Annotated in this window: 49 protein-coding genes; 18 read left to right on the forward strand and 31 right to left on the reverse strand. The window is 40.7% G+C overall.

Features of this window, described 5'->3' with window-relative positions; translation table 11 throughout:
• Positions 1 to 224 (forward strand): hypothetical protein (locus ACTB00_RS14300; RefSeq protein WP_463300599.1); only part of this gene is annotated, 224 nt, incomplete at its 5' end.
• A gap of 154 nt (positions 225 to 378) precedes the next feature.
• Here the strand turns inward: ACTB00_RS14300 and ACTB00_RS14305 are convergent.
• The 14 genes from ACTB00_RS14305 to ACTB00_RS14370 form a co-directional block, all read right to left on the reverse strand.
• On the reverse strand, positions 379 to 2,712 hold the full coding sequence (locus tag ACTB00_RS14305) for an SLBB domain-containing protein (protein WP_463300600.1): 2,334 nt from the start codon (positions 2,710 to 2,712) through the stop codon (positions 379 to 381).
• A 39-nt stretch (positions 2,713 to 2,751) separates the two neighbouring features.
• Positions 2,752 to 3,585 carry a hypothetical protein gene (locus ACTB00_RS14310; RefSeq protein ID WP_463300601.1) on the reverse strand — a complete coding sequence of 278 codons (834 nt, stop codon included), beginning with the start codon at positions 3,583 to 3,585 and terminating at the stop codon, positions 2,752 to 2,754.
• A gap of 81 nt (positions 3,586 to 3,666) precedes the next feature.
• Positions 3,667 to 4,212 (reverse strand): hypothetical protein, encoded by a 546-nt coding sequence (locus tag ACTB00_RS14315; RefSeq protein ID WP_463300602.1) that lies wholly within the window; start codon positions 4,210 to 4,212, stop codon positions 3,667 to 3,669.
• A gap of 460 nt (positions 4,213 to 4,672) precedes the next feature.
• Entirely contained in the window at positions 4,673 to 7,081 is a 2,409-nt protein-coding gene (locus ACTB00_RS14320) for an SLBB domain-containing protein (RefSeq protein WP_463300603.1), read from the reverse strand.
• Positions 7,082 to 7,906: 825 nt separating this feature from the next.
• Positions 7,907 to 9,097 carry a CynX/NimT family MFS transporter gene (locus ACTB00_RS14325; protein WP_463300604.1) on the reverse strand — a complete coding sequence of 397 codons (1,191 nt, stop codon included), beginning with the start codon at positions 9,095 to 9,097 and terminating at the stop codon, positions 7,907 to 7,909.
• A gap of 135 nt (positions 9,098 to 9,232) precedes the next feature.
• Positions 9,233 to 10,561, reverse strand: coding sequence for a BNR repeat-containing protein (locus ACTB00_RS14330; protein WP_463300605.1), 1,329 nt, complete (start codon positions 10,559 to 10,561; stop codon positions 9,233 to 9,235).
• 36 nt (positions 10,562 to 10,597) lie between these two features.
• Complete coding sequence (locus tag ACTB00_RS14335; protein WP_463300606.1) at positions 10,598 to 11,809, reverse strand: glycoside hydrolase family 88 protein; 1,212 nt, start codon at positions 11,807 to 11,809, stop codon at positions 10,598 to 10,600.
• Between the two features lie 45 nt (positions 11,810 to 11,854).
• Positions 11,855 to 13,756, reverse strand: a complete 1,902-nt coding sequence (locus ACTB00_RS14340) for a BNR repeat-containing protein (protein ID WP_463300607.1) — start codon at positions 13,754 to 13,756, stop codon at positions 11,855 to 11,857.
• Between the two features lie 256 nt (positions 13,757 to 14,012).
• On the reverse strand, positions 14,013 to 15,680 hold the full coding sequence (locus ACTB00_RS14345) for a RagB/SusD family nutrient uptake outer membrane protein (RefSeq protein ID WP_463300608.1): 1,668 nt from the start codon (positions 15,678 to 15,680) through the stop codon (positions 14,013 to 14,015).
• A 28-nt stretch (positions 15,681 to 15,708) separates the two neighbouring features.
• Positions 15,709 to 19,035: a TonB-dependent receptor gene (locus ACTB00_RS14350; protein WP_463300609.1), complete on the reverse strand. Its 3,327-nt coding sequence runs from the start codon at positions 19,033 to 19,035 to the stop codon at positions 15,709 to 15,711.
• A 155-nt stretch (positions 19,036 to 19,190) separates the two neighbouring features.
• The gene (locus tag ACTB00_RS14355; RefSeq protein WP_463300610.1) at positions 19,191 to 20,216 is read right to left on the reverse strand and encodes a FecR family protein; all 1,026 of its coding nucleotides are present in this window, start codon (positions 20,214 to 20,216) and stop codon (positions 19,191 to 19,193) included.
• A 75-nt stretch (positions 20,217 to 20,291) separates the two neighbouring features.
• The gene (locus tag ACTB00_RS14360; protein ID WP_463300611.1) at positions 20,292 to 20,873 is read right to left on the reverse strand and encodes an RNA polymerase sigma-70 factor; all 582 of its coding nucleotides are present in this window, start codon (positions 20,871 to 20,873) and stop codon (positions 20,292 to 20,294) included.
• Between the two features lie 158 nt (positions 20,874 to 21,031).
• On the reverse strand, positions 21,032 to 21,439 hold the full coding sequence (locus ACTB00_RS14365; RefSeq protein WP_463300612.1) for a hypothetical protein: 408 nt from the start codon (positions 21,437 to 21,439) through the stop codon (positions 21,032 to 21,034).
• A gap of 343 nt (positions 21,440 to 21,782) precedes the next feature.
• Positions 21,783 to 22,196, reverse strand: a complete 414-nt coding sequence (locus ACTB00_RS14370) for a hypothetical protein (protein ID WP_463300613.1) — start codon at positions 22,194 to 22,196, stop codon at positions 21,783 to 21,785.
• Between the two features lie 177 nt (positions 22,197 to 22,373).
• Here ACTB00_RS14370 and ACTB00_RS14375 point away from each other — a divergent pair, with 177 nt between their 5' ends.
• Positions 22,374 to 22,574 carry a YwbE family protein gene (locus tag ACTB00_RS14375; RefSeq protein ID WP_463300614.1) on the forward strand — a complete coding sequence of 67 codons (201 nt, stop codon included), beginning with the start codon at positions 22,374 to 22,376 and terminating at the stop codon, positions 22,572 to 22,574.
• A gap of 37 nt (positions 22,575 to 22,611) precedes the next feature.
• Positions 22,612 to 23,259, forward strand: coding sequence for an MOSC domain-containing protein (locus ACTB00_RS14380; protein ID WP_463300615.1), 648 nt, complete (start codon positions 22,612 to 22,614; stop codon positions 23,257 to 23,259).
• A gap of 4 nt (positions 23,260 to 23,263) precedes the next feature.
• Here ACTB00_RS14380 and ACTB00_RS14385 read toward each other — a convergent pair whose 3' ends face one another.
• The 3 genes from ACTB00_RS14385 to ACTB00_RS14395 all read right to left on the reverse strand — a co-directional run bounded on the left by ACTB00_RS14385 (position 23,264) and on the right by ACTB00_RS14395 (position 28,658).
• Positions 23,264 to 25,294 (reverse strand): thioredoxin domain-containing protein, encoded by a 2,031-nt coding sequence (locus tag ACTB00_RS14385; RefSeq protein ID WP_463300616.1) that lies wholly within the window; start codon positions 25,292 to 25,294, stop codon positions 23,264 to 23,266.
• 159 nt (positions 25,295 to 25,453) lie between these two features.
• A complete protein-coding gene (locus ACTB00_RS14390; RefSeq protein ID WP_463300617.1) occupies positions 25,454 to 26,236 on the reverse strand; it encodes a PhzF family phenazine biosynthesis protein in 783 nt (260 codons plus the stop codon).
• Between the two features lie 4 nt (positions 26,237 to 26,240).
• Entirely contained in the window at positions 26,241 to 28,658 is a 2,418-nt protein-coding gene (locus ACTB00_RS14395) for a TonB-dependent receptor (protein ID WP_463300618.1), read from the reverse strand.
• Positions 28,659 to 28,753: 95 nt separating this feature from the next.
• Between ACTB00_RS14395 and ACTB00_RS14400 the strand changes: the two genes are divergently transcribed.
• On the forward strand, positions 28,754 to 29,167 hold the full coding sequence (locus ACTB00_RS14400; protein WP_463300619.1) for a hypothetical protein: 414 nt from the start codon (positions 28,754 to 28,756) through the stop codon (positions 29,165 to 29,167).
• Positions 29,168 to 29,188: 21 nt separating this feature from the next.
• On the opposite strand, the gene ACTB00_RS14405 is transcribed toward ACTB00_RS14400, so the two are convergent.
• Positions 29,189 to 29,833 carry a YkgJ family cysteine cluster protein gene (locus tag ACTB00_RS14405; protein ID WP_463300620.1) on the reverse strand — a complete coding sequence of 215 codons (645 nt, stop codon included), beginning with the start codon at positions 29,831 to 29,833 and terminating at the stop codon, positions 29,189 to 29,191.
• Between the two features lie 175 nt (positions 29,834 to 30,008).
• Between ACTB00_RS14405 and ACTB00_RS14410 the strand changes: the two genes are divergently transcribed.
• On the forward strand, positions 30,009 to 31,265 hold the full coding sequence (locus ACTB00_RS14410) for a class 1 isoprenoid biosynthesis enzyme (RefSeq protein WP_463300622.1): 1,257 nt from the start codon (positions 30,009 to 30,011) through the stop codon (positions 31,263 to 31,265).
• Between the two features lie 14 nt (positions 31,266 to 31,279).
• Here the strand turns inward: ACTB00_RS14410 and ACTB00_RS14415 are convergent, their stop codons facing one another.
• A complete protein-coding gene (locus ACTB00_RS14415) occupies positions 31,280 to 33,499 on the reverse strand; it encodes a S9 family peptidase (RefSeq protein ID WP_463300623.1) in 2,220 nt (739 codons plus the stop codon).
• A gap of 288 nt (positions 33,500 to 33,787) precedes the next feature.
• Here ACTB00_RS14415 and ACTB00_RS14420 point away from each other — a divergent pair, with 288 nt between their 5' ends.
• The 5 genes from ACTB00_RS14420 to rplT all read left to right on the forward strand — a co-directional run bounded on the left by ACTB00_RS14420 (position 33,788) and on the right by rplT (position 38,234).
• The gene (locus tag ACTB00_RS14420) at positions 33,788 to 34,873 is read left to right on the forward strand and encodes a DUF6588 family protein (RefSeq protein WP_463300624.1); all 1,086 of its coding nucleotides are present in this window, start codon (positions 33,788 to 33,790) and stop codon (positions 34,871 to 34,873) included.
• A 157-nt stretch (positions 34,874 to 35,030) separates the two neighbouring features.
• A complete protein-coding gene (gene thrS, locus ACTB00_RS14425) occupies positions 35,031 to 36,980 on the forward strand; it encodes a threonine--tRNA ligase (RefSeq protein ID WP_463300625.1) in 1,950 nt (649 codons plus the stop codon).
• A 62-nt stretch (positions 36,981 to 37,042) separates the two neighbouring features.
• Positions 37,043 to 37,564, forward strand: a complete 522-nt coding sequence (gene infC / locus ACTB00_RS14430) for a translation initiation factor IF-3 (protein ID WP_159518173.1) — start codon at positions 37,043 to 37,045, stop codon at positions 37,562 to 37,564.
• Positions 37,565 to 37,589: 25 nt separating this feature from the next.
• Positions 37,590 to 37,787 carry a 50S ribosomal protein L35 gene (gene rpmI, locus ACTB00_RS14435; protein ID WP_159518174.1) on the forward strand — a complete coding sequence of 66 codons (198 nt, stop codon included), beginning with the start codon at positions 37,590 to 37,592 and terminating at the stop codon, positions 37,785 to 37,787.
• Between the two features lie 102 nt (positions 37,788 to 37,889).
• Entirely contained in the window at positions 37,890 to 38,234 is a 345-nt protein-coding gene (gene rplT / locus ACTB00_RS14440) for a 50S ribosomal protein L20 (protein WP_159518175.1), read from the forward strand.
• Positions 38,235 to 38,304: 70 nt separating this feature from the next.
• On the opposite strand, the gene ACTB00_RS14445 is transcribed toward rplT, so the two are convergent.
• The 3 genes from ACTB00_RS14445 to ACTB00_RS14455 form a co-directional block, all read right to left on the reverse strand.
• Entirely contained in the window at positions 38,305 to 39,300 is a 996-nt protein-coding gene (locus ACTB00_RS14445; RefSeq protein ID WP_463300626.1) for a Gfo/Idh/MocA family protein, read from the reverse strand.
• 8 nt (positions 39,301 to 39,308) lie between these two features.
• Positions 39,309 to 39,758 (reverse strand): cupin domain-containing protein, encoded by a 450-nt coding sequence (locus tag ACTB00_RS14450; protein WP_463300627.1) that lies wholly within the window; start codon positions 39,756 to 39,758, stop codon positions 39,309 to 39,311.
• Between the two features lie 105 nt (positions 39,759 to 39,863).
• Positions 39,864 to 40,403, reverse strand: coding sequence for a 3'-5' exonuclease (locus ACTB00_RS14455; protein ID WP_463300628.1), 540 nt, complete (start codon positions 40,401 to 40,403; stop codon positions 39,864 to 39,866).
• Positions 40,404 to 40,618: 215 nt separating this feature from the next.
• Here ACTB00_RS14455 and ACTB00_RS14460 point away from each other — a divergent pair, with 215 nt between their 5' ends.
• The 6 genes from ACTB00_RS14460 (at position 40,619) to ACTB00_RS14485 (ending at position 48,002) form a co-directional block, all read left to right on the forward strand.
• Positions 40,619 to 41,926: an OmpA family protein gene (locus ACTB00_RS14460; RefSeq protein ID WP_463300629.1), complete on the forward strand. Its 1,308-nt coding sequence runs from the start codon at positions 40,619 to 40,621 to the stop codon at positions 41,924 to 41,926.
• Positions 41,927 to 42,049: 123 nt separating this feature from the next.
• Complete coding sequence (gene argS, locus ACTB00_RS14465; protein WP_463300630.1) at positions 42,050 to 43,843, forward strand: arginine--tRNA ligase; 1,794 nt, start codon at positions 42,050 to 42,052, stop codon at positions 43,841 to 43,843.
• A gap of 438 nt (positions 43,844 to 44,281) precedes the next feature.
• Positions 44,282 to 45,610: a signal recognition particle protein gene (gene ffh, locus ACTB00_RS14470; RefSeq protein WP_463300631.1), complete on the forward strand. Its 1,329-nt coding sequence runs from the start codon at positions 44,282 to 44,284 to the stop codon at positions 45,608 to 45,610.
• A 110-nt stretch (positions 45,611 to 45,720) separates the two neighbouring features.
• Entirely contained in the window at positions 45,721 to 46,596 is an 876-nt protein-coding gene (gene folD, locus ACTB00_RS14475; RefSeq protein WP_463300632.1) for a bifunctional methylenetetrahydrofolate dehydrogenase/methenyltetrahydrofolate cyclohydrolase FolD, read from the forward strand.
• 95 nt (positions 46,597 to 46,691) lie between these two features.
• Positions 46,692 to 47,501 (forward strand): M48 family metallopeptidase, encoded by an 810-nt coding sequence (locus ACTB00_RS14480; protein ID WP_463300633.1) that lies wholly within the window; start codon positions 46,692 to 46,694, stop codon positions 47,499 to 47,501.
• A 117-nt stretch (positions 47,502 to 47,618) separates the two neighbouring features.
• On the forward strand, positions 47,619 to 48,002 hold the full coding sequence (locus ACTB00_RS14485; protein WP_463300634.1) for a DUF3276 family protein: 384 nt from the start codon (positions 47,619 to 47,621) through the stop codon (positions 48,000 to 48,002).
• A gap of 63 nt (positions 48,003 to 48,065) precedes the next feature.
• On the opposite strand, the gene ACTB00_RS14490 is transcribed toward ACTB00_RS14485, so the two are convergent.
• The 8 genes from ACTB00_RS14490 to ACTB00_RS14525 all read right to left on the reverse strand — a co-directional run bounded on the left by ACTB00_RS14490 (position 48,066) and on the right by ACTB00_RS14525 (position 54,108).
• Entirely contained in the window at positions 48,066 to 48,821 is a 756-nt protein-coding gene (locus ACTB00_RS14490; RefSeq protein WP_463300635.1) for a TerB family tellurite resistance protein, read from the reverse strand.
• Positions 48,814 to 49,416 carry a dephospho-CoA kinase gene (gene coaE, locus ACTB00_RS14495; protein ID WP_463300636.1) on the reverse strand — a complete coding sequence of 201 codons (603 nt, stop codon included), beginning with the start codon at positions 49,414 to 49,416 and terminating at the stop codon, positions 48,814 to 48,816. Before coaE ends, ACTB00_RS14490 begins: the two co-directional genes overlap by 8 nt.
• A complete protein-coding gene (locus tag ACTB00_RS14500; protein ID WP_463300637.1) occupies positions 49,406 to 50,332 on the reverse strand; it encodes a CdaR family protein in 927 nt (308 codons plus the stop codon). The genes coaE and ACTB00_RS14500 overlap by 11 nt, the downstream gene beginning before the upstream one ends.
• A gap of 138 nt (positions 50,333 to 50,470) precedes the next feature.
• Entirely contained in the window at positions 50,471 to 50,788 is a 318-nt protein-coding gene (yajC, locus tag ACTB00_RS14505) for a preprotein translocase subunit YajC (RefSeq protein WP_463300638.1), read from the reverse strand.
• Between the two features lie 11 nt (positions 50,789 to 50,799).
• Positions 50,800 to 51,234, reverse strand: coding sequence for a DUF1573 domain-containing protein (locus tag ACTB00_RS14510; protein WP_463300639.1), 435 nt, complete (start codon positions 51,232 to 51,234; stop codon positions 50,800 to 50,802).
• Positions 51,235 to 51,311: 77 nt separating this feature from the next.
• Entirely contained in the window at positions 51,312 to 52,286 is a 975-nt protein-coding gene (gene nusB, locus ACTB00_RS14515) for a transcription antitermination factor NusB (RefSeq protein ID WP_463300640.1), read from the reverse strand.
• Between the two features lie 67 nt (positions 52,287 to 52,353).
• Positions 52,354 to 53,085 carry a rhomboid family intramembrane serine protease gene (locus tag ACTB00_RS14520; protein ID WP_463300641.1) on the reverse strand — a complete coding sequence of 244 codons (732 nt, stop codon included), beginning with the start codon at positions 53,083 to 53,085 and terminating at the stop codon, positions 52,354 to 52,356.
• Complete coding sequence (locus ACTB00_RS14525) at positions 53,086 to 54,108, reverse strand: threonine aldolase family protein (protein WP_463300642.1); 1,023 nt, start codon at positions 54,106 to 54,108, stop codon at positions 53,086 to 53,088.
• 224 nt (positions 54,109 to 54,332) lie between these two features.
• On the opposite strand from ACTB00_RS14525, the gene ACTB00_RS14530 reads away from it, so the two are divergent.
• A complete protein-coding gene (locus tag ACTB00_RS14530; RefSeq protein ID WP_463300643.1) occupies positions 54,333 to 55,646 on the forward strand; it encodes a cryptochrome/photolyase family protein in 1,314 nt (437 codons plus the stop codon).
• Between the two features lie 130 nt (positions 55,647 to 55,776).
• On the opposite strand, the gene ACTB00_RS14535 is transcribed toward ACTB00_RS14530, so the two are convergent.
• Entirely contained in the window at positions 55,777 to 56,319 is a 543-nt protein-coding gene (locus tag ACTB00_RS14535) for a glutathione peroxidase (protein WP_463300644.1), read from the reverse strand.
• 152 nt (positions 56,320 to 56,471) lie between these two features.
• Here ACTB00_RS14535 and dnaX point away from each other — a divergent pair.
• Positions 56,472 to 57,422, forward strand: a 951-nt coding sequence (dnaX, locus tag ACTB00_RS14540) for a DNA polymerase III subunit gamma/tau (protein WP_463300645.1), incomplete at its 3' end; no start/stop codon positions are given.

The raw sequence follows: 57,422 nt of genomic DNA on the forward strand, positions 1-57,422 counted from the left end.
AACCAAAAGAATCAAGGCTGACCATGCTTTTGAAAGAAAACTACGGGTCAGTCACTGCCCGAAAACCAAACTCCTCCTTTCAGTCGTCAAACAGGGTTTACTTAGCGAGTGCCTTCGCTGTTTCCTTCCCTTGTTTTCTAGTTCAAAACCTTCGTAGGCCTCGTTATTCGCCTGTTGGCGAAGTTGGGGACTTGAATTCCCCGGCAATTAACCCGTCATCCTGAACTTGTTTCAGGATCTTTCAGCGGGTTGTTCTGCCTATCTGGTCATCCGAGAATTTGATTGTCTATTAATCTTGATTCTACTATCTTGGATCTTGTATCTTGATTCCAGCATCTTGGTCTAATATCTTAAATCTGAATATCCGGCTTCTGTTGTTTATCTCAACACCGCTGTGATGGCAATGGCCAGAGAGGAGAGGGCGCTGGTAATTGAAATCCATTTTCCGGTTTGATCCGGGCGATTGTTTTCGGGTTTTCGGGGAACAATGATTTCTGTTCCTGCGTTGACCTTCGGGTAATCTTTAAACAAAAATCCATGCGTGCTGGCTGTTGTTCCATTGGGGTATTTAACGTAAACTTTCCGCTTGCGGGTATCTTCGTCAAAACCACCTGCTTTATCGACATAATACAACACTGATTTGCCGGGTTCAAAAGTCAGCGATAGTGGATTCAGGACATTACCACTCACTTTTACAGTTTGTAAGCGTTTGGGAATGGTGAGTACATCACCGTTCATCAAAAAAAGATCGTTTCGGCTATTCGGGTTGTTGATAATCTCTTGCAGCTCGATGCCAACAACCTCGCTGCCCAGTACCTCGCTGTTGCGCCTAAAGATAGCTCCTTGTGGAAATGCATCGGGTGTAAGTCCTCCCGCTTTATTTAGCAGGTCAGTAATTCTCATGCCCCGGGTGTTTAGGGCATATTCGCCGGCCCGTATCACTTCGCCCTGAATGTGTACCTCCCCGGGTTGCAGGTATCCGGGAGCTGTTGGCACAGAGATGCGGTCGAACGGTTGGATCAAAAACCGACCGGTTGGTGAATCCATGTTCAGCTTACGGTCTAAGGAAAAATAGAAGGTGTAACGCAGGGTGTCACCATACTCTGCTTCTTTTTCGGTACCTAAGCGACGCGACACTTCAATGGCGGTGCTGTCGGCTCCTTCTCTAAATCCATCGGCCAGGTAAATGACATCGCGCAAGGTCATCCCATCCATATAGGGGAAAGATCTTGGGTTGTTGACCTGGCCTGAAACGCGCACGGTCTCCTGCTCTTCCAGTTGGAAGTGTGACTTTATCCGGATCTCATCTTCGGGTTGAAGAAAAATGTCTTGTGTGCCGTTGAGGATATCTTTGAGTTCAAAAGTAATCAGCTTGGTCGAGAGGTCATCATTATAACGAATAAGATGCCCACCTTTTAAATAGGCATCGGGTGTAATGCTGTCGGCCCTGGAGATTAACTCCGAGAGTTTGAAGTTGTTGGTCAGCTCATATTCTCCGGGACGTAAGACCGAACCGCTGATGGTTACCCGGTTGGTATAGGAATCCAGAATTTTTGATGCGATTAACCGGTCACCGTTTTCAAGTTTAATGGATGAAATCTGATCTTCTGTAAAGTCTTTGATTTCCATTCCTTCCTGTGTTTTCCGGTAAAGCTTCATGCGGTGGGTATAGGTTTCATCTGTATAACCTCCGGCATAGGTGATTAACTGAGGCAGCTTTTCATTTTCTTCGAGTTCAAACTGTCCGGTTCTTTTAAAAGCCCCATCCACCTGAACTTGCTTGAGAGCGGTTGGAATAAAGATAATATCCTCATCCTGTAAAATAATATTTTCTGAGAGGTCGCCACCAAGCAGGTACTTGTAGATGTCAATGGTTTTAAAAAGCTGGTTGTTTCGTAACAGTTGGATTTCGCGAAATGAGCCAATATTGTTGGGGCCGCCTGAGAGGTACAAGGCATTGAAAACACTAGCTGTTGCCGGTAGCGTATATGAACCGGGGGTTTGTGCTTCACCAATGATGTTGACTTTGATGGAGCGCATTTTTCCTAAGTCGACCTGAGCAAAGGTGCTGGGCTTTTGGCCTTTCATGTCGGCATAAATGGTCGATAGCTTACCGGTTAATTTTTGTTCTGCATCGGCAAAGGGGAGTCCGGCAATATTAACCGGGCCAATATCGGGAATAATGACCTGCCCGTTTCTATTTACATTTAGTTGATAGGATGCTTGCGAGTTTCCCCAAATGACAATGAGGATTTGATCTCCAATGTTAATGCGATAGTTTTTGGGAGTTGGCAGATTGGGGTTGGGCTCAAAACTAACATTACTTCTCCTAAAAAGGAACGCACCAAACCGGGTATCCCGGGGAGTGTTGATCGCAGCCTTTTGGGTGGTTGTTGTCTCTTCATCTGCCGTGTTTTCCTCCACTCCTTCTTCTTCCACTGCCTGAGAGTCGTCCATCGACGACTGTTGGTTGTCCAGACCGTCCATCCTGTTGAGCATCTCCTGGATTTGTTGCTCACTGGCTCCTTTTTGTCGGGCCACCTCAATAGCGGCTTCGCGCGACAATCCACTCTGATCAAGCGTTTCCTTGGCTTTCTTGACCTGTTCGTTACTCAGCTTCTTCACATTAACATTTTGAGGAATCTCTTGCCCTTTCAATTGAATCGCAAAGCAGATAAGCACTAAAAATAGGAGAGATGACAATGATTTCATGGTGGTGTTTGTTTTTTCAGGAGGTGTATTTTTTATTCTTTAATGTCCGGGTGCCCACGGCATATAATAGTTGCTTTGTTGTACCGGACCCGATAGTGGAATTGTCACTCCTACTTTGAATCGGGTAACTAATGTTTTCGCATGGTTGCGATCACCCTTACTTGTGTAATTATGTACGGCATCCATCACATCCGAATTGATCAGATCCATGTTGAAGGATAAAATGAGATTCCAGTTGTGTTTAAAATTGATTAATGTTCCTGTTCCAGCCGTGTATTGCGCCGAACTGCCGGGCAGTGGGTTATAGCCTTGTCCTTTCATAAAAATGTTGGGTGAAGCTTCCCCGGTAGGAACTTCGTCATAATTTAATTGGGTTTTGAATTGGTTTGCTCCAATACCCATTTCGACAAACGGGTCAATGCGGATGTTGTTTCTGCTCAAGCTGGTAAACTCCCTGAAATAATAACGGATAAAAGCGTAGAGCGATTTGCTTTCGGTTTCGTAGTTTACGGGTGCCTGGTATAAGCTTAAAAACGCAGCATGATTTCCAAATGCCGAAAAATCAGGAAGGTCGCTGGAGCCTTTTAGCTTGCTAAGTGTGAGGTTGACTCCTGTTTCCCAGTGTTTTCCCAATGTGTGAGAAAGCGCGATATCAAACGAAAACGCCGGATCATGATTAAATTCGTTTTCGAGAAAGCTAAGGGATGGCGTAAATTCGGTGACAATTCCATTTATTCCCGGTTGGAAAGAAATGATCCATTGGTTTTGGCCGATTTCTCCGGGTGGATTGCTTTTTGCTATTCCTGAGCAGCAAAGGATTAAACCGGCTAATAGTATTCTTATTTTGATCCTCGTCGGATTGATTCGAAACATATTGAGTATGAAATTGGATTACTTTTTAGATCAGACTTTGTGCTCACTTCAACTAATTCGGCTTCTTTTTCTGATGGATTGTTATTTCTTTGGAATTGATTGATCATTGGTCCATATCAATAGCGTTGGGGTGTTTTTCAGGTAATCATTCATTTCCTCTTTCTGAATGCTAATGTAACGTATTTTTCGGTCTATTATTTTCTCAGCCTTGTTGATATAGTTGTTAATCAAGCTGCTGTCGATCTGATTTCCAACCAGTATGATATCGATTATTTTGGAGTCGATGCCTTGTGCAAAATTACCGGACAGGTATGCAGCATCAACATTTTTTAGCCGTTGTGCAATGTTTTCAATGATGGTATCAATTCCGACCATTTTTAAAATGATGCTATTGATATCGTTGAACAAAGGGTGTTCAGTATTTGCCTGAAAGTACTTTTTATTGCCATCAAAATAGCTTTTTAGCAATCCCGCTTTTTCAAAACGGTTTAGCTCGATTCGGATGGCATTGGATGATTCGCCGAACTCTTGCTCCATGCTTCGCAAGTAACTCTTGTTCGTCTTGTTCAGGAAGAACTTGAGTAGTATTTTAATTCTGGTTTTTGAGGTGATTAAGGCTTCGAGCATGTAGGTGTTTTATGAGGGATGATGAGTGTTGGTTTTTGGTTATCGTGAGTTCGTAACTTCGTTCTTTCTTATTTTCACCCCGATATCCCCTAAAGGGGACTTGTGGGGTCGGCTAAGATCGCTGGGTTGTGAGTGTTGGTTTTTGATTTTCGGCTATCGTGCGTTCGCAAGTTCTTGTCTTTGTGATGTGCTGACTTTTCACAGCTCCGCCTCCTCAGTCCCAATTTGCTGAGTTTGGCTTCGATTGAAAATAGATAACGCCTGTAAGAAAACAGACGTTAATGAGTAGCAAAATTACTCAATATGTTTAAATGTATGTTAGCTTAACGTAAAATTTGATGAACGCCTCATTTTTTTTAATGAATGGGGTGTTTTCACTCATGAACGAACATTTTCGGGTTTTATTTTTCCGGTTTTTAGCCGAATTTGATTTTACCCGGTGAGTGAATTAGATCAATCTTTATCGTAATAAGGCAGCTACGGCTACGGCAAGTGATGAAAACGTACTGGCAATAGCCAGCCATTTTGAGGTGTTGTCTCCTGTTGGTCGTTCGGGTTTTGAGGGAACAACAATCTGGCTGCCGGGCTCCGGTTTGGGGTAACTTCTATTAAACAGTCCTTTGGTGACTTTGGTCGTTCCGTCGCTATAAATAACGAACACCTTTCCTTTTTTGGCGTCGCTGCTAAATCCGCCCGATCGGTTGATGTAGTATTTCAGCGATTTATTGGGTTGGTAGGCCAGACCAATCGGATTGAGCACTTCGCCCGAAATGCTCACTTCCTGCACTTCTTCAGGGACAATGATCTGGTCGCCTTCACGCAAAATATAATCGTACAACGATCCCGGATTTGCCATAATGTCTGCTAAACGGAGTTCCAGTTTTCGGTAGCCGTTGAGTTGTTCCTGTGCTTTTTCAGTCAGGCTATCGTCCAGAGCCGCATGAATAGACTGCTTGATAATCTCTTCTTCCATTTGCCGCCGCTGTAATATCGCTCCTTTGCTAAACGCTTGCGGTGTTAATCCTCCCGAACGCTTAATCAAATCTGAAATTCGTTCTGTTTTGCTGCGGAGGCTATAGGGCCCGGGATAAACAACTTCGCCCTGAATGGTGACGGTTCGTTGTTGGTTGTATGAAGGAGCTTTGCGGACGTAGATGTAATCGTAAGGCTTTATTTCGAAAGCGGCACCATCCTGATCGAGCTCCAGATTTCGGCTAATATCGAACTGGTAGAGCGATGCCAGCTGGTTGGTCACCGTTGCCGCGGTTTCGTGGTCGTGTCGACGTGCCAGCTCGATGAACGATGAGCTGGCCGCTTCGGTAAAGCCTCCTGATAAAAAGATGAGGTCTTTTAAGCTCATTTGCTCCAGGTATTCGTATTCGCCCGGATTTTGCACTTGCCCAAAGATTCGGACAAAGCGGCTTTCGCGCATACTGAAAATATCCTTGATGATCACCTGGTCTTCACGCTTTAGCGCGATGTCATTATCCCCATTGACGATCTCTGAAACGTCAAAGGCGGTGGTTTGGGGGGTGAGGTCGGCTCCCAAACGCAGAAGTACGCCGCGGTTGCTAAATACATTTTCTTTTAAGCCGTCAGCTTTTTTGATTAAGTCAGACAGCTGCATGCCATCGGTAAGGGCATAAGTGCCCGGACGGAAAACAGCCCCTTCGATGCTCACCCTGTTTTCATAACGATCGATAATTTCTCCGGCTTCAATCAGATCTCCATTCTGAAGGATGAAATGATCGAAATTATCACGGGTTACATCCACTACTTTTAGTTCGCGACCCGTTGTGCGGGTAATGGTCAGCCGTTCTTGGTAGGCCTGGTCAGTAAACCCGCCGGCATAGCTAATCAGGTCAGCCAAAGTCTCCTGTTCAGTAAGCTCAAAGTAGCCTTCCCGTTTAAAGGCACCCGATATTTCAACCCGCTTTTCGTAGGTTGGAATTAAAATCATATCCTGATCACGCAGGGAAACATTACTGTTGATTTTGCCCTGAATCAGAAAGTTGTATACATCGATAGTGGCTACTTCTTTATTTTGACGAAGCACTTTAATTTGGCGAAATGACCCGTTCTCGTTCGGTCCACCGGAAAGGTATAGCGCATTAAAAGCACTTGCAGTAGCAGGAAGCGTATAGGTTCCGGGAGCATTAACTTCGCCCACAACGTTGACCTTTATCGAGCGCAGGTTATTGATACTTACGCTGGCAAAGGTATTCGGGTTTTCACCGCCCATTCCACTATAAATGGCTTGTAAACGCTGGCTGATTTTTCTTTCGGCCTGATTGAAGTTTATTCCGCCAACATGCACCGGGCCGAGGTCGGGAATTTGGATGTTTCCGTTGCCATCAACCTGAAGTTGGTAGGTTTGCTGACTTGCTCCCCAGATGTTGATCGTTAGCTGATCGCCACTGCCAACCACATAATTGTCGGGTGCCGGTATGTTTATTGAAGGTTCAAAGGTCAGGTTGTTCGCGTTGAACAAGTTAAAACCATAGATCTTTTTGTTTTTATCTGTCGCCTGGATGTTCGCTTTCGTTGAAATGCTATCGGCGCTGGATGTTGTTTTATCGCCCGCCTGATTGATTGATGGTGCTGTTAGTTCGCTGCCACCCATTTGTAGTTGTTGAATCCGAGACTGTAATTGGTTGATTTGAAGCGAGGAGGCTCCGCGTGCTTTAGCTAACTGTATCGCTTGCTCCATGGTTAAGCCACGGCTGTTTATTTCTTCTACAATTTGCTCTACTTGTTTATCGCTTAATTTATCAACCTGAATATTTGGGCGAACTTGTGCGGTTGATAATAGGTGAATGAGTAGTAGCGTGAGCGCAATGGTTGCTTTACAAGTTTGTTTTAGATGCATTATGTCCCTTTTTCTATATGTGTTAATCGTGTAAAATTGACTTATTTATTGTTCGAGTGAGATTAAGCTACGCAAAGTTGTTGTTTTTATTACAGTGTATGATGTTTTTAAACGATAAAGGTTGCTCTTTCGTGGTGAAAAATAGATATCTGTTTGCCTTTTTGTGGGTTTCTGTTTTTTTTTCAACTGATTTGTCTGTTTTACTTTTCATATCCGCAGATGTTAACTTTTCAAAACTGTGCTTCCTTAAGGCTCAATTGCAGAGTTCGTTTTTTTTATCATCTAGTGAGATTGATACAGCTGCAAGAACCAGTGAACAAAAATACTCAATCAGATTAAGTTAATGTTAGGAGAGTGTAAAGTTTGATGAGTTGCTTGTTTTTCTACATAAACAAGCCTTTCTAGCTCATGAACGGTGTTTTTTGGGTTTTATTTTTTTAGAATTGAATACTGATTAGAAGATGTCATGGGCTGGGATTTATTTTTTTAGTATGAAGCGGCAGTTAATGATTCGGAAATCACTATTCGTGGGGATTGATGTATGTTGATTTTGACTCTGGTTTTGTCATTTATAATAGCTCTGAATAACGATTTGAAATGACAACAAGAATGACACTGTTTTTAGTTGGTTTATGAGCATCGCTAATTGAGCCCTATACAGAGCGGCTGGATGTAATGGTTAAAGCCGGAGAAGAAACAGCTGTTCGGGATACTTTTATGAAGTAGAGAACGAAGGGCCGGGAGAGGTTATGGCAAGCGGAAGTCAGCTTGAATGTGTATTGAAATGCGGAATCGGATGTCAGTTATCGCATGGTTTGTTGCCGGCTAAATTCTGGCTTTTGGCAGGACTGAGCGGATACCAAAGCTCAGCATGAGAAGGTTTGCCAAATGGATAATCAGGATCGGATAAAGCCACAGACCTGTATGGTCGTAGGTAAATCCCAGGAATACTGGTCCTATGGCTGCGAGAGAATATCCTGCGGCTTGTGCCATTCCTGATAATTGCGTGGCTTGCTTTGGGTCTTCTGATTTTAAGCTGATAATCAGGTAGGCCAGGCTGATACTTCCTCCGGTTGACAAACCAATCAATGCAATGGAGCTAATAAGCAGGCTTGTTTGATGAAAGACGATCAATCCGGCAAATCCCAATAGATTAATCAGTCCGATGACAGCGACGGACATCCACATTCGTTTTAATTTTAAGGCGATGATTGGCGAGAGGAAAGTTGCTGGCAGCCCGATGATCTGTACGAATAGCAGCATCCATCCTGCCGTTTGTTCATTCATCCCTTTATTGAGCAGGATGGCGGGAAGCCAAGCCACGACACAGTAGAAAATGAATGACTGAAAGCCAAAAAAGATACTGACTGCCCAAGCTGTACTTGATTTCCAGATCGAACTTACAGGAGGAGTTTCAGGCTTAACAGTTGCGGGCTGGCGATGATGTTTTAGCTGTGGAATCCAGAGCAAAAGACCGATCAGTGCTAAGAGTCCCCATATCACGAGTGCTTTTTCCCATCCCAAACCGGCTCCGTTGGCCAAGGGTACGCTAACTCCAGAAGCCAAGCCGGCCATGCTGCACATCGCAGTGGTGTATACGCTGGTCATTAACCCGATACGTTTCGGAAAATCAGCTTTTATAATGCTTGGGAGTAAGACATTCATAAAAGCAATTCCGGAACCAATGATGAGCGTTCCGAAATAGAAAACCCAAAGGTTCTGAGAATAGCGAACCAAAATTCCGATGAGCAAAGCGAGCAATGAAAAGAATAAGGTTCGCTCGTTTCCCCAGCGTTGACTAATTCTGGCGACAAACGGAGAAAACACGGCGAAGGCGATTAACGGGATGGTTGTAATGAATCCTGCTTTCAGGTTGTTAATTCCCAGGCTTTCCTGAATGGTGGCAATCAACGGTCCAACTGAGGTAATCGCAGGGCGCAGGTTAAAAGCCAGGAAGATAATCCCGGCAATCAGAAGTAAGCGTTGTTGGATCCAGTCGTTTTTTTGTTGATTCATCCCGGCATTGTTATGGGGTGTGCAAAAGAATAGAAAATTTCATTCTCTTACAACGAATGCTTTTCCTTATTGTTGACCGAATTTGTTGTCAAAAAGAAAGATGACCTCTTTGGTGAAGGCCATCCTTTTTTAGTTTTATAATCCGAGTTCCAGTATCCCGACGGGTTGAGGAGACAACGAAATGGTTGTTTCTGCCTGCCCTTGTGCCACGCGCTGAAAATATAGATGAAGCTTGTTTTGTTTTTTTAGCAACTCGCTGTCGTAAGAAGGTTCCCAGCGGTCAACAGGGTGAGGACTGATAAGCTGAGAAGTCCAATCCAATTTATTGCTTAAGGGTGAAGTCGCCAGCACAATATTGTTTTTAACCTCTTCATCCCGGTATACCAGTGCCAGCTGCTTTGAGTTTCCGTTTTGCAGAATCACGAGCTGGGGGCGGCTAATGGGAATACTCCGCGAACCAACTCCTCCTAACTCAAAATCCAGGGTTCGTGATGTTGCGGTTGACGATTTCCATTGTCCTTCATTTAAGTAAATGACATGGAACTGGGTGCATGAATCACCGGCTTCCTTATAATAAGTTGCGATGTAGGGATTGCCATCTTCATCCGCAGTCATCGACGTTTGGTTGATCAGGTTGCTTCCTTGCGGTATTTTTTTGACGACTTCTGCGGTGGCTTTTCGAATCGGAAGATTGTAGGGTTCACCGGTTGATTTTTCCCAACTTTGTCCGCCATCTTTCGAGCAGGCGTAACACATGTCGTGATTGGAGTGCACATCAGGTGTTTCGCGCCACACCCAGGAAGCATGAATGGTTCCATGTTGGTCGACATGCATTTGCCAGTAGGCGTTGCGCTGTCCTTCACCGTCGATTAAGTTGGTTTGAAGGCGCGACCAGGTTTGAGTGTTTAGATCGTAGCGGTTCAATACCAGGTTTCCGTTTCCCGAACCACCATCGCGGTAGGCGAAAAGCAGACCACCATCGGCCATGGCATAAAACTCGGGATAGGAGACAACCTGTTCGTCCTCTCCAACCATTGGCATCATTTCTCCCAGTTCTAACCCTTCTGCTTGCAAACTTCGGCAATAATGCAGTGGGTTGTTGTGGTGATCCCAGCTCATGTGCAGGTAGCCATCACCATCGACCATAATGCTGATGACGTTGTGGGCATCGCGAATATTACCGGTATAGCGTGTTTGCTTAATTGTCCAATTGTTACTGCCATGTTTACGACGAGCCAAAACAACATGAGCAGAGCTATCGTAATAAGCCACAAACTGGTAGTTGTCGGAGGAGACAACTGAGTTTTTCCGAAATACAGTGGCATTGATGCTATTTTCGGCCCACCCATTTCCAATCGTTGAAAGTTGTGTTTTTGGTGTTATTAGAGGATCAGCCTTTGGTGCGCATGATGTAAGCAGTGTTACAACAAGTATCCCGCCATACATTTTTACTAGTCGTTTCATATTGAAATCTATCAAATACCCGATTGATCAGGCTTACTAATTTGCTGCCAACTTTTTTTTCATTCTCATTAACGCTTCAACATAGTAGTAGTCGGCATAAGTTAGCGGAACATCCACCTCCGAGCTGGCGGGCATATGTCCCACGCTGTGTTTTAGTATGAAGTTGCCGTTTTCACCCAATTCGGCCCGGTAAGTCGAAGAGCTTAAACTTTGAAGCTGCGTTTTTGCAACTTCCAGGTATTGATTCGCTTTTTCAGTTGCTACGTACTCACTCAACTCGATCAATGCCGAGCAGATAATTGCTCCGGCTGATGCATCGCGTTTGGCATCAGGGATATTCGGTGCATTAAAGTCCCAATAAGGAATTTTGTCAGCTGGGAGGTTCGGATGAGCTAAGATAAAATCAGCGATTCCCTCGGCTTGTTTCAGATAGGCTTCATTTCCGGTCTCGCGATACATCATGGTGTAACCGTACAAACCCCATCCCTGTCCGCGTGCCCAGGCAGAGTCATCGGAATAGCCCTGCGCGGTATTTTTTCTTTCCACTTCTCCGGTTATCGTGTCATAGGATACCACGTGGTAGCTGCTGTAATCATCACGAAAATGATTTTCCATGGTGGTATTCGCATGCGTTTCGGCTATATGACTGTAAGTGGTGTCGTCAAAGGTTTTCGCTGACCATTCCAGCATTTCAAGGTTCATCATGTTATCGATGATGACCGGAAACTGCCAGTGCTTACTCCAGGGAGCAGGATCCCACGAACGAATACAGCCGACGGTGGGATTGAAGCGGGTAATCAATGAATTTGAGGCGGTGTGGATGACTTCTTTGTAAGCAGAATTTCCGGTTAGTCGATAGGCATTACCAAAGCTACAGAAGATCATGAATCCAACATCATGGTTGTCAGTCGTATATTTTTGATCTTCTACACGCAGCGTGTAGTTGGTGGCCCAGCTTTTCAACGAGTCAGAAGGATTGTTTTCGTACAAATACCAAAGTACGCCCGGGAAAAATCCACTCACCCACCAGTCGGAGCTACAAGTGACCAGCTTGCCTTCGTCGTCGATCGTTTGTGGCAAACGATCCGGCTGATCTTTCAGTGATTCGGCCATTTGTAAACTTTGTTGGGTGGCAAAGTCGAGCGACTCATTAATGACTTGGTCCAATGCTTTTTCTTTAGGTTCAGGAGCTGTACAGCCAAACAGGGTTGCCAGGGCTAGTATTCCGATCGATAGTTGTTTTAGCATGATTTGTTTATGTTTATGTGTTTTAGTATTTGATTTTTAGATGTATTATTTCTCGGAGAGCTGTTTGATTTCGTTGTAATTCAACTTGCGGTTATAGACTTTATAATCGTTGGTTTTCAGGATCAGCTTCCCCGGTTTTAGTTGCTTCACGGACCACTCATCCAGTTCCATCACCTGATCGATTAGTCCATTGATGTAAGTGGTTAATGTCCCATTTGCAAAAACCAATGTCAAGCCAATGGAGGTGTACTTCACCGGATCATACCAAACACCGCCTGTTGAGCGATTGGCCGTTTGCCAGCGATCGGAGTTCCCCAGTATATTGTTACTGTTGGCTACTTGTTCGTCATAACGAAGGTATGGTTTCGCGGTTTCGGTATTCAATCCGTATTCAAATTTGTTGCTTGTAAGCAATGCTCCGGAGTAATTCGCTGTATCCAATTTGATGTTCAGGAAAATGGAAAACTCCTTCGAATCCGGGAGTTTAACTGTTTGGTTGGTTAGCGAATCATCAGAGACTAAACCGTTGTTCAGCGCAATATCTTGGCTCAAGTTATAGTCTGCAAAAATAGATGTGTTAAATCCCAATGGGCGCTTCTCGCTTACAATCCAATCGTAGTAGTTACCGTTCATCCAAGTCAATTTCAATGGAGAATCTTCCCTGTTGGAAACAATAAACGGGCGTACATTATTTAACTCCGAATCTTTGGTTAATGTATCGGTGTGACTGATGGCACCCGATTCGTCGATGGTGTATTTGATCAACTCGTAAACCTCGCCATGCTTACCATCAACGGGCACGGAGCAATAAATTTCGTTCGGATTTTGATCGTCAATAGCCATTCCTCCGCTGTAGCATTTTTCGATCTCTGGCGACTGATGAAAATGACCTCCGGCATTGGTCAGAAAGGTCTTTTGCCATTCACTACCAGTCCAGCGGGCATAGTAATAGTCATGTGAGCTTTTGTCCTCACTGATTCGCACCATGGCGACTCCCGGATGTTCATTTTCGTCCAGCACCACTTGCCAAAGCCAGTCCCGAAGTTGTGTCTGATCAACTACAGCCTGACCATATTTTTGCTGATAGGCTTCCGTTGCGGCAACATGGTGCATCTCATCACCAATTTTTGCGAGTACTTTACCATTGATGTCCTTTAGCTCCATTTTATCAATGTCGATGTAGTTCAGGTACAGATAGTTTGGCATCGTCGGATCAGGATGTCCGGTGGTGTAAGCCATGTAAATTTTATCTTTTCCGTTGCTGACATACTTGGCATAAGGTCTGGAAGCAGTGGACTGAACGATTTGGGTTGGCCCGTCGACTAGTTCAACCTGTCCTTCCTGGTCGGGGATCGATAATTTGGCGATGGTAGGATGCCAGCTGATACCCCGCCAGCATAAGTAAAAATGTTCCGGATCGTCGGACAGGATAAAAGGGGAGGGGTAGGTGGTGTTGTATTTTGTTTCAATTTTTAGTTCCGGGCCCAGATCAGTGATATCTCCGGGATTATTGGATACCCGATAGTAAAAGCAAGGCTCATCAGTATGTCGTGAGTAGAAGACCATCACCCGTTCATCTGGGAGTACCAAAAAGGTTGGATTGTCATGATCGTCCGGTTGAAACCAGGACCGGATTAATACCTCTTGTGTTTCCCCCGTGGCAAAATCGTGCTGAGTCGCTTTAATGTTGCCGTGAATATCGATATAGCCGATAAACGTTTTATTAATCGTTCCCGCTTCATTTTCATAGTGGATGGCACGAGGATCGGCAAACCAGCACCAGGCTCCTTCTTTGGCTACTACGTATGATTGTGTGATATGAGGAGAATCGTGCTTTTTGTTTTCTGAACATCCGGTAAGGCTATAGCAAACGACTAAAATCCACAAGCATCTTTTCAGTGAGTAACTTATCTGGTATGCGGAACGGATTTCTTTTAGCCAATTCACTAAAAAAAATATTTTTGATTGTTCGAAAATTTTTGTGTGCCGGAATGATTTCATCTTTTGGTCAGTTATTGGGTTTGTATTTTATGCGATTATCCTGTTGCAGTTTTCGAAAATAATAAAAGATCTTGTTGTTTGTGTGTCAAATAGAAAAATGTGTGGATGAATGGGTAAAGAGAGGCTACCCGGTATGCAGATAGCCTCTTCTTTTATTGTCCTTTGATAGAGTTAATCTATTTGTTCTTTTGCCACGGTGCAATTAATAGCCAGGGTTTTGTTCCAATTCAGCGTCTTTGTTCAGGTCAATTTCGCTTTGAGGAATAGGAAATAGCATATTATGTTCTTCTATTCCAGTGGTTGCTTCCAGATTACCATCAGCTAAAAATCCGGTTCCGCCCAAACGTGTTGCGCGTTCCAGCAATGTTCCGGTACGAACAAGTGTTTCACGACGGTTTTCCTCTGCTAACAACTCCCGCACACGTTCATCTAAAATGAAATCAAGTGTCATATCGGTTGAGCTAACGCTTGGGGCATGAGCACGAACACGCAACTTATTGATATCATCAGCCGCTCCTTCGGGGTCGTCCTGCATCAAGCGAGCTTCAGCTCTTAGTAAGTAGGTTTCACCTAAGCGCATCATGATGATGTCCTTCCACATTCCCCATCCAAAGGGGTCGCGGGGGTCAAATTGGCCCCATTTCAAGGTAAAGGGTGCCAATCGGTAAATCGTATCCAATTTCGTGATATTGAATGTAGCACCATCGACCAAGGTAAAAGTTGATTCTTCACCATAAGGAATTAGCATGCCACGAATATTATCATAATTAGGATCCGGGTTGTTGAAGTAGAGATTGTGATGTATGGTGTATTCTGAATTACGCATATCACCCTCGTCGTAAAGATTATAGATAACCCAATTGTCCAGACGCAAACGAGCAATACCACGACCTCCTAAAGAGTCACAAGGTACCATTCCCGGGGCATCGTAATAGCCACCATTCCAAATACGACGTAGCTGAGACGCTCCTGTACTTCCACCTGAGACATCGGCAGGGTTTTCTACCTGAAGCCCCCATATTACTTCGGTATTGCCTTGCGATCGGCGCTGTTTGCCCTCCCGAAACATATCAGAAAAGGCGTCTCCTGCAAAATTCATGTCACCATAACGTTCAGTAACAAGACTAAATTTTCCGCTCTCGATGATCGCTGTGCATTGCACTTCCGCTTTGTCGGGTTCATTAATACGGAGATAAACTGTAGCCAACAGTTGACGCGCCATCGACTGGTTGGCACGAGCTTCTTTTGCTGCATCAACATCAGAGAGGTTAGCAATGGCAAAAGTGAGGTCGCTTTCAATCAAAGTATTGACATCGGATTTTGGAGTACGCGTAAAATCTGTTTGAGGACCTGAAAGCGGATCTTTTATAAGAGGAACATCGCCCCAAAAAGTAACCAACTGGTTATAGGCCCACGCTCTGAAGAATTTTGCTTCAGCGCTGTAAGCAGCCAAGTCATCTTGGGTCATATCTGTTGCAGTCGAGTTGTCTGCATTGCTGATCATTACATTGGCATTATTAATCAGTTTATACAAATACCGCCAGTATTTACCTGCTGCAGGATCGGTTGCTGTCAAGGTCGGGTAATTATGATATGGGCGTGCATTGCCGTTTGAGCGCCCCATTGGATTCCAAACGATATCAGTTCCTAACTGGAACATTCCTAAAATAGTTTGATCATCAGTTGTCGTTTTCCAGGTACTAAAATGGTTGTATAATCCGATTGAAGCAGCCTCGAAGCCCAATTTATTGTCGAGAGTGGCCGGAGCGTAAGCATCCAGCACCTTTTCATCTAAAAATGAATCGGAACATGCGGTGATTAATGATATAAATACACATGCACTTATCAGTAATTTAATTTGTTTTTTCATAATAGTTTTCAATTTACTCGTGTGAAAATTAAAGCGTCAGGTTAACACCAAATGAAATTGTTCGAATCGGAGGATAGTTATTCGTCCAATTGTCAGCACCACGCTCGATATAGCTCATTTCCGGGTCCCAGCCAAACCAGTTGGTCCATGTGTGCAGGTTTCTACCTGTTACGAATAAAGTCAAGCTGTTGATCTGATACTTGTTAAGTACTGATTGTGGTACTTTGTAGCTTAGCGTTACATCTTTTAAGCGAACGTAGCTCCAATCTTCAGGGAAGCCGTATCCACGGTAGTTTTTGTAGGCAGCCAAAGAAGGCCAGTAGTTACTTTGATTTTCTTCTGTCCAATACTCAAAGCCGGATGGTACATTTCGTCTGAAAGCCAAGTCGGCATACTGTAAGTTATTATTTCTCTTTAAACCGCCATGAGAGATCTGAAAAAATGCACGAAGAGAGAAGTTCTTATAGTTGATCGTATTGGTAAAACCGCCGGTCCAGGAAGGATCAGTGCGACCTAAGACAACTCTATCTTCTTGGCCGGTAATCTGACCATCAGCTTTATCAGCTACGCCGTCGCCATCTGTATCAATCGATAATTGGTCTTTAAATTTCAGGTCGCCGGGAATCGCAATAGGGTCACTGCCTGATGGATCTTCATCTTGTTGCCAAATTCCCAGTTTCTCATAGTCGTAGAAACTATTCAACGGCTTACCAATAAACCATCGGTTCCCAACATCATCTTTTCCGTCACCATACAGTTCTAAGATTTCATTTCTATAGGTTGAGAAATTAAAGTCTGTTGTCCACTCAAATTCATTGGTTTTAATGTTGACTGTCTTCAGGGTAATATCCAAACCAATATTCTGCATTTTACCTAAGTTCGCCCAAATATTTGAATAACCTGTAATTCCAGGTAGATTACGTTTTAAAAGAATGTCGTCGGTTTTCGTTTTGTAGGCTTCAACCGAACCACTTACTCTAAAGTCGAACAAACTGAAGTCAACACCAATATTGGTCGATGTTGTTGTTTCCCAGTTTAGATTAGCATTACCCAATTTGTTGTTGAGAATACCCGTATAAGCTGTTCCTTCAAAAGGATACTGAACGGTTTCTGCTGTCGATTGAGTTTGATTAACATCAATTGCCATGTTACCGGTTGTTCCGTATGACAAACGCAGTTTCAATTGTTGAACAACAGGATTGTCTTGCATAAAGCTTTCATTGGCAATATTCCATCCCAAGGCTACTGACGGAAACATACCATATTTGCTGGTATTGGCTCCAAAAGCAGAATAACCGTCGCGACGTGCAGTGAAGGTGAAAAGATATCGGCTATCGTATGAATAGTTCAACCGTCCCATTTGAGACAATAGTGAGTATTTGTTTCCTTCTGAATCAATTGACTGAGATACTCCTGCACTCATCTTGTAATACGTAAGGGCATCGTTGATGAATGAACGTGAAGTTCCCCAGCTTCTAAAGTATTTCACTTCCTGCGCACTGTACAGGCCGGTGAAATCAATATGGTGTTTGTCGAAATCTTTTGTATATGATAGAATATTCTCAATAACCCAGTTATCAGTCTGGCTATTGTCAACAGTAGCAGTACCGCTTTGGTCGTTTGAAGCGCGACCGGAATAACCTGCTTTTCTGTTTATATTGAAAATGTAAGACGCGTTCATCCGATACTTCAATCCTGGAATTCCGGGAGTTACTTCAATATATCCGTTTCCGGTCAGGTTCATGTTCCTGTCCAAACGATCTTCGGTTAAACCTAACAATGGGTTTTCCCATAACAGCTCCGGAGACATCGGATAAGTAATGTAATTGCCATTTTCATCGCGAGGTTTTGAAAACGGGCTCATTGCTGTTGCTTCAAGGAAGTTAACACGACCACCATCGTAATTATTATTCGTGAAGAATGTAGAAGTTCCGATTTTCAGATAGTCATTGATTTTCGCATCGATGTTTGAGCGGAAACTGGCTCTTTTGAACTGGTAACCTTTGACGACACCTTTCTCATCCAAATAACCTCCGGAAACAAAATACTGCATTTTGTCTGTTCCTCCGGAAATGCTGATACTGTGATCCTGAATAATACCGGTTTGTGTTGCTTCATCTAACCAATCCACGGGCTTAAATTGGCCATCTTGCCACAGGTTATAATTCTCAATCTCTGATTGGTTCGGTAAAACATTCTGTTGTGTCAAGCCGTTAACAACATGGTAGTCGGTGTATTTCTGTATGTATTGCTCAGGGCCCATTGGCTGTAGTTTATGCGCAATCGATTCGATACCTACGTGGCCATTGTAAGTAATCTTAGGTTTTCCGTCTTGGGGGTTACCACGCTTTGTGGTAATTAATATGACACCATTCGTGCCGCGGGTACCATAAATAGCTACGGCTGAAGCATCTTTTAGAATCTCAATTGATTCTATGTCATTCGGATTAATATCATTTGTTACGCCAAAGAATGGGATGCCATCCAATACAATGAATGGACTTGTATTTGCATTAATGGAGTTTACTCCTCGAATTTGCATGTCACCAGAGCTTCCCGGCACCGATGAGGTTTGTGTTATATTTAACCCTGCTGTCGATCCCTCGATGGCGTGCATGAGGTTGGTAACAGGCACTTTTCCTAAACGATCAGAGGGTACTGATGTCACCGAACCAGTAATGTCTGATCGTTTCTGCACACCGTATCCAACAACCACAACTTCATCAACACCAATGGCTTCATCTTGTAGTGTTATTGATATTGTTCGCTTGTCTCCAATTAAAACTTCTCTGCTGGCCATTCCTACAAATGAAAACACGAGTACATCATCAGCAGTTGCTTGAATCGTATAATTTCCATCAAAGTCAGTAATCGTTCCGTTAGTAGTCCCTTTGAGGACTACTGTTACTCCGGGCAATGGATCTCCACTAGAGTCAGTTACCTGTCCTGTAATTTCTCTTTGGCTAATAACTGTTTGATTGCTAGAGTTCTTCGGTGTAATAATAATCTGCCGCTCCATCACAACGTATTTGACGTTCTCATCTTTAAATAATTGATCGAGAACGTCTTCGATGTTTTTGCTGTCAATCTGAACACTCACCGTTTTTTCTACATCAATTAAATCATTGTTGTAAAGAAAATAGTAGTTTGTTGTGTTTTCAATTTCTTTCAGCGCATACTTGATAGAAGTATTATTCAGGTTCAGCGAGATTTTTGAACTCTGAGAATAGGTTCCTGAAGCTATGCTGCTCAATACAGAGAAGCATATGAAAAATACGGTTAGTTTCATAATAATAAAAACTCTTAGCCGGGCAATCTTTTGTAAGATGTCCAGCACATTTACATTTTTTTCCATAGATTTGTAACGTATTAGTTAGTACAATTTTATATGACCTGAATTTTCGGTTCAGGTTGAAGAATTGAACAGGGGAGTGCGTCAACACTTTCCTGTTTTTTTTTGAGATTGATTTGTTTACATAGGCAATTTCATTTTTGTTAATGTAATTGAGTTTATTTTCTTGATAAGATAATTTTTTGTTTGTTTTCACCGGTGTTGTCTTCAACGAATTGGTATTCGATTGGCGACATAATGCTTAGGAATTGAAGTACTTGCTCCAATGAATTATCATTGAATGTACCCGTGATATGCTCTTTCAGTAGCTCTTTGTCTTTTACTTCTATTTTTACATTGTACCAGTTTTCCAGTCTGGAAACTACTTTTTCAACCGGATCGTCGAAGAATACAATCAGCCCTTCTTTCCATGCTGTGTAGCGTTTGAGGTCTGCGTCCTTTGTGTGAAGAATTTGGTTGGAACTCAAATTATAGCTCGCAACTTCCAATGGGTTTAGGTCGAGTAACTGTTTCGAATCGTTATTCGTTGTTTTTAAAATACTAACTTTTCCTTCTTTCAAAGCAACCGTTATTTCATCTTCATTTTCATAGGCATTTACATTGAAGGAGGTTCCAAGTACTTTGATATCCAATTTTGAAGTCGATACGATAAAAGGGTGCTTACGATCTTTTGTAACTTCAAAAAAGCCTTCGCCTACCAGTTGAACTTTGCGTTGCTGTTGATTTTCGAAAGAAGTTGGGAAACTTAACCGACTACCGGCATTCAGCCAAACAGTAGTTCCGTCGGCTAATTGAAGTTGTGTTTGTGTGCCGAACGCGGCTTTGACTTCCTGATAAATTACGTAGTCGGAATTAATTGTTGGCTTTAGAAGAAAGTTGAAGGCCGACGAAATTAGTATAGATACTACTAAAACTGCGGCAGCTTGTTTCCAATAGGTTAACCAACGTGTTTTTCGGTTGAATCCAGGGATTTGTTTTTTGGATTCTTTTAAGGCAAACTCGGTATCAATCGTATCGTTTAAAGTCAGCAGTCTGGAGTCTTTCCAAAGTTTCCGGTAAGCCTCAAATGATTGTTTATTGGCTGATGATTGATTGACCCAGTTGGTTATCGTTTGTTTCTCTTCTGGGGTTGAATGACCAGAAAAGTCTTTAATTATTAATGATTCGATCTGCGATTTCTCCACGGCTATTCCTTTGTTTTTCTTAAGGACGTTGAAATAGGTGGAGTACCCTAGATTAATTCTTGTTTTTTTATTTTTTTAGTGAGTTATCCGATAAATTAAAATGACAATCGGCAGGTAGTCTTTTAGTTTCGAACGAAGTATTTTTAATGATCGACTCATTAGTCCTTCCACTGCTTTTACCGAGATGCCCATTTTTTTTGCTATCTCCGGATAGGTGAGGTTTTCAAACCTGCTGTATTCAAAGGCAATTCTGCATCGGTCGGGTAGTTGGGTAAGTGTCTGCACCAGTTTCTCTTCAAACTCATGAGATAGTAGTTGTGCATCAGCTTGATGATCGATAGACTTGTTGGCTATAATCGTATTTAATTCATGATGATGTGGCTCTTTACGTATATGGTCGATGCATTTATTGCGAACCATAAATGATAGATATGAAGATAAATTCTCAATAGTATCAACTTGATTTCGTTTTTCCCAAAATTTTATAAAGCAATCCTGTACCAGACTTTGCGCAAGGTCAAGATCATTAAGGTAAATGTTTGCCTGAGCACACAGGGCTTTGTAATACTTTCTGAAGATAAAATCGTAAGCTTTTTCCTGACCTTCTTTTAAAGCCAGAATTAGAAATGCATCATTCTCTATGAATTTGTTTACCATCAAGTAACTACTATACGAATTGGGTCAATTAATTTGAATTACAAATAAAGCTAATTTTTGAGTAGGAAGAAACATGATCGGTATAGGCACAAAAAAAACAGGTCTTCTAAATCTGATAAAATAGAAACCTGTTTGAAGTATATTGTAAATTATCTTTTTTAATCGATACTCTTAAATTCGTTAATGGTTGAATCAGCCAGTTCATAACTCGGTTTGTAGTCATCTAAACGGAAGAATCCGGTAGTCATGCGGTGAAGTTCTCCATGAATTTGCTCCATGGATTGCGTAATACGCGATCGGAACAAACTGGCACAATTGGTACATGGAGAACCTTGGATATCAATCGTTTCGTTAAATGCTGATTTCAACTCATCAATGGAGTCATCATATTGTCGGTCAGCAAAAAAATCTTGAGAATTTAGCAGGCATTGATTGATTGCAGATCGTTTTTTGGCGCACTTACGTCCGTTATATTGACAACTAACAAATTGTATCGGTTCACTTTTTAATGTTCTTTCACGTTTTCCACTTAGCCGTGAAAAAATCCATCCCTTCGTTTCTTTCATTATTTCTATACTAAAATTATCACTAGCACACACTGCTGATCCTTTTCACGAATCGAAAAAATATAGAAATCCCTTTTGTTATTTTTAATATACGCTTAAAACTAATTAAATATTTGGGAAATATAAAGCGGTATGTTATATAAGATGTTTATAGAAGTAGTAAGGGATGGTTAACTTTGGTTTAATGATTTTTAACATTCTTTCTGCGTGTAGTAAAAATGTCGTGTCGAATGCAGTCGCTTAGGTCAATTTACATTAATTACAGGAGTGGAAGTTTGGTGAGCTTATGATTGTTAAAAGCTGTGGATGAATGTAATAGACAAATTTCGTTTTGACTGCAAATTTATTTGTTAAGCTGTCTGAGTTCTTCCATCACTGAAACAGCATATTGGTAACTGATTTTGTAACGTCTGGAACCGAACAGACCTGTTGTCATTCTTCGCAATTCCTGATTTACTTGCTCCATAGATTCTAAAATCCGATGCCGAAATAAGCTTGCGCATTGATTGCATGGACTATCTTGTAGATCGAGTGTTTTGTGAAAGGCAGCTTTTAGTTCATCAATGGAATGATTATACTGACGATCTTGAAAGAGTTCGTGCGAGCTTTTAATATTCTTATTGATTTCTGATCGCTGATCGATACAGCGATTTCCTCCGCGCGGACAATTTTCCAGATGAATAGGATCATTTTCTTTTGTGCTCTGACCGCCATTCTTTTTAAAAGAAGAAAATTCCCAGTCCCTTTTAGTCGTCATAACTCCCGAATTTTGTAGATACTTCTAGTTGTTCAGATAAAGACAAAAAACTCTGATATTTGTTTTTGTGAAAATAGAAAAAGAATATCAACTTTTTTATATCTGCAATATTCTGTGCCTCTAATTAATAGTAATTTTTTAATATCACGAAATAATTGTTTCTTCGAAAATAAAAAGATGGAAGGTACAAAACGGAGCAATATACAGATTGAAAGTCATGTTGAAATCGTGCAAAAGCATCATCAACGAACAGGCGAGCTGACCGATGGATACGTGGCGCAGATTCTAACAAAATCACCGAATCATCCACATGGAATAAAGGTAAGGCTTGAGACCGGAGAAGTCGGTCGGGTGAAAAAGATTCTCGAAGATGATTAGCGGATGAGCCGCACTAAATATTGCAATTAAACATACGATGAAAGTACGATCAACCAACATTGGCCAGCCTGTAGAAATCGAGTGGCGCGGCAAAAACGTAAGAACAGGAATTTATAAGTATCCGACGAACTCACCTCTATTATTGGAGCAAGAAGATGTCAAAGATGACCATGTGATTGATCGCCGCTACCATGGTGGAGTGGATAAGGCCTGCTACATTTATGGATCAAATAACTATCCGTTTTGGCAAGAGCGTTATCCGACTCTGGACTGGCAATGGGGGATGTTTGGCGAAAATTTGACGATTGAAGGAATTGACGAGTCGAAAATACATATTGGAGATATTTACCGACTTGGAGGTGCGTTGGTGCAAGTAACCCAGCCGCGTCAACCATGTTTTAAACTGGGTATTCGGATGGAAAGCCAGAAGGCTGTTCGTGAATTTTTTGAATCTCCGTATCCGGGCGTTTATGTTCGTGTTCTGGAAAATGGTCTGGTTGCTGTCGGTGATGAAATGATTATTGAACAGTCGGCACCAAATAATATGAGTTTGAGTGAGATCTTTGCCCTTTTTACCCACGAAATTGATAACGTGAAAAAATTGCAACAGGCGATTGAAATTCCTGAACTGGCAGCAGCCTGCCGCAAGGATTTGAAAAAGCTTTTGTCATTTGCCGAAGAATAGTGGTTTATTCGTCGGTAGCGATTATTTGTAAAGCCTCCTTTGTGCTTTCAACCGGAAGCCGGCAAGTGTTATTCTGGCAAATGTAAATGAGTGTTTTCCCGTTTACAATCCGGTTTTTTAATAACGGAAGCTGCTTATCTGTCGAGCCGGCGCAAAAGAGGCAATTTGGAAGATAATCTTCTTGTAGCTTTTTCAGTTTTTTAATCGCATCCTCCCCGGCTAGGACGACCTCAAAATGCTTGTCGGTAAAATCGAGTGCTACATGAAGCCAGTTGGAATAACCTCCCGGGTAGTTTTTGAAATCATCCACCATTTTTGAAACCATACGTTCGGCTATTTTCAAATAATCCTGATTGGCAGTTAAGTGCCCCAAACGAATCAGGTTGTTGGCCATGACCGAATTTGAAGCCGGAATAACATTGTCGTGTACTTCTATACTTCGGTTAATGACATCTGTTTGAGATTTTGGTGTAAAGTAGAAAATCGATTTTCCGGAATCGTAAAACTGCTCAAAGGTTTTATTTGTCAGTAGCTTGGCATCTTCCAAATAGGGGATGTTTCCGGTCGTTTCAAACAGATCAAGCAAGGCTTGAATCATCAACGCGTAATCCTCCAGAAAACCATCTATTTTACTGATGTCATTTTTATAAGAATGCTTTAGAGAACCATCACTACCCATTTGTTTCTCTTTTATAAATCGCATATTTTTTTCAGCCAGCTCCAAAAACCCGGTATTGCCCAATGCCTGATAGGAATCAACCAAGCCAGATATTGCCAACGCATTCCAGGAGCTTAGAATTTTATCATCCAGCCCCGGTCTGATGCGTGATTCACGTTCTTTTAACAAGGTTGTTTGCCAATTTTTTACTTTATCTTTTAAGTCGCTTAAAATTAACTCATGTTCTTCGGCAAAAGCCTTATCGGTTTGACGACGTAACAAAATGTAATTGCCATCTTCCCAATAACCCGTTGCGTTGATATTGTAGTACTTGCTAAACAGCTCGAATTCGTCCTTCAACAGTTGCTGCAGCTCCTGCTTTGTCCATACATAAAACTTACCTTCTTCACCTTCGCTATCGGCATCCAATGAAGAGTAAAATCCATGTTCAGGTGAACGCATTTCCCGTTTTAGAAAGTCAATGGTTTGATTGATTACTTCAGCATATAATGGATTTTTCGTTTTTTTGAATGCCTGAGCATAAACGCTAAGTAGTTGGCCATTGTCGTAGAGCATTTTTTCAAAATGAGGGACTTTCCAATTCGCATCAGTTGAATAGCGGGCAAACCCTCCTCCAACTTGGTCGTAGATTCCACCCATTGCCATTTTACTTAAGGTTGTTTCAACATATTCCAATATGTCAACATCATTGGTTTGATGCGCCCATCGCAATAGAAAACTGAGATTATTGGGCATCATAAATTTAGGAGCTCCTGCATTGCCTCCTTCCTGATAATCAAAATTTGACTGCCAGTGTTGAACAGCTTGTTTTAAGTGCTCAATAGTAATTTCCTGACCTTTTTTGCTAACCGGAATTAGATTGCTATCGCTTATTCCTTGTTTTAATCGTTCGGCGTATTCAACTGTTTTTTCAGGATTTTCCTGATAGAAGTTGTGCACTTGCAGCAGTGTATTCATCCAGACATCTTTCATGAAATAAGTACCGCCCCAGAATGGTCGTCCATCAGGCAGAGCAATGACATTGAGCGGCCAGCCGCCACGTTGAGTCATTAGCTGCACGGCTGTCATATAAATCTGGTCAATGTCAGGCCGTTCCTCCCGGTCAACTTTAATGCAAACGAAGTAATCGTTCATTACCTGAGCAATAGCACGGTCTTCAAAGGATTCGTGCTCCATGACATGGCACCAATGGCAGGCGGCATAACCAATACTGATGAGCAGCAGTTTGTTTTCTTTTTTTGCCTTTTCAAGTGCTTCATCTCCCCACGGCATCCAGTTTACCGGATTGTGAGCATGTTGTAGCAGATAGGGCGAAGTTTCGTGAATTAGTTGGTTGGTATATTGATGCTTTTCCATAGTTTTTCGATTTTTTGAATAACAACTTATTGTGCTCCATGTAAATAGCACAATAAGCCATTTCAAATTTGATCTCATAACTAGTGAAACAAGAACAGAATAGGAAAGTTTTCCTTTGTATGTTAGGATGAAAGAAGACGAAGTTTTTAGAATCGCTGCTTAAACGAAGATTTCGCCCCGGAGGTAAGTTTTGGCTTTACCGGCGATTAAAACGCGATTGCCTTTTAAGATGCACTGTAGTTTTCCTCCGCGTTCGGAAATTTGCTTTGCCGACAATTCCTTTTTATTTAATCTGTCAGCCCAGTATGGAGTCAGTGTTGTGTGGGCTGATCCGGTTACCGGGTCTTCATTGATGCCAACCCCTGGAGCAAAGAAACGGCTAACAAAATCAACTTCTTTCCCGGGAGCAGTGATGATAATTCCGCGAGCTCCGGTTTTCGATAAAACTCCAAAGTCGGGATTCACTTGTTCGATGTCTTCTTGCTTTTCGCAGATAAATAAATAATCTGTTTTGCCTAGAAAACACTTTTGGGGTTTCAATCCAATAGCATTGGTTAAATCGGTTGGTTCAGCTATTTCATTGATATGATCAGCGGGGAAATTTAATTCCAACAATTCATCTTTTTTCACCACTGTAAGTTCACCGCTTCGGCTTCCAAAGGTGATTTTGTTGGACGGGTAACTGGCTTCGTGGAAAATGGTATGTGCCGTGGCGAGTGTCGCATGTCCGCATAGGTCAACTTCGGCCTTGGGGGTAAACCATCGAATTTCGAACCCGGCTTTCGTTGGAACAAAAAAGGCCGTTTCAGACAAGTTATTTTCCAGTGCGATGGATTGCATCAACTGATCGGGTAACCAGTTTTCAAGTGAAACTACGGCTGCCGGATTTCCTTGGAACAGTTCTTCTGCAAAAGCGTCAACTTGAAAAATAGGAAGCTTCATTGGTCTAAAATTTTATTGATAGTTTCAAATTTAGTTTTCGATTGGTCAGGTAGTTTGGAACAGCATACATGTCGCCAGTGTTGCTGGACACCCAAAAGTAGGAAACGGTGTTGTTGATGCCGAGTAGGTTGAGGATCTCTAAACTGACCCACATATTTTTCACTTTGCTGAGTAATTTGCTGCTGTGTTGTGTTTCCGGTCCGATAAGTATTTTTGAAAAGCCAATATCCAAACGACGATAAGGTGGCATTTTATAGGTGTCCATATAACGTTCTGAATTTGGTGGTCCGGTAGGTAGCCTTGCCCCATAAAACGCTGCCAGGTGCATTTTGTAGCTTGGATTGCCCGGGAAGTAGTCCTGAAAAAATAAGCTCACATTTACTCTCTGATCAGTTGGTCGTCGTATCCAACCATGACCATCGCCAACAACGTCTTCCTTGGTTTGAAGTAACGAAACGCTGGCCCATGATTGCACACCACTAACGAACTCTCCATTAACTTTAAAGTCTATGCCGGTTGCATATCCGGTAGACTCCTGGTCTCCTAAATAACGAATTTGAACATTCTCTACCTGATAGGGGACCAGGTGCGAAAAGTTTTTGTAAAAGACCTCTGAAGTCAGTTTAAACGGCCGGTCCCAGGCTCTGAATAAATAATCAGAGCCAAGAACAAACTGGGTTGATTTCTGTGCTTTTACGTCGGAATTTATATTGCCGTCACGATCTTTTAGTTCTTTAAAAAAAGCAGGTTGCTGGTAACTACCGCCAGCAATTCGAAACGAAATATTGGTTTCCCAATCGGGGTAGTAATTAAGTGCAAAACGCGGGCTCAACAAAAACTCACTGCTAAAATCCCAATAATGAAATCGAAGTCCGCCTGTCACATAGAGCTCGCCCCTGTTGATTGGAATAGCGTAGGTGTCTTGAACGTGCCCCGTAATTCGCATGTTTTGCATCTGGTTGTCAGTTGTAACAACTCTTGCAAGCGTCACATTTTCATCAGAATATGGCACGCTATAGCCTGTTGAGTCACGAAGTTCCCATTCATTAATTCGGTCGTCAATATCTTCTAATTGAAATTTCACGCCCCAATTCAGCAGATGATCAGTGGTGTTGTATGCCCCTTTGTGCGAAAAGCTATAAACATGCGCTTCTAATTTGTTGCGTGCGTGATTTAAAAAAGTCCCGATCCCCAGGTTTAAAATACTATCACCAACGGACTCGGATGCCAGATCTCGCTCTAATTCGTTGAGGTAGTAATCTCCTAAAATATCATAGTTAACTTCTTCTTTGGTTTGAAATGCTGAAGCAATAAATTTCAGGTTCAGGTCATTCGAAGGATGATAGTTTGCTGACAATGCACCAAGCAGCGTTTGGAATTTATCTTTTTCCTGTCCCTCAAAATAGACCTTGGTGTTGTAGGCTGTTTCAAAAGTTCCGAAAGATGTTTCGCGGGTTTGAGGGATGAAATTGTAGTTGTTTTGAGAGACATTTCCGAGAAACGACAAATCAAACTGATCAGAAAAACGATAAGTCACGTATGTTTGAAGGTCAACAAAATTAGGGTTGTATTCTCCCTTCTCATCCAGACTGCCAAGTAGATAACGATTTGTTTTGTAACGCACGCCTCCGGTATAACTTAACTTTTTGTTTTTGCTGATATCTTCTACGTGCAAATTTCCACCCAGCATACTAATGGCAGCACTACCGTTAAATTCTGTCGGTTTACGGTATTTGATGTCCAAAACAGAAGCCATTTTATCGCCATACTTGGCATCAAAGCCACCAGCCGAAAACTCAATACTGGAAACCATGTCGGAGTTAATAAAACTCAAGCCTTCCTGGCGGCCGGAGCGAACCAGAAACGGGCGGTAAATCTCAATATCGTTCACATAAACCAGGTTCTCATCGAAGTTCCCTCCGCGAACGGAATATTGAGAGCTGAGCTCGTTGTTGGACGAAACTCCCGGCAATGTTTTTATCAGTGCTTCAACTCCACTGGACGAAGCATCGGGCATGATATTGGTAAATTTCGGATCAATACGGCTAATGTTCCCATTTCCTTTTCTACTTCTTGAAACCTGAACTTCTCCAATTTCCTCCGAATTTATTTGCAGTTGCAGGTTTAGTTCGATTCGTTCTTCCGCATTTGCCTCAATTGTTTTTTCTTGCGGCAAATAGCCTAAAAGCGAAAACACGATGGTAACTTGTTTCTCTGCGGGGACGCGAAGCAGGTATTCACCTTTTCGATCGGTTACCGTGCCAATCGGGTAGTTTTTAATTGAAATATTGGCTAATTCAAGGGCTCGTCCTTTTTCGCCGGTGACCACTCCATAGATTGTTGCATTATTACTTTGTGCAAATACCCGGGGCGAAATAAGAATACAAAGTAGTACGAAGAGTATTAGATGTCTGGAATTCATGCGCACAAAAGTAATAATTCTTTGATCTATATAAACTCATTTTATTTTGATTAATTGTGCTTATCTTTATATTTCGTTAAACACCAATAGTGATTATGGAACGTCGAGATTACTTGCTGCATCAGATTCAGGAAATGGGCGCATTTTTAGTCCGCCTGATCTTACGATTGAAGAAGAAAGAACATCAGCCGGCTGCTGCTATTCAAAAAGTGTCATCTGAACTGGAAGAGGAACTGGATTTGGTATTGAAAGACTTGCTTTTTCTGGAAGATGAGGCTTTTGTTGAACTATTGCAAGAAAAATTAGTATTGCTGGAAAATATGGAGCAGTTTGCCAGTTTGTTGGAGCAATTGGGAGATGTGGCCTTGGTTGATGAAACCTTCTTACGTCAGCAACTGTATTATCATAAAGCAATTGTGCTGCTGGATTTTACCGAGCGGGAAAGCCAAAGTTTTTCGATGGAACGGCAAGATCGTATTGCTGGTCTTCGCTTGAAAATCAATGGGTAGGTTTTTATGAATTATGGGTTTCTATCCGTTAAGTAAATTCTTTAGTCCTTCTTCTAAACGAAATTCGGCTATCTCAATGCCGTTTTCTTTTAGAGCTGCGATGAATCCTTCATTCATCATGCGACCGGCCATTAACGGAAAATCTAATAGTGCCGGGTAGTTATTTTCATTCTCCGGGTTTTGATAAAACTCAATACAACTGATAACATTGGTCGAAAGATAGATGCGGCATGCCATTGGTCGAGCCTCGTACGCGGAGCACGAGCCATCCTTTAATAATGGGCACGGGCTTTTGTAGTTTAACATATCCTTTTCTTCTAATGCTGAAGTTTGTTTGTTCTTGGCAATTGCTTTTTCCCGAACCTGATTTTTTTGGTCGCTGCTGAAGTTCTTTTTGATAAAATGATCGAGATAGTGCAACTCGTAGGAGTTGGCAAATACCGCCTGACGGCAGCAGTAATCGCACCCCTTTCTGCAATGAATAGCTATGCCTTGCTTTTGAGCCATTGCCGATAACGATTCTATCAGTTGATCGATGGCGTGGTACATTTGTGCCATGGTTTGAAATAAATCCTCCTCGGCATAATCGTTTTTTGCCGCCTGTAATCCCAGTTGGTAACCATCGTTGTAGAAAAGCTGTTCGTGTTCTGATAACGGTTCTGCCATTGTAATTTTTTCCGCAAGGTATAAAATTGAACTGTATTTTTTGGTCGGAATCGGTCGTCAGCGTTTTTTATCCTTCAGCTTGTTTATCGATAAATGGCATGAGTTTGTCGGAAAACTAGCGTGCTTAAAGTTTGGATTGTTTTTATTTGTTAGCGTTATCCAAAACTAAAAAACCATGGAGATTCTTCAATTGACTAATAAGTTTGCTGACATCTGGTATCAGACTAATGATTCGAATGCCAATTTTGGAAATTCTATTGGTCGTCGTGAAAAGAAAAGTAAGGAAGCTTTCGTTGATCGGTTCTTTATGTCGATGAAGAAACTAGACGAAGATGAAATTTCGGTTCTTGCGGAATCCGACTGGTTCGACGAATTCATATTGACGCAGTTGCAAGCCTTATTTCAGGATGCATTTTCGTATGAACACAAGGAGATTAATTTGATGTTTTCTGCTGAAATGATGAAATCTACAAAAGCATTTTCGAAGAAAGTACGTGATCTTGATCCGGAGTTGCCCGTAGAAAGTGTATTTCAAGCCTGCCGGAACGTTTGGATTATGAACGGCCTGCAGTTGATTTTGGGTTATCCGGTTGAATTGACCCCATCCATTTTTGCTTACAGTATGTTGTATCCGTATACCGATAATTATGTAGATGATCCGAGTATTTCAACGCTCGATAAATATGAATTTAGTCAGCGGTTTGCTAGTCGCATTGCCGGAAAGCCGGTTAAAGCAAAAAATGAGCAGGAGCAGAAGATTTATCACATGATTGAATTGATTGAAGGGCAGTTTGATCGCAATGATTATCCGGAGGTGTTCGAATCGCTGTTGGGAATTCATCGGGCGCAAACCGATAGTATGCAGCTGCAGCACGACACAGTAACTTCAGAGCAAGCATTGAATATTTGTTTGGCAAAAGGAGGAGCATCCGTGCTAGCTGATGGCTATTTAGTGGCCGGAAAGCTTACCGCTGAGGAGAAAGATTTTCTGTTTGGCTATGGTGCTTACTTGCAGTTGCTGGACGATATTCAGGATGTGAAAGAAGATTTGGAAGGAGGATTGATGACCACCTTCTCTCTTCTGGCAAAAGATCAAAAGCTGGATTCCATAGTTTATAAAACCTATAATTTTGGTGAGCAGGTGCTAGATCATTCCAAGAAAATATTGGATCGGGTGGATCTCGATTTTAAAGGACTGCTGCAAAAAAGTATCCTGTTGTTTTTTGTTGAGTCGGTCGTTGTTGATGCTCAGTATTACAGTAAGTCGTTTCAGCAAGAGCTGGAAACGGTGGCTCCTTTGTCATTCGACTATGTTGAGCGTCGACGGAAATTCTTCATCCCTCAAAAGCATATTTTGCTTGAAAAAATAGAGAAGCATGCTTTTTCAGTAAAAGAACAAAACAATTGTAAAGAAGAAATGCTGAACAGTTAGTCCTGCATTTTCAATTATTTCAAATTGTTATTTAGAAAGTCTGTGACTTTCGTATACAAGTGCATGCGGGTGTTTCCTCCGCGAATTCCATGGTTGCCGGTCGTGTATATGGCCATGTCAAATTGAATATTGGCTTGTACTAATGCTTCAGCCATTTTCAATGTGTTTTGAAGGTGGACATTATCGTCAGCCGAGCCATGGATTAATAGCAAGCGCCCGGTAATCCCTTCTGGGTGGTTTAAGGGAGCGTTGTCGTTATAGCCATCCGGGTTTTCAAGAGGCGTGCGCATGTATCGTTCGGTATAAACAGTGTCGTAAAATTTATAATGGGTAACCGGAGCAATAGAAACTCCGGCTTTGAAGATATCTCCTCCTTTTTCCATGCAAAGCAGAGTCATTTGGCCGCCATAACTCCATCCCCAAATTGAAATATTGGAGGCATCAACATACGGTAGTGACCCCAGGTATTTTGCGGCTTCAATCTGGTCATCTGATTCGTATTTTCCCAATTGCATGTAGGTTACTTTGCGAAAATCTTCGCCTCGGGCACCTGTTCCTCTTGGATCAACACATGCTACCACGTAGCCTTCTTGTGCCAGATAGTTGTACCAATCTACTGTCCATTTGTCCAGTACTTCTTGTGAGTTAGGGCCGCTGTACTGGGTCATTACCACCGGATATTCTTTAGTTTTGTCGAAATTGAGTGGTTTTATCATCCAGCCATTCAAGCTGATTCCTTCAGAGGTTTCAAAACTGAAAAAGGATTTTTCAGGAATGGAATAATTGGCCAGCTTATCTTTCAATTCGCTGTTATCCTCTAAAACGCGCACCAAATCGCCATCGTTGTCATACAAGCTAAAGGTTTTTGGTGTTGTTAAATTTGTAAATTCATTAATAAAGTATTGAAATCCTTCGCTGAAAACAGCTTCGTTTATTCCTTCCCTCGGAGTTAAAATTCCTTGTTTCTTGCCATCCAGGCTGGTGTAATAAACTTCTCGCTGCATCGGAGATTTTTTAGCAGCCTGATAATAGAAGATTTTCTTTCTTGAGTCGAAACCGTAAAAGTCGGTTACATCGTATTTGCCTTCGGTTAACTGTCGCACCTCAAAGCCTTGACGGTCGTATAAATAAAGGTGCGAATAACCATCGCGCTCACTGTTTACCACAAAATAATCATTGTCGGGCAAAAAGATAAAGTCATCCAGAAATTCCACAGCAAGGTAACGGTCGTTTTTTTCGGTAAAAAACAAGCGGGTATCTCCCGTGAACGGATTAGCAAATAGTACGTCAAGTTTATTTTGACGGCGATTTAATCTGAAAACCGCTAAATCATTAGCGTCAGCCGTCCATTTCAGCCGAGGAACGTAAATGTCAGTTTCTTCACCCAGATCGACTTCAACTTTAGTTTTCGATTTGATGTCGTAGGCAAATACCGAAACGGTAGCGTTTTTTTCACCTGCTTTCGGATATTTGTAATTATATTCTCCCGGATATTGGGCTTTTTCTGAAAATGAAGAATCTTTTCCTTCATACGTTTGTAGCTTGAAATTTTTCACTTCCGTTTCGTCAAACCGAACGTAAGCTAAAAATTTACTGTCGGGCGACCAGGCAAAAGCTTTGGTCGAGAAGGGCTTGTCTTTTTCCTGGAAATCAAAGAACTCTTCTTCATAAACCCAATCAGGGACTCCATTTATTATTTCATTTTTTTTACCATCGTGAGTTACCTGGCTTTCAGTTCCAAAACGTAATGTTTTTATAAAGATGTTGTTGTCGCGAACAAATGCAATCCGTTCACCATCCGGCGAAAAAGTTGCCTCGCGCTGGTTCCCTTTCGACGAAAGTTCATTGATTTCTTCGGTCGTTGAATTCCACACAAAATAGTTAGCGGTGTATGAATGGCGATAAATTTTCGTCTTTTCAGTTGTCAAAAGAATTTTGCTTTCGTCGGAGCTAAACGAGTACGCTGAAAAATGACTGATTGGTGCATTTTCTATTTTGTCCAGGTCGAAAACCGTCTCTATCTTTTCCCCATCTTTGTAGCTGTATTTCACAATGCGTTTCCCGTCTTCCAACGTTGTGTAATACAGTCCATTCGCTGATGATTGAAGCCCGGTTGCATCCTGTTGACCGAACGTGTTCTTTTGTTGAAAATCAGCAATTGTTAATTTCTTTTGTGCTATTGAAGGGTTTCCTATCGCGATAAAAAGGAATACTGTTATGAGGATTTTATGCATGATAAAACTTATTTTAGTCGTCAAAGCTTTGTTTTTTTTTTCAAAAATGAAAGTTGATTACAATAAAAATTCTCGAAATACGTCCGTATTTTTGCGGAACATTACACGCAAAATCAATTATTTTCGTTGCAAGTAATAAGATGTGACTTTGAAAGTGTATGAGCGAAATATGAACCGAAAACGGATTTCAGCGATATGAAACGACCATGCAAGAATGCTTCACAAACAAGCATAGTTAAAATGAGGGAGTTACATACAATACCTTTGAAAACTTTTAATTTTAATTGGATGAAAAAAATTGTACTTCTATCAATTATTGTATTTAGCGGACATATAGCATCTGCCCAATCTGATGTAACTGAATTTATTAAAGCCGGATCGGTTGATGCCAGTAAAATGATTCAGGGTTATCTGAAACCTTTTGCATATTCACTTGGCGATGGACTGAATAATGGTTGGTACTACACTGCTGAAACCCATGATCGGTTTGGATTCGATTTTTCGATGAGTATAACTGCGGTTCGTATTCCAGAATCGGCAAAAACGTTTGATCTTGGAAAAATCAATTTGCAGAATGCGTATTTGGATGATCCGACAAACAGCATTGCACAAACCGTGGCTGGCGCGGAAGAGTGGGGCCCCAAGATTAATATTCTTGATCAGAACGCAACTAACCCAGGTGATACATTGGGGTCGTTTCACAGCCCTCCGGGAATTGATATGGACAATGTTCCGATTCCGATGGCTCAGTTGAGTTTTGGGCTTTTACCCCATACTGATTTTATGTTTCGCTATGTTCCAAATCTGCATTTCAACCAACAGGGGGATGAAGAAGAAGACGTTCGCGTTGGTTTAATTGGAATTGGAGTGAAGAATAGTTTCAGGGATTGGATGCCTGTTTTAAAGAATTTGCCTTTTGATGCTGCAGTCTTTGCCGCTTATTCTCATATTGATGCGAGTACCGGAGTCGATTTCCAGTTGGAAGATTATCTGGTGAACAAGTCATTTGGCACTCCTGACGGATACCAGCCTGATGAGAATCAGGAGTTGGATATCAACACCAATACGATGAAAATAGGTTTGATTGTTTCGAAAAAGATCGCTTTTATTACTTTCTTCGGAGGTATTGGAAATAGTTCAAGTAAAACAACTGTCGACTTGCTGGGATGCTATCCTGTTGCTGTAGAAATAGAAGGAAATCAAATTACCGAAGTTGAGGAAGAAGTTGATCCGATTAAGCTGAACTTTGAGTCTTCGCGTATAAGTTTGGACGCAGGTTTGAGAATGAAACTTGGCTTTTTCAATGTTTTTGGCTCTATTAATAAAGCGGAGTATACTTCGTTAAATGCAGGCGTTTCATTAAGTGTGCGATAATAATGTTGATTAGATTGATGTGTAAAATAGATCAGGAGGTGCTTTGGTGCGCCTCTGGTGTTTTTATTGACTATTAAATTATTGGCTAACCCTTGTCGCTATCAGTTAATAATAATTATCTTTGCACCCTGAAAATAAAATCCATAATTCGATACTGATGATTAAAATAACATTACCTGATAACAGTGTTAGGGAATATGAAAGTGGAGTTACCGGAATTGAGATCGCCAAATCGATTAGTAACCGCTTGGCAAAAGAGGTTTTAGCAATAACTGTAAACGGTTCTGTTTGGGATTTAAACCGTCCTGTTACAGGAGATGCCCGTATTAAATTACATACCTGGGATGACCGTGAAGGAAAAGAAACCTTTTGGCATTCTTCGGCTCACTTAATGGCAGAAGCTATAGAAAGTTATTTCCCCGGAACGAAATTTGGTATTGGTCCCACAGTCGATACAGGATTTTATTATGATGTGGATCTTCCTGAGGGAAAACAACTTTCAGAAAAAGATCTGGAAAAGATTGAGAAAAAAATGATTGAGCTGGCGCGTCAAAAAAACGAGATTGTCCGTCAGGATATATCGAAAGATGCAGCCATCCAGATGTTCACCGAAAAAGATGATGAACTGAAACAGGAGTTGATCAGTGAGCTGGAAGACGGAACAATCACATTATATAATCAAGGAAATTTTACTGATTTGTGTCGTGGGCCTCACTTGCTAAATACCAGTTATATCAAAGCGGTAAAGCTAACGTCTATTGCCGGTGCATACTGGCGTGGCGATGAGAAGAACCAAATGCTTACTCGGGTATATGGTGTGACTTTCCCAAAGCAGAAGTTTTTGGAAGAGTATCTCGTTATGCTTGAAGAAGCAAAAAAACGAGATCACCGAAAAATTGGTAAAGAGATGGAACTGTTTACTTTCTCGCAGGAAGTAGGACAGGGTTTGCCAATGTGGTTGCCTAAGGGCGCAATGCTTCGCCAGCAATTGGAAGACTTTTTGAAAAAAGTACAAAAGAAATTTGGTTACGAACAGGTAATTACTCCGCATATTGGAGATATCAACTTATATAAAACTTCGGGGCACTATGCCAAGTACGGAGCTGATTCATTTCAAACTATAAAAACTCCGGCAGAAGGCGAGGAATACATGTTGAAACCGATGAACTGTCCTCATCACTGTGAGTTGTATAAATTTAAACCACGATCGTACAAGGATTTGCCGGTTCGTATGGCCGAGTTTGGCACTGTTTACCGTTACGAACAAAGTGGTGAGTTGCACGGATTAACCCGTGTTCGCGGATTCACTCAGGATGATGCACATATTTATTGCCGTCCGGATCAGTTGAAAGACGAGTTTAAAAAGGTAATTGATATCATCTTTATTATTTTTAAGGCATTGGACTTCGAAGATTTCACAGCACAGATATCATTGCGCGATCCCGAGAAACCTGAAAAGTATATCGGTTCTTCTGAAAATTGGGACAAAGCGGAGCAGGCAATTATTGAAGCCGCCGAAGAAAAAGGATTAAACACAGTTACTGAATTGGGAGAAGCAGCTTTCTATGGTCCAAAGCTTGATTTCATGATCAAAGATGCATTGGGTAGAAGCTGGCAGTTGGGAACCATTCAGGTTGATTATAACCTGCCCGAGCGTTTTAAACTGGAGTACATTGGTGCTGATGATAATCGCCACCGTCCGGTTATGATTCACCGTGCACCGTTTGGATCAATGGAGCGTTTTGTGGCTGTGTTAATTGAACATACTGCCGGAAAATTTCCATTGTGGTTGACTCCGGAGCAGGTTGTTATCTTACCAATCAGCGAAAAGTATAATGAATACGCAGAAAATCTTTCAAATTTTCTAAATAATTCCGATATTCGCACCCTAATTGACGACCGGAATGAGAAAATCGGCCGTAAAATCCGGGATAATGAGTTGAAACGTATCCCGTATTTATTGATAGTTGGAGAGAAAGAAGCAGAGTCGGGAACGGTTGCCGTGAGAAAACAAGGTGAAGGAGATCAGGGCACAATGACCAAAGAAGAGTTTGCTGAATTCATCCAAAAAGAAGTTAAAGAACAATTAGCATCATTTTATAACTAAAAAAGAAATAGGAGGTTTTTCATATCGCAATAAAAAAACGCCCATATCGAGGAGGACGAAGAGTGGACACGGGTCCACAGCATAACATTAATCAACGTATACGTGCTCAGCAGGTACGTTTAGTTGGAGAGAATATTGAAGAACAAGGAGTTTATTCATTGTCTGAAGCATTAAAAATTGCGGATTCAATGGAACTTGATCTTGTTGAAATCTCACCAAACGCTGATCCTCCGGTTTGTAAAGTTATAGATTACCAGAAGTTTCTTTATCAACAAAAAAAGAAACAGAAGGAAATGAAAGCCAAAGCAGTTAAGGTTGTGGTTAAAGAAATTCGTTTCGGACCGAATACGGATGATCACGATTTTGAATTTAAGTTAAGGCATGCTGAGAAGTTTTTAAAAGAGGGAGCTAAAGTGAAAGCTTACGTGTTCTTTAAAGGACGCTCAATCTTGTTTAAAGAACAAGGTGAAATTTTGCTTTTGCGTTTTGCTACCGAATTGGAAGATCTTGGAAAGGTAGAGCAAATGCCCCGCCTGGAAGGGAAACGAATGACGATGTTTATTGCACCTAAAAAGAAGAAGTAATTCTTCGATATAAAATTAAGACAAGATGCCAAAAATGAAGACGAAATCCAGCGCAAAAAAACGGTTTAAATTGACCGGCTCTGGAAAACTGAAAAGGAAGCATGCTTTTAAAAGTCATATTTTGACTAAAAAAAGCACCAAGCAAAAAAGAAACCTAACCTATTGGGGTTCGGTTGATAAAGCTGATGAGAAAAATGTGAAGCTGATGCTTAACATGAAGTAACGAACAAGTCCTTTTCGAAAGTAAATTAAGTAAAAAAACAGAGGGTATAGCTGTAAAGATTCCGTAAAAGTCGGGACGCTAGCCGCTCACAAATTAAAGATTATGCCAAGATCAGTAAATCATGTAGCATCTCGGGCTCGGAGAAAAAAAATCCTCAAGCAAACTAAAGGTTACTGGGGTGCCCGTAAAAATGTTTGGACAGTTGCAAAAAATGCCCACGAAAAAGCATTAACATACGCTTACCGTGACAGAAAAACAAAAAAGAGAAACTTCCGCGCTTTGTGGATTCAACGTATTAACGCTGCAGCACGTCAGGAAGGGTTAAGTTATTCTCAATTAATTGGTTTGATGAAAAAGAGCAACATTGAGATTAACCGTAAGGTTTTAGCAGACTTAGCTTTGAACCAGCCTGCGGCTTTTAAAGCTGTAGTTGAAAAAGTAAAATAGATTAACAATCATCAGGTGTGATAGATATAGAGAACCTCGCAATTTGCGAGGTTTTTTTATACCCTTTATTTTATAATGAAATAGTCTGCTTTTTCTTCGAACTTTCAATAATTGCATCAATAACTTGCATGTTTCCAATAGCATCGGTTAAAGGCGTTGGAACTGGTTCGTTGCGAAGAATCGCATTCGAAAATGCATCACCTTGTATCGTGTACTGGTCGATCGGTTCGAATGTAAATGTTTCTGTCTTTTCCTTTGTGCGCAGTGTTATTCTGGTTTTTTCTTCAGGTGGGGCGTTTACCGGAATTTCAACCACAATATGCCCGTGATCTCCAAAAATATTGGTCTGCTGATGTGGCATTAATTGAGTAGCACAAGTAAAGCTGCTGGTTTTCCCGGACGGGAATGATAGTAGCCCGGAGGTCAAACGATCCGTTTTTAAAACCGGATCAAAATCCATTTGACCAGTAACTTCTGAGGGCTCTTCGCCAAATAAAAAACGAGGGAAAGAGATACAGTAACAACCAATATCCATTAATGCACCACCTCCAACATCAGGCTTGTTACGAATATTCTGAGGATCTACATTGTAATAGGAAAAGAACGATTGAACTGTTATTACGTTTCCGATAGCTCCACTTTGTATGAGCTCGTAAGTTTTTTCCCACTGTGGATGAAATCGATACATAAATGCTTCCATCACTTTTAGCTCCGGGTACTTCTTAACTGCATCAGCTAATGCCTTAGCCTCATCGGCATTCATGCCAATTGGTTTTTCACACAGCACATTTTTACCGGCCTCTAGCACTTTCATGGTCCAGTAAGCATGCATGTGGTTGGGCAGTGGGTTATAGATGGCATCAATCTCAGGATCAGCCAACAAGTCTTCGTATGAGGCGTAGCGCTTTGGAATGCCAAGTTGATCTGCCGCATGGTTTGCTTTTTCGATATTGCGAGAGGCTATTGCGGTTACTTCACAATATTGACCTTTTTGCATTGCAGGAATGACTTTGGTAACTCCAATTTTGGCTGTACTCAGTATTCCCCATTTAATTTTTGCTTGCATATCTTTTTCTATTTCTGATATTTTTTAATCACTAAATATTTTAGCTCTGTGTCACCAATATTTTCGATGCCATGTTCAGCTCCCGATGGACAATAGAAACTTGCATAGGCAGCGGCTTTTGTCGTTTTTCCATCCAGATAGAATTGGGCTTCACCTTCCAGAACAAAAAAGAACTCATCCTCGATATGTCTGTGTGGGGCATGAGTTGCCTGATGAGGAGCAACTACGCTCATTTTTAACGTTCTTCCATCCAGAAATTCTTTATCAACAAACCAATACTGATAGCCAACACTAGTTTTATCAATTTTATTCATGTCGAACTTATTCACGCAATTTTCAATGGTAAATTGATTTTCTACAGGAGGTTTGCCTTCCGTATTTTGTTGGGCGTTGGACTCAATTGACAATACGGATAATAGCAGAAGTGTTAGAATTGGTAAGGAGTTAAGCTTTTTCATTTTTAGCGAGTTTAGTTATTGAATGATCGGAAAATCTCAATTTGGAATTGTTAAGTTAGTAAAAAAACTGTTGGCAATTAAACTCAACAAACATCGTGATCTGACTTAGAATAATTTTCTTTGAACAGGCTGACCACTCAGCGAAGGATTAACATGCTTTTGTAAAATAATTTCAAAAAGCTTAACTGTGGCCAGCGCATCTCCTCCGGCTCGGTGTCTTCCGTCAATCTTAATGCTAAGGTCATCGCATAATTTTCCGAGCGAGTACGAAGAATGGCCGGGTAAATATTTTCGACTAAGTTTTACGGTACACATCGTTTTACGCTTATACTCGTATCCTAACCGTAAATATTCCTGTTGAATAAATTTATAATCGAAACTGACATTGTGTGCTACGAAAGTTGTTCCTTGGGTTATCTCCACAACCTTTTTGGCAATTTCAAAAAATTTCGGGGCGTTGGCAACCATTTGATTGTCAATTCCGGTAAGTTTAGTGATGAAATAGGGGATGTGACATTCCGGGTTAACCAAGGTCTTATAGGAGTCAATAACCTTGGTTCCATTGTGCACGTAGATGGCGATTTCAGTAATTTTTCCTTGCTGCGCACGCTGTCCTGTTGTTTCTATATCGATAATACTGAACAATTTTCTTATTTTTTATTTGGTGAAAGTAATAAAAATGCTTTAGTTTTATTAAACGAAAAATGCATGGTGGTGATGATTGGTGCTGAATTGAATTCAGGTTTGAGCATTTTAGTATTGCGTTAAAACATATTTTCATTAAGCTTGTTGTTATTAACAATAACAGAAAATTTGAAATATTTATTTTTAATAAAAACCATTCATTTAATTAGTACACTATGAAAAAAATATTTTTACTTTCCTTTTTTATAAGCATGGGAGTATTGCTTCAAGCACAAACAGCTGATAAAAAGTGGGCTGTTGGACTTGGTGGTGGTGCCTACTACGGTAACACGCTTGAGGGTACCGGGATTATGACTGAATTTTACTTGAGTAGGTACTTGAACTCGTCATTTGATTTGATGCTTTTAAACAATTTGGGTTTGTCAAACTCAGAAGTTGATAACACGCTTGATATTAGCGGAACATTCCTTAATTTAAGGTATAAGTTAAACAATGGCTATATTCTGAATGAAAACAGTGGCATTCAGCCATACCTTTATGGGGGCCCTGGTCTGATTCAGGATAATGAGGTTTCCGGATTTAACTTCGATGCAGGCGCTGGCTTTAAATTTCCGTTAAGCTCAAGTATCGCTTTATTTGTTGAAGGCGGATACATTAATGGCTTAAGTGAGGATAAAGCGGATGAAGAAAACGTATTGCCTGAAAGCTTTTTTAAAGGAATTGCAGGAATCGAAATTAGTTTTGGGAAAAAGAAAGATTCTGACGGGGACGGTGTTACAGATCGTAAAGACGATTGCCCGGATACTCCTCAAGGAGTCGTTGTTGACGAAAATGGATGTCCTGTGGATACTGATGGAGATGGATTGCCGGATTATAAAGACGATTGCCCAACGGAACCGGGTGAACTTGCCCTGAATGGATGTCCGGACCGGGATGGAGATGGAGTCGCTGATAAAGATGATGATTGCCCTGATACACCGGGACTAAAAGAGTTTAATGGTTGTCCGGATACTGACGGTGACGGTGTAATTGATAAAGAGGATGAATGTCCTGATACACCAAAAGGTTATAAAGTAGATGAAAAAGGATGCCCAATTGATACCGATGGTGATGGATTAGTTGATGAAGAAGATGATTGCCCGAATGAAGCAGGACCGATTGATAATAAAGGATGCCCAATTGCAACATTTGAATTCAGTTCCATTCATTTTGAATTTGATAAGTATGATTTGAAATCATCTGCCCAAAAGGAATTGGATGATATTGCTGAAATAATGAATAAAGATGAATCACTGGAGATTGAACTATACGGTTACGCTGATGAAATTGGTTCGGCTAAATACAATATGGATCTATCGGAGAAAAGAGCAGATGCCGCTCGTAACTACCTCGTGAATAAAGGAGTGGCTGCTGAGAGAATCGTTAAAGTAGTGCCTCTTGGGCAAACTCAACCCGTTGCTCCTAACGATACAGAGGAAGGAAGAGCTAAAAACAGACGTGTAGAGATTAAAGCCGCAGAATAATGAATGACAAATAACATAGAAGTTTAGAAAAAGAGCTCTGCATATGCAGGGCTCTTTTTGCATGTTCAATGATCCTGTAAATAAGGGATAATCTATTATCTTTGCGGTTCAAAAAAATAGATTATGCATATTGACCAAATCATAAAAGAGAGTGTTGTAGAAGCGATAGGCTCACTTTATGGACAGACAGTTGACACTAGCGCTGTTCAAATTCAAAATACACGTAAAGATGTTGAAGGAGATATGACAGTTGTTGTTTTTCCTTTTTTGCGTTTTTCAAAGAAAGCGCCGGAGCAAACAGGCGAAGAACTAGGTAAATATTTGACAGAGAATGTCGATCTGGTTGAGAACTTTTCAGTTATCAAAGGTTTTTTGAATTTGATGATTGCTCAAAACTACTGGTTGTCAGTATTAGAAAGCGCGGCTGCTGACGATACTTTTGGTTTTGCACAGCCTCAGGAAGATTCTCCGTTGGTGATGGTTGAATATTCATCGCCAAACACAAATAAGCCTTTACATTTAGGGCATATCCGTAATAATCTGTTAGGGTACTCTATTGGTGAAATAATAAAAGCCAACGGCAACAAATTAGTAAAAACGAATATTGTTAACGATCGCGGAATTCATATTTGCAAGTCGATGTATGCCTGGCAACAATGGGGTGAAGGAAAAACTCCGCAAAGTACCGGAATAAAAGGAGACCATTTGGTTGGTGACTTTTATGTCCTGTTTGATAAGCATTACAAACAAGAAATTAGCGAGTTGGTCGAGCAGGGAATGAGCAAAGAAGATGCAGAGCAAAAGGCCCCTTCCATTGTGGCTGCTCGCGATATGTTGAGGAAGTGGGAAGCCAAAGATCCAGAGGTTACTATGTTGTGGCAGACAATGAATCAATGGGTGTATGCCGGATTTGACGTGACCTATAAAGAACTTGGAGTTGATTTCGATAAAATATATCACGAATCAGATACCTATTTGGTTGGTAAAGATGAGGTTTTCAGAGGATTGAAAGAAGGTGTTTTTTATCAGCGAGAGGATCAATCAGTGTGGGCTGATTTGACAAAAGACGGATTGGATGAAAAAATTCTTCTTCGTAGCGATGGTACTTCAGTTTATATGACCCAGGATATTGGCACGGCAAAATTACGCTTCGACGATTACAAAATCGACAAGATGATTTATGTTGTTGGCAACGAGCAAAATTATCATTTCCAAGTGTTGTCAGTCTTGTTAGATAAACTTGGCTATGACTGGGGTAAAGGTCTGCATCATTTTTCATACGGCATGGTTGAACTGCCTCACGGAAAGATGAAATCACGCGAAGGAACAGTTGTTGATGCCGATGATTTAATGGCTGAAATGATTGAAGTGGCTCGGAAAACATCGGAAGAATTAGGAAAGTTGGAGGGCTATACGGATGAAGAGTTGAATAAAACATATAAAATAATTGCTCTTGGTGCCTTAAAATACTTTATGTTGAAGGTTGACCCTAAAAAGAATATGCTTTTCAATCCGGAAGAGTCAATTGATTTCAACGGGAATACGGGACCATTTATTCAATACACACATGCGAGGATTCGCTCAGTTATTCGAAAAGCGACAAAAAAAGGAATTCAGTTGAGTTTTGATTTGGACTCAACTCTCAATCTTTCAGAAAAAGAGCAGGAGTTAATTAAGTCATTATCTCTTTATCCAACAGTTGTTAAAGAAGCAGGCGATATTTACAGCCCGGCGTTGATAGCCAATTATATTTATAGTCTGGTAAAAGAGTTTAACCAGTTTTATCACGACCATACAATTTTAGGTGAAGAAGATGAATCAGTTCGTAATTTCAGGCTGGTGCTATCACAAACTATTGCGGATATTGTGAAATCTGGAATGGGATTACTGGGGATTGAAGTTCCTGAGCGGATGTAAAAAGAGCATAAAAAAAGGGGGTCAGAACTGACCCCCAAATTTCTACAAAATTGCGATTCGTGAAAAAGGGACTTTATTTTCTCGTTGACAGATACAGCTTTTATGTTTTTGTATAAGTGCTGCTCTGTCATTACTTGTGAGCGAATTAATATGTGTTACTCTTTCGGATAAACTCAGTGTTCTAATCTCTTTATAGGGACAAGTGTCTAGCTCTTTATTCATCGGACAACTAAATACAAGTCCGTAATAATATGATACTTCTTCTTTCATCCCTCATTTATCCGTTCAACACTATAAGTACTTACACTTCTTTATTCTGTTTTTTCAAAAAAGGTAACCCTGTAATTACATTTTTTTTATCTGGTTGTTTAAAATTCTCATTCTATATATTTTTGTATTTTTGCACGAGCTTGAAAATAAATCAATATCATCACCAATATGTTTGAAAATCTTAATGAAAAATTAGAACGGTCGTTTCAGTTGCTAAAAGGGCAGGGAAGAATAACCGAGATTAATATAGCTGAAACGCTAAAGGAGGTGCGGCGAGCATTGCTTGATGCCGATGTTAACTTTAAAATAGCCAAATCATTTACCGAAACTGTCAAGGATAAGGCTCTGGGTGCAGACGTGCTTTCGGCGGTGAAACCAGGTGAAATGATGGTTAAAATTGTCCATGATGAGCTAGCCGAATTGATGGGCGGTAAGTCTGTGGATATCAATCTTGGAGGAAATCCTACCGTAATTTTAATTGCTGGATTACAAGGTTCCGGCAAAACGACTTTTTCCGGTAAGCTTGCAAAATTAATTAAAAGTAAGCGAGGCAAGCATCCCTTGTTGGTTGCTGGTGATGTTTATCGTCCGGCTGCAATCGATCAGTTGAAAGTGCTGGGTGAACAAATTAATGTACCTGTTTATACTGAAGAGGGTAACAAAGAACCTGTTAAAATTGCTCAGGCAGCCATTAAGTATGCCAAAGCGAATGGTAACGATGTCGTTATTATTGATACGGCAGGGCGTTTGGCTATTGATGAGCAAATGATGAATGAAATTGCGGCAGTAAAAAAGGCAGTTTCACCACACGAGATTCTATTCGTAGTCGATTCGATGACAGGTCAGGATGCTGTAAATACAGCTAAGGAATTTAACGACCGGCTGGATTTTGATGGCGTAGTTCTAACAAAATTGGATGGAGATACAAGAGGTGGTGCCGCACTTTCGATTCGTACTGTTGTTGAAAAACCAATTAAATATGTTGGTACGGGCGAAAAAATGGAAGCTCTGGATGTTTTCCATCCCGAACGTATGGCTGACCGTATTTTAGGTATGGGTGACATTGTTTCGCTGGTTGAAAAAGCACAGGAACAATTTGATGTTGATGAAGCCCGTAAAATGCAAAAGAAGCTGGCTAAAAACCAGTTCAATTTTGATGATTTCCTGAAACAGATTCAGCAAATCAAAAAAATGGGTAATATCAAGGATTTGGCTGCTATGATACCTGGCATGGGAAAGGCGATGAAAAATATGGATATTGATGATGATGCCTTTAAGCACATCGAAGCGATTATTCATTCAATGACTACTGCTGAAAGAGATGACCCTTCGTTGTTGAACGGATCGAGAAGAAAACGGATTGCGAACGGTTCTGGAACTGATATTCAGGAAGTCAACCGTTTAATTAAACAATTTGCAGAAACACGTAAGATGATGAAAATGGTTTCGCAAGGTAAAAATATGGGACGTATGATGGGAAATATGCGTGCGAGATAAATTCTAAAATTAGAATGACGAAACTGGCATGTAAATATAGGCACACACAGGAGCATGATTATCGTAGAGCAGTTCCATGTGTCGCAATTAAAAATAAACAATTATAACACATGAGATTAATTGACGGTAAACAAACTGCTACAGAGATCAAAAAGGAAATTGCCATCGATGTTAAGGCAATGGTTGACGCTGGAGCAAAGCAACCGCATTTAGCTGCAATTTTAGTTGGTCACGACGGCGGTAGTGAAACCTATGTCGCATTCAAAATTAAGGATTGCGAAGAGGTGGGGTTTAAATCAAGCTTGATCCGTTTTGAAGATGACGTGACTGAGGAAGAATTGCTTGCAAAAGTAGATGAGTTAAATAGGGATGCTGATGTTGACGGATTTATTGTTCAACTTCCGCTGCCCAAACAGATCTCGGAGCAGAAGATCATTGAAGCAATTGATCCTAAAAAAGATGTAGATGGTTTTCATCCGATAAATGTAGGACGAATGGTGATCGGTTTGCCATGTTTTGTCTCTGCAACTCCTGATGGTATTGTTGAGTTGTTGAAAAGGTATCATATTGAAACATCAGGAAAGGACTGTGTAGTCGTTGGTCGCAGTAATATTGTCGGCCGTCCGATGAGTGTACTGATGTCTCAAAAGGAAATGAATGCCACTGTTACAGTTGCCCATAGCCGGACTAAAAACTTGGTTGAGCTTTGTGCAAATGCCGATATTTTAATCGCAGCGATAGGTGCCCCCGAATTTGTTAAGGGGAATATGGTAAAAGAAGGAGCTGTTGTCATTGACGTTGGAACTACTCGCGTAAAATCAGACAAAACAAAATCTGGCTTTAAATTGAAAGGTGATGTTGCTTTTGATGAAGTAGCCGAAAAATGTTCATATATAACTCCGGTTCCCGGAGGAGTAGGGCCAATGACAAGAGTTGCCTTGCTGAAGAATACCTTGTTGGCAGCTAAAAAGGAAATTTATAAATAAGTATTTCTTAAAAGAGATTAAAAAAAGGTGACTAGTTTGTTTACCTTTTTTTAATCTCTTTTGTTTAGTTTTATGAAAACTAAATATTTTGCGAAATGAAGAACAGGATTCTGGTCATCTTTACAATTGTTATTTTTACATCATTGATACAGTCTTGTAGCACGGTGCCACTAACAGGTCGTAACCAAATTAATTTATTGCCTGAATCAAATATGGTGGAAATGAGTTTGACTAGTTACGAGCAGTTTCTTGATACGAATAAGGTTTCTAGTAATCAAAATCAGGTAGCACTCGTTAAGCGGGTTGGAAAGGATATCTCTATAGCCGTTGAGCAATATTTAAGAGAAAATGGATACGAAAGCTATTTAGATTATTTTAAATGGGAATTTAACTTGATCGAAAGCGATGTCCCCAATGCATGGTGTATGCCCGGTGGAAAAGTTGTTGTATACACTGGACTCTTGCCTTTAACAAAAACAGAAGCTGGGCTGGCAGTGGTTATGGGGCATGAAATTGCTCACGCTGTTGCTCGTCATGGCAACGAAAGAATGAGTCATGGCATGTTAGTTCAAATGGGTGGAATAGCCTTGGGTGAAGCTATCAAAGAGAAACCGGATGAGACACAGGCAATTTTTTCGGCGGCTTACGGAGTAGGATCTCAAGTTGGTGTAATGTTGCCTTTTTCGCGCCAGCATGAGTACGAAGCCGATAAAATGGGGCTGATTTTCATGGCTATTGCCGGATATAATCCGCAAGAGTCAGTTGCTTTTTGGCAGCGTATGTCTGAAAATGCAGGACAAAAACCGCCAGAGCTATTAAGTACTCACCCCGTAGATGGTAAGCGTATAGCGGCTTTGCAAGAAATTATGCCCACTGCTATGGAATATTATCACAAAAATAATTAAAACGAACATTTGTTTATTGCAAAATAATAACCTGTTTATTAACAATTTTGAACTATATTCGAAATTATTTTTTATTTTTGATAAATCAATTATGGTAATAATTTAAAATCGAGTAAGATGGATGGCTTTGATAACAATGATGGAAAGCAAGAGGGCGACAGTAACTTCAGACAAGAGATTTTTTCAAAAGCTGTAAGAGCCGGAAAAAGAACCTATTTCTTCGACGTGAAATCAACTCGCAAAGAGGAGTACTACCTAACAATTACTGAGAGTAAGAAGCGTTACGATCAGGATGGCAAGTATTTTTTTGAGAAGCATAAAGTTTTCTTATACAAAGAAGATTTTGATAAATTTTCTGATGGGTTAGGTGAGGTTATTGACTTCATTAAGGCAAGTCAGTCGATGCAGGATGAAGGAATTGAAGTTGATATGACAGCACAAGGGGATGAGCAAGTTGTAAAAGCGAAAGATTATACCAACGTAGATTTTGATGATATTTAGATAGTTTACTCAAGAAAATAAAAAATGGCTCGTCAATTATTCGATTGATGAGCCATTTTTTATTTACGAAAAATTGCGTTCTTTCTTTAAGTTTTCGTAGGCTTCATTCACTTTTTGGAATTTTTCTTTGGCCGCATTCTGAAAATCTTCTCCTAAATAGCTGACTTTATCAGGGTGGTATTTCATTGCCATTTTACGATAAGCTTTTTTAACTTCCTCATCAGTCGCTCCCTGATCGATCTCTAAAATCTTATATGCCGCATCCGTATTTGGCACAAACATCGATTTGATTGAGTCCAAGTCTTTCGAACTAATCCCCATGTTGTTCGCAATTTGCTCAATCATATTGAGTTCGCTGGCATCTACTTTGCCATCGGCTTGTGCGATACCAAATAGAAAGTGCAAGAGTTGTAAACGCGAAGAATAATCCATATTCTTCTGGATCTGTTGACAAACATCAGCAACCGGGATGTTCCGATTTAGCAGGTTACGAAGCATTTTTATTGCTTCCTGTGCCGAGCTGGCTCCAAATGATCGTACAAAAAACTGCTTAACGTAGTCAAGCTCTGACTTTAAAACCTTTCCATCGGCTTTCATAACGGCAGCGACTAAGACGAGTAAGCTCATCACATAGCCTCCGGTGGTTGTCGCTCTTTGCCCGTAAGGCGATTGGGTTCTACTTCCTGAAAAATTATTGTTTTGAGGAGAAGTCGCTTCACTGTCGACCATGCTTCCAACAACAAAACCAACAATTCCTCCAATTGGGCCGAAAAATGCCCATCCTAGTCCTCCGGCAACCCATTTTGCAAATTTACCCATGTAATCTAAATTTTTTATCTAATTCAAGTAAAGTAGGAACGATAAGCTCCCGATTATTATTATCAATAGTCATATTGGCCAGTTGATTCTTCTTTTCATCCGGCCACTGCTTTGAGATTCTTTCTTTGATTTGTTCTGCTGTGCTATTATCTCTTTTCATCACCCGTTCAATTCGCTGTTGTTCTGGAGCGGTAACCAGAATATTGAAGTCCATCATTTCATAAAAACCACTCTCAAACAAAATGGCAGCTTCGTGTACAACGTAAGCTGAGTTTTGACGATTACACCATTCAAAAAAGAACTTTCGTACTTCAGGGTGGATGATGGAGTTGACCTTTTCCAATAAAGATGGCGAATTAAAAATGATGCCGGCTAGTTTTTTTCGGTCAATGGTATGATTTGAAGGGTAAATGTCTTTTCCAAAATGAAAAATCATTTGACTACGAACCTGAGATGACTCATTCAAAATTCGCTTAGCTTCCAGATCAGCACTAAAAACAGGAATACCAATTATTTTAAAAAAGTTACAGATGGTTGTTTTTCCACTGCCAATTCCTCCGGTAATCCCAACTTTGTATATATTTTTATTTTTCAATGAGGTATTCAATTCTTAAAGGCAAATAACTGGTTGATTTTAAATTTGGTGGCATCATCGTCAGAGTTACTGGTAGATAATCATCTTTATTCTTGATGTTTTCGTAGGAAACACTAGCATGAAAATCTTTCGGCGAAATTTCGCCGAACCGACTCAGACCAACCAGAAAGCTAAGTTTTACTTCTGAAGGGAACAAGTTTACTTTTACGCTGTCAGGCATGCCATCAATCGAGATTGGAACTGACAATTCTTTTTCGGTATATTCTTCCACCGGAATTTGAACGACCACGCGTTTGGGCGAAAAATCAACCTTTTTTATGGTTTTTAGCGAAACATTTCGCTGGGTTAGCTGATCTAATGCTTTGTATTTCTGCGCTATTGTTTCGACTGCTTTTAGTGTATCCAAAATTGATTTCGGACCGTGTACCCTGACCGAGTCGGGCTTTACTTTTATTTTATCGTAAAGGAAGTGTTGCTTTTTTAATTGCAGATTGACATCAGGGACAACTTTTTTGGATTGAGTTACAATTTGATCAAACTTAAAATAGATGGTGTCGGGGTGAATGCCAGTAATATTTAATTCGTTACTCAATTGGTTCGCTATCTTGCTTCGAAACTGTCTGCTCGAAAATGCATAGTTTGACCGACTGCTGTCAGCCATTATCTTGCCGCCATAATCATTGATGTTGAAGACGAGTGGCGAAAAAGCTACGCTCAATTTATAACGAAGCAAAGTAAATCCATAAGATTGGACATCTAGTGTGAAGTGATTGGGGGGATCATTAATTAGTATTTTGTTTTTGGGGAGATTGGTATAGCTTACCGGAAACGAAAGCTCAACGGTATACTCTTTCTCTAAAGCATTTAGCAACCATAGAACGGATGCAATACCAACACAGATTAGATAAATGACCAATTTACGATCATTTTTAATAGTAAACTTTTTTGCAAAGTTCTGAAGCTTATGTATCCATTTGTTTTCCACGCAATCAAAGATAAAAAAAAGGGTTGACTAGTAGCAGCCGACCCTCTTAGTCTTTTCAAAAAAACGCAATTACTTTTGAGGAGGCACATCTGCCATATCTTTTACAACTGCACTTTTGTCTACACGAATTTTTACATTGTCGTCAACCTGAAGAAGAATATAATTGTCTTTAATTTCAACAATTTTACCGTAAATACCACCTGTTGTTACAACTTTATCTCCTTTGGCAAGACTCTCGCGGAATTTTCTCAGCTCTTTTTGTTTTTTCATCTGTGGTCTGATCATGAAGAAATAAAACACAACAATGATCAGGATCAAAGGCAAGAAGGTTGTAATTGGGTTACCACCTTCTGCTCCGGGTTGAGGAGCCATTAATAAGTAATTCATCTTTTAATTCTTTAGTTTTTACTGTATAAATTTATAATCTCATTTTCAACTGTCGCTGCAATCGCTATTTTGCGTTTTTTATCCCCTGTGTTCGAATAGACTACAATTTCTTTGTAAACCCGTCCGGTTTCTCCTGAACTGTTAAAAACAACTTCAATAAAATCGGAAGTTCCGGCTGCAATCGCTTGCTTCGGGAAATTAACTTCCAGGCATCCACAATCTTTTTCAATCTTGTCGATGATCAAAGGACCATCTCCGGAATTCAAAAACCTAAAATTGTAAGCAACTACTTCTCCAGCTTGAAGACTTCCAAAATTATGGAATTCTTCCTGAAACTCAAACTTTGGATTCCCTAAGTTTGAAGATGGTTTGTTTGCTGCCTTATTCCCTGCATTCTGACAGGAAACGAGTGTTATCAGGCCGAGCATCACTAGACATTTCGTCATCCTTTTAATTATTAATTTGGATGCCGCTCGTTTTCTCAGAGCTGTCTGCTGTTTGATTTCAAAAATTCCATTCAAAATCACTGTTTTTTGTCTTTTGGCTGATCATCTTCGCCAATCAGTCCACGTCCCGCTTTTAATATTCTTTTTTCGGTTTTAAGTGCTTTCAAGGCTTTATCCAGAATTCCGTTAATGAAATTCCGGCTCTTTTTCGTGCTGTAATATTTTGAAAGTTCAATGTACTCGTTCAATGTAACTTTTGTCGGGATAGATGGAAAATACAGAAATTCTGAAATGGCCATCTCCAAAATCAATTCATCAATGAATGCAATTCGCTCGACATCCCAGTTTACCGTGTATGCGGTCACTACTTCTTTCAGTTCATCATGATTGATTACCGATTTTCGGTAGAGGTCTTTGGCAAATTGACGATCCTCTTCATCTTTAAACATCGGCAATAATGCTTGGCGTTCGCCCGAAAAATCTTTAAACTTTTTGATGGTTTTCAAAATCATACTAACAACAAAGTCCAGATCATCATTCCAATAGATACTCTGCTCTTCCAAAATATTAACCAAATCTTCGGATTGAAGTATAACCTCTGCAAAAAGCTGTTCCACGAACTTCCTATCCGCTTGGTACGAAGTTTCAGGGGCTGTCATGTACTCCTTGAAGAATTCAGTGTCAATCAGTTGTGTGTATATTTTCTTGACGAACTCCGGCTCGTTAACCCAGCTCAATTTAGATTGTGTCAGGTATTTATTCAGTTGCTCATTATCTTTTAATTGATTGATTAGCTGATTTCTAATAAGTCGTGTATTGGGATTCAAATCTTCTTCGGTCGGAAAGTGTTTTTTCTTCCTCAGCTCAATCACTGCTTCAGCATGTTTGCTGATTTCAATCACTAAGTCAAATAAATAATGGTAAAGGTCGTATGTTTTCTGGAGACTGAAGAATAACTCTTTCTCCGTGTTGTTGATCGATTTTTCAGGTGAAGTATAAAAGGCGTATAAAACCTGTAAAACTTTTATGCGAATAATTCTTCTGCTAATCATTGTCTTAGAACTAGTTTTTTCTTTGGAAGGGGCAAAGTTACACAATTTCTTTTCTGCTGTTCAACATCTACTCGTTTTTTTCAGTTTTCTGACCGAAATACTCGTTGGTGTTGCTAGTGGTGTAAATTGTTGTGTCTTTCTCTACAGTTTCATCTTCCTCATCGAGTTCATCTTCCCAGTCGTAGTGTGGGCGCTGTGGCCCTTGTTTGCGATAATAAATACTTAGCAGTAATCCGCTGACACTTCCCCATAGGTGGCTCTCCCAGGAAACATCGGGTTTTAAGGGAAAGATTCCCCAAAACATTCCGCCATAAAGAAATACGACAATAATGGCAATTGTCAGCAGCTTGACATCGTTGCGGAAAATACCGCTAAAAAACAGGAACGAGGCCAGTCCGTAAATTACCCCGCTAGCTCCAATGTGCCACGCGTCGCGACCGCCGAGCCAAACGCAGAGTCCGGAAAGAATGTATATCAATATAAAAATACGGTAGGCCAGTTTCCGATAAAAATAGAACAAGGCTAGCGAGAGTACAAAAAATGGGATGGAGTTGGCTGCCAGATGTTTGTATCCGCTGTGGATGAATGGTGAAAAAAGAATTCCTTTCAATCCTTCCAGTTTGAGCGGGAAGATACCATAAACAGCAAGTTCAACATCGATGGTCGATTCAACTAAAAATATCAGCCAAAAGGCTAGAAGGAAAAGACTTGGAAACACCAAACTGTGTTTAAATATTCTCTTTTCCAATTCAGGATCAGTGGTTTCATGCTTTGGTGGAAAATAGTGGAATAAGCCCATTTAAAGTAGTTTGTTAATTAAATTCACAAATCCGTTGATGTCTTCTTCAGTTGTATCGAAAGAGGTCATCCATCGTACTTCCGACGTGGATTCGTCCCAAATATAAAAGAAGTATTGCTCCTGCAATTTAGGAATCACATCCTTGGGTAGAATGGCGAAAACACCATTGGCTTCTGTCTTTTGTGTCAGCTTTACTTTGCTGGTTTTCAATACTTCCTGCTCCAGCAATTTAGCCATTTTATTGGCGTGCTGCGCATTTTTTTTCCACAACTCATTTTCGAAGTAGGCTAAAAACTGGGCACTTACAAAACGCATTTTCGAAAAAAGCTGCATGCTTTGTTTTCGAATATATTTTGTGTTTGCTGTAAGTTCAGGATTGAAAAATAAGACGGCCTCGCCCATCAGCATGCCATTTTTAGTGCCTCCAAATGAAAGCAGGTCAACGCCGGCATCTCTGGTGAATGCTTTAAAAGGAAGATTCAGAGCTGCAGCTGCATTTGCAATTCGAGCGCCATCCATGTGCAGGAACATCCCAAATTCATGTGCTAATTCGCTAATTGCTTTTATTTCTTCAACCGAATAAACAGTACCCAACTCTGTTACCTGTGAAATAGAAATAACTTTAGGTTGTGAGTGATGTTCGAAGTCAAACCCATGAAGGTGTTTGCGAATTTCTTTTGGGGTGATTTTTCCTTTTTCAGAAGGAACAGGCAATAACTTGCATCCGGTAAATTTTTCGGGAGCACCACATTCGTCGACCTGAATATGAGCGGTGTCGGCACAAATGATGGAATTGAACGAGTTTGTGACGGTAGACAAGCCCAAAACATTAGCACCTGTTCCATTAAATACGAAAAATACTTCGGTGTCACTCCCAAACTCTTTCTTAAATAGCTGAATGGCATCGGTGGTAATCGGGTCGTCTCCATATCCTTTCATGTGACCCTTGTTTGCTATATCAATCGCTTTCAGAATTTCTGGGTGTACTCCTGCGTTATTGTCGCTTGCAAAGCCTCTACTCATGCGTTTGTTTTTATTGGGTTGCTAACAATTTAAAAGTATTTGTGTTTTATTATTATCGTCTGTTTCCGATTGTTAGAAGAAAAAGTGAAAGGAAGCAGATTGAAGTATAAAAGAAATGAAAAATTTATTCTGAACAAAATCGTTATTTGATTGATTTTTGTGTTCTGCTAACACTTCAAATTGATAGAAAGCTAGATGGTATGACTGACAGAAAACACCCAACGATGAAAGAGAAAATTAACTTGTTCTGGTTTCGGCGCGATTTAAGAATCGAGGATAATCACGGATTGTTTCAGGCTTTTCGTGCAGGAAAGTCGGTGTTACCCATTTTTATTTTCGATACGCACATTATTGGCGATTTAAATGACGATGATAGCCGTGTGGAGTTCATCACTCAGGAGGTTGACCGCTTAAAGCAGGAGTTTGAGCGTTTCAATAGTTCATTTTGGATTTATCAGGGGAAGCCAATAAATGCTTTTAAGCGCCTATGGGTTGAATATGATATTGAAGGTGTTTATACCAACGAAGATTACGAACCGGAAGCCCGCGAAAGAGATGAACAAATCAGACAGTTTTTGAACTCAAGCAAGGTTCAGTTTTATCAGTTTAAGGATCACCAGATATTCCATAAAAATGATGTGCTGAAAGCAGACGGGAAGCCATACACCGTATTTACGCCGTACAGCAAAATGTGGAAGAAAAAGCTGACTGAGGAAGATTTGAAAAGTTTTCCTTCGGAGAACCATTTGAATTGTTTACTAAAAATGCAGCCATTGCAGCCGGTTAAGCTGCGCGACTTGGGTTTTCGCCGGGGGAGCATTGCCCGACCAGAAAAGAAAATCGACAAAAGCATCTTGAAAAATTATGAAGTTGATCGCGATTTTCCGGCCAGGGAAGGGACTTCCCGGTTGGGTATTCATCTGCGGTTTGGAACCATCAGTATTCGAAAACTGGTTCGAAAGGCTCTGAAATATTCGCCCGTTTTTTTGAATGAGTTAATTTGGCGAAATTTTTATGCCGATATTTTGTATCATTTCCCACATGTTGAAAAACGTTCGTTTAAACCTGCTTACGATCACATTCCCTGGATCAATTCGGAGAAAGAATTTGTTCGCTGGTGCAGCGGAACTACCGGATATCCGTTGGTTGATGCGGGCATGCGGCAGTTGAACGAAACCGGCTACATGCACAATCGTATTCGGATGGTGACCGCCAGTTTTTTGTGCAAGCACCTGTTAATCGACTGGCGATGGGGCGAAGCATATTTTGCCGAAAAACTATTGGATTACGAATTGGCCAGCAATAATGGCGGCTGGCAATGGGCTGCCGGAACTGGCTGCGATGCTGCCCCTTATTTCCGGGTTTTTAATCCGACCTTGCAAACCCAGAAATTTGATCCTGACTTGGTATATATCCGGCAATGGGTTCCCGAATTCGACGAACTCACTTATCCACATCCCATGGTTGATCATAAAATGGCTCGTCAACGGGCAATTGATACCTACAAAAAGGCATTAGAAGAAGTAGGAAAGAGGTGATGTCTTATTGGATTTTTTTCCTTTGAATTTATCGAATGGGGGTTATCTCGCAAGATCCTATGCAAAAAATAAGGCCACCTATTTAAGTGACCTTATCCATTCAAACCAATTTATCTGTTTTAGCTATGTTTTACGAATCCCCTTTAATCCAATTGATAATCTTTTCATCATTCGGTTTTACTTTTGAAGCTGCGTAGTCTACTAAATGGCCATTTTCGTCAATCATGTATTTCTGAAAATTCCAGCCTACTTTAGAATCCATTATGCCATTTTGAGCCTTTTCTGTTAACCAATGGTAAACTGGAGCCATGTCATCACCCTTGACCGATATTTTTGACATCATTGGAAAGGTTACTCCATAATTTTTTTCACAGAAGGTTGCTATTTCCTCATTGGATCCGGGTTCTTGACCCATAAAGTTGTTGGCGGGGAAACCGATAATCGTGAAATTTTCGCCGCCATATTGCTCGTATAGCTCTTGTAAACCTTCGTATTGTGGGGTAAATCCGCATTTTGATGCCGTATTAACCACCAGTACTTTTTTGCCTTGTAGTTGGCTTAAATCGAAATTGCTACCTTCAATGTCCTTGACAGTGTAGTCGTGAAAGCTTTTTTGACCATAGCTAACTGTTGATAATAGAGCAAGCGAAAATAAAATTGCAAATATCTTCATGATTTTAATTGTATTAATTTAACAAGATCATAAACATCGGAAACCTTAAAAAGTTTGTGCTCAGCAGGTCACTATCTTCTTAATTCTTGTTAATAAATTCTCCCTGAATTTCCTGTTAAAATGTTTATCTTTGAGCTTCATTAAAAGCAATTATGGAGAATTTTATTGTTTCCGCAAGAAAATACAGACCCGATACTTTTCAATCAGTTGTTGGACAGGTTTCTATCACTTCAACCTTGAAAAATGCCATAACAAACAAGCAGTTAGCTCATGCTTATTTGTTTTGTGGCCCGCGTGGTGTTGGGAAAACAACCTGCGCACGTATTTTTGCAAAGACAATTAATTGCCAGAATTTAACAGCAGAAACCGAACCGTGTAACGAATGCGAATCCTGTAAGGCGTTTAATAGTAATCGCTCCTATAATATTCACGAGCTGGATGCGGCTTCAAACAACTCGGTTGATGATATTCGAAACTTGACTGATCAGGTACGCATTCCGCCACAAATTGGTACTTACAGCATTTATATTATCGATGAGGTTCACATGTTGTCGCAAGCTGCATTTAATGCTTTTCTGAAGACTTTGGAAGAACCTCCAAAGCATGCTATTTTTATTTTGGCAACTACCGAAAAGCATAAAATCATTCCAACCATATTGTCGCGTTGCCAAATTTTTGATTTTAACCGAATTAAGATTGGTGATATTTCAGGTCATTTGGGCTATGTAGCCAGTAGCGAAAAAGTTGAAATTGAAGGCGAAGCACTGAATGTCATTGCTCAAAAAGCAGATGGTGCCATGCGCGATGCTCTCTCTATTTTTGACCAGATCGTTAGTTTTTCCGGCAAAACCATTTCGTATAAAGATGTCATTTCAAACCTGAATGTACTGGATTACGATTACTACTTCAGATTAATTGATTTGCTACTGAAAAACGAGGTGCCAAACTCATTACTACTTTTTAATGAAGTGTTGGATCATGGATTTGACGGGCATCATTTCATCAACGGACTAAGCAGCCACATTCGTGATTTGTTGGTTTGCAAGGACGCGATCACCGTTCAACTACTGGAAGTAGGAGGGGAGATTAAAGAAAAATACAAA

Source organism: Sunxiuqinia sp., from assembly GCF_055140945.1.

Excerpts from the sequence above, each read along its gene's own strand:
- ACTB00_RS14395 (WP_463300618.1), bottom strand. The coding sequence starts at position 28,658 with ATGAATTCCAGACATCTAATACTCTTCGTACTACTTTGTATTCTTATT.
- yajC (WP_463300638.1), bottom strand. The coding sequence starts at position 50,788 with ATGAATTACTTATTAATGGCTCCTCAACCCGGAGCAGAAGGTGGTAAC.
- ACTB00_RS14450 (WP_463300627.1), bottom strand. The coding sequence starts at position 39,758 with ATGAAAAAGCTTAACTCCTTACCAATTCTAACACTTCTGCTATTATCC.
- ACTB00_RS14305 (WP_463300600.1), bottom strand. The coding sequence starts at position 2,712 with ATGAAATCATTGTCATCTCTCCTATTTTTAGTGCTTATCTGCTTTGCG.
- folD (WP_463300632.1), top strand. The coding sequence starts at position 45,721 with ATGAGATTAATTGACGGTAAACAAACTGCTACAGAGATCAAAAAGGAA.
- ACTB00_RS14490 (WP_463300635.1), bottom strand. The coding sequence starts at position 48,821 with ATGGGTAAATTTGCAAAATGGGTTGCCGGAGGACTAGGATGGGCATTT.
- ACTB00_RS14510 (WP_463300639.1), bottom strand. The coding sequence starts at position 51,234 with ATGACGAAATGTCTAGTGATGCTCGGCCTGATAACACTCGTTTCCTGT.
- ACTB00_RS14445 (WP_463300626.1), bottom strand. The coding sequence starts at position 39,300 with ATGCAAGCAAAAATTAAATGGGGAATACTGAGTACAGCCAAAATTGGA.
- ACTB00_RS14330 (WP_463300605.1), bottom strand. The coding sequence starts at position 10,561 with ATGAAACGACTAGTAAAAATGTATGGCGGGATACTTGTTGTAACACTG.
- ACTB00_RS14420 (WP_463300624.1), top strand. The coding sequence starts at position 33,788 with ATGAAAAAAATTGTACTTCTATCAATTATTGTATTTAGCGGACATATA.
- ACTB00_RS14310 (WP_463300601.1), bottom strand. The coding sequence starts at position 3,585 with ATGTTTCGAATCAATCCGACGAGGATCAAAATAAGAATACTATTAGCC.
- ACTB00_RS14480 (WP_463300633.1), top strand. The coding sequence starts at position 46,692 with ATGAAGAACAGGATTCTGGTCATCTTTACAATTGTTATTTTTACATCA.
- ACTB00_RS14530 (WP_463300643.1), top strand. The coding sequence starts at position 54,333 with ATGAAAGAGAAAATTAACTTGTTCTGGTTTCGGCGCGATTTAAGAATC.
- ACTB00_RS14410 (WP_463300622.1), top strand. The coding sequence starts at position 30,009 with ATGGAGATTCTTCAATTGACTAATAAGTTTGCTGACATCTGGTATCAG.
- ACTB00_RS14335 (WP_463300606.1), bottom strand. The coding sequence starts at position 11,809 with ATGCTAAAACAACTATCGATCGGAATACTAGCCCTGGCAACCCTGTTT.
- ACTB00_RS14350 (WP_463300609.1), bottom strand. The coding sequence starts at position 19,035 with ATGGAAAAAAATGTAAATGTGCTGGACATCTTACAAAAGATTGCCCGG.
- ACTB00_RS14415 (WP_463300623.1), bottom strand. The coding sequence starts at position 33,499 with ATGCATAAAATCCTCATAACAGTATTCCTTTTTATCGCGATAGGAAAC.
- argS (WP_463300630.1), top strand. The coding sequence starts at position 42,050 with ATGCATATTGACCAAATCATAAAAGAGAGTGTTGTAGAAGCGATAGGC.
- ACTB00_RS14535 (WP_463300644.1), bottom strand. The coding sequence starts at position 56,319 with ATGAAGATATTTGCAATTTTATTTTCGCTTGCTCTATTATCAACAGTT.
- ACTB00_RS14365 (WP_463300612.1), bottom strand. The coding sequence starts at position 21,439 with ATGAAAGAAACGAAGGGATGGATTTTTTCACGGCTAAGTGGAAAACGT.
- ACTB00_RS14315 (WP_463300602.1), bottom strand. The coding sequence starts at position 4,212 with ATGCTCGAAGCCTTAATCACCTCAAAAACCAGAATTAAAATACTACTC.
- ACTB00_RS14380 (WP_463300615.1), top strand. The coding sequence starts at position 22,612 with ATGAAAGTACGATCAACCAACATTGGCCAGCCTGTAGAAATCGAGTGG.
- ACTB00_RS14345 (WP_463300608.1), bottom strand. The coding sequence starts at position 15,680 with ATGAAAAAACAAATTAAATTACTGATAAGTGCATGTGTATTTATATCA.
- ACTB00_RS14405 (WP_463300620.1), bottom strand. The coding sequence starts at position 29,833 with ATGGCAGAACCGTTATCAGAACACGAACAGCTTTTCTACAACGATGGT.
- ACTB00_RS14460 (WP_463300629.1), top strand. The coding sequence starts at position 40,619 with ATGAAAAAAATATTTTTACTTTCCTTTTTTATAAGCATGGGAGTATTG.
- ACTB00_RS14360 (WP_463300611.1), bottom strand. The coding sequence starts at position 20,873 with ATGGTAAACAAATTCATAGAGAATGATGCATTTCTAATTCTGGCTTTA.
- rplT (WP_159518175.1), top strand. The coding sequence starts at position 37,890 with ATGCCAAGATCAGTAAATCATGTAGCATCTCGGGCTCGGAGAAAAAAA.
- ACTB00_RS14320 (WP_463300603.1), bottom strand. The coding sequence starts at position 7,081 with ATGCATCTAAAACAAACTTGTAAAGCAACCATTGCGCTCACGCTACTA.
- ACTB00_RS14485 (WP_463300634.1), top strand. The coding sequence starts at position 47,619 with ATGGATGGCTTTGATAACAATGATGGAAAGCAAGAGGGCGACAGTAAC.
- ACTB00_RS14325 (WP_463300604.1), bottom strand. The coding sequence starts at position 9,097 with ATGAATCAACAAAAAAACGACTGGATCCAACAACGCTTACTTCTGATT.
- ACTB00_RS14400 (WP_463300619.1), top strand. The coding sequence starts at position 28,754 with ATGGAACGTCGAGATTACTTGCTGCATCAGATTCAGGAAATGGGCGCA.
- nusB (WP_463300640.1), bottom strand. The coding sequence starts at position 52,286 with ATGATTAGCAGAAGAATTATTCGCATAAAAGTTTTACAGGTTTTATAC.
- ACTB00_RS14525 (WP_463300642.1), bottom strand. The coding sequence starts at position 54,108 with ATGAGTAGAGGCTTTGCAAGCGACAATAACGCAGGAGTACACCCAGAA.
- ACTB00_RS14520 (WP_463300641.1), bottom strand. The coding sequence starts at position 53,085 with ATGGGCTTATTCCACTATTTTCCACCAAAGCATGAAACCACTGATCCT.
- rpmI (WP_159518174.1), top strand. The coding sequence starts at position 37,590 with ATGCCAAAAATGAAGACGAAATCCAGCGCAAAAAAACGGTTTAAATTG.
- ACTB00_RS14375 (WP_463300614.1), top strand. The coding sequence starts at position 22,374 with ATGGAAGGTACAAAACGGAGCAATATACAGATTGAAAGTCATGTTGAA.
- thrS (WP_463300625.1), top strand. The coding sequence starts at position 35,031 with ATGATTAAAATAACATTACCTGATAACAGTGTTAGGGAATATGAAAGT.
- ACTB00_RS14370 (WP_463300613.1), bottom strand. The coding sequence starts at position 22,196 with ATGACGACTAAAAGGGACTGGGAATTTTCTTCTTTTAAAAAGAATGGC.
- ffh (WP_463300631.1), top strand. The coding sequence starts at position 44,282 with ATGTTTGAAAATCTTAATGAAAAATTAGAACGGTCGTTTCAGTTGCTA.
- ACTB00_RS14390 (WP_463300617.1), bottom strand. The coding sequence starts at position 26,236 with ATGAAGCTTCCTATTTTTCAAGTTGACGCTTTTGCAGAAGAACTGTTC.
- ACTB00_RS14385 (WP_463300616.1), bottom strand. The coding sequence starts at position 25,294 with ATGGAAAAGCATCAATATACCAACCAACTAATTCACGAAACTTCGCCC.